This window comes from Muricomes intestini (assembly GCF_004346165.1).
GTDB lineage: Bacteria > Bacillota > Clostridia > Lachnospirales > Lachnospiraceae > Muricomes > Muricomes intestini.
In genome coordinates, this window is sequence record NZ_SLZZ01000023.1 from 1 (window position 1) to 53,450 (window position 53,450).

At 41.8% G+C, this 53,450-nt stretch carries 46 protein-coding genes and 2 pseudogenes; 8 read left to right on the forward strand and 40 right to left on the reverse strand.

The features are described from left to right. Positions 1-375 precede the first annotated feature (375 nt). Complete coding sequence (locus EDD59_RS13560) at positions 376-708, forward strand: nucleotidyltransferase domain-containing protein (RefSeq protein ID WP_132382792.1); 333 nt, start codon at positions 376-378, stop codon at positions 706-708. Then, a complete protein-coding gene (locus tag EDD59_RS13565; protein WP_132382794.1) occupies positions 701-1,102 on the forward strand; it encodes a HEPN domain-containing protein in 402 nt (133 codons plus the stop codon). Before EDD59_RS13560 ends, EDD59_RS13565 begins: the two co-directional genes overlap by 8 nt. Positions 1,103-1,915: 813 nt before the next feature. On the opposite strand, the gene EDD59_RS18310 is transcribed toward EDD59_RS13565, so the two are convergent. The 5 genes and pseudogenes from EDD59_RS18310 to EDD59_RS13585 form a co-directional block, all read right to left on the reverse strand. Then, a complete protein-coding gene (locus tag EDD59_RS18310; protein ID WP_279233365.1) occupies positions 1,916-2,050 on the reverse strand; it encodes a hypothetical protein in 135 nt (44 codons plus the stop codon). Between the two features lie 106 nt (positions 2,051-2,156). Further along, positions 2,157-2,829 (reverse strand): annotated as a pseudogene (locus EDD59_RS18605) (virulence RhuM family protein). Positions 2,830-2,968: 139 nt separating this feature from the next. Then, positions 2,969-3,138 (reverse strand): annotated as a pseudogene (locus EDD59_RS18720) (RhuM family protein); the annotation flags it as partial. 2 nt (positions 3,139-3,140) lie between these two features. Beyond that, on the reverse strand, positions 3,141-3,893 hold the full coding sequence (locus tag EDD59_RS13580; RefSeq protein WP_132382796.1) for a hypothetical protein: 753 nt from the start codon (positions 3,891-3,893) through the stop codon (positions 3,141-3,143). A 139-nt stretch (positions 3,894-4,032) separates the two neighbouring features. Then, entirely contained in the window at positions 4,033-5,538 is a 1,506-nt protein-coding gene (locus tag EDD59_RS13585; RefSeq protein WP_132382798.1) for a glucosyltransferase domain-containing protein, read from the reverse strand. Between the two features lie 215 nt (positions 5,539-5,753). Between EDD59_RS13585 and EDD59_RS13590 the strand changes: the two genes are divergently transcribed. Both EDD59_RS13590 and EDD59_RS13595 read left to right on the forward strand, forming a co-directional pair. Further along, complete coding sequence (locus EDD59_RS13590) at positions 5,754-6,698, forward strand: glycosyltransferase family 2 protein (protein ID WP_132382800.1); 945 nt, start codon at positions 5,754-5,756, stop codon at positions 6,696-6,698. A gap of 42 nt (positions 6,699-6,740) precedes the next feature. Next, complete coding sequence (locus EDD59_RS13595; protein WP_132382802.1) at positions 6,741-7,142, forward strand: GtrA family protein; 402 nt, start codon at positions 6,741-6,743, stop codon at positions 7,140-7,142. 176 nt (positions 7,143-7,318) lie between these two features. Here EDD59_RS13595 and EDD59_RS13600 read toward each other — a convergent pair whose 3' ends face one another. From EDD59_RS13600 to EDD59_RS13715, 24 genes are all read right to left on the reverse strand, one after another. After that, a complete protein-coding gene (locus EDD59_RS13600; protein WP_132382804.1) occupies positions 7,319-8,803 on the reverse strand; it encodes a flippase in 1,485 nt (494 codons plus the stop codon). A 211-nt stretch (positions 8,804-9,014) separates the two neighbouring features. Then, entirely contained in the window at positions 9,015-9,860 is an 846-nt protein-coding gene (locus EDD59_RS13605; RefSeq protein WP_165920945.1) for a glycosyltransferase, read from the reverse strand. 36 nt (positions 9,861-9,896) lie between these two features. Beyond that, positions 9,897-10,886: a glycosyltransferase gene (locus tag EDD59_RS13610; protein ID WP_165920946.1), complete on the reverse strand. Its 990-nt coding sequence runs from the start codon at positions 10,884-10,886 to the stop codon at positions 9,897-9,899. A 30-nt stretch (positions 10,887-10,916) separates the two neighbouring features. After that, complete coding sequence (locus EDD59_RS13615; RefSeq protein WP_132382810.1) at positions 10,917-11,960, reverse strand: NAD-dependent epimerase/dehydratase family protein; 1,044 nt, start codon at positions 11,958-11,960, stop codon at positions 10,917-10,919. 14 nt (positions 11,961-11,974) lie between these two features. Beyond that, a complete protein-coding gene (locus tag EDD59_RS13620) occupies positions 11,975-12,688 on the reverse strand; it encodes an IspD/TarI family cytidylyltransferase (RefSeq protein WP_132382812.1) in 714 nt (237 codons plus the stop codon). Positions 12,689-12,705: 17 nt separating this feature from the next. Beyond that, the gene (locus tag EDD59_RS13625; RefSeq protein ID WP_132382815.1) at positions 12,706-13,569 is read right to left on the reverse strand and encodes a LicD family protein; all 864 of its coding nucleotides are present in this window, start codon (positions 13,567-13,569) and stop codon (positions 12,706-12,708) included. 15 nt (positions 13,570-13,584) lie between these two features. Then, positions 13,585-14,808 (reverse strand): beta 1-4 rhamnosyltransferase Cps2T, encoded by a 1,224-nt coding sequence (gene cps2T, locus EDD59_RS13630; protein ID WP_330572144.1) that lies wholly within the window; start codon positions 14,806-14,808, stop codon positions 13,585-13,587. Beyond that, positions 14,777-16,165, reverse strand: coding sequence for a hypothetical protein (locus EDD59_RS13635; RefSeq protein WP_132382817.1), 1,389 nt, complete (start codon positions 16,163-16,165; stop codon positions 14,777-14,779). The genes cps2T and EDD59_RS13635 overlap by 32 nt, the downstream gene beginning before the upstream one ends. Positions 16,166-16,186: 21 nt before the next feature. After that, positions 16,187-17,428 (reverse strand): hypothetical protein, encoded by a 1,242-nt coding sequence (locus EDD59_RS13640; RefSeq protein WP_132382819.1) that lies wholly within the window; start codon positions 17,426-17,428, stop codon positions 16,187-16,189. After that, positions 17,429-18,856, reverse strand: coding sequence for a sugar transferase (locus tag EDD59_RS13645; RefSeq protein WP_132382821.1), 1,428 nt, complete (start codon positions 18,854-18,856; stop codon positions 17,429-17,431). A gap of 20 nt (positions 18,857-18,876) precedes the next feature. Next, positions 18,877-20,331 carry a flippase gene (locus tag EDD59_RS13650; protein WP_132382823.1) on the reverse strand — a complete coding sequence of 485 codons (1,455 nt, stop codon included), beginning with the start codon at positions 20,329-20,331 and terminating at the stop codon, positions 18,877-18,879. A gap of 4 nt (positions 20,332-20,335) precedes the next feature. Further along, the gene (locus tag EDD59_RS13655; RefSeq protein WP_132382825.1) at positions 20,336-21,364 is read right to left on the reverse strand and encodes a glycosyltransferase family 2 protein; all 1,029 of its coding nucleotides are present in this window, start codon (positions 21,362-21,364) and stop codon (positions 20,336-20,338) included. A gap of 27 nt (positions 21,365-21,391) precedes the next feature. Then, positions 21,392-22,411: a glycosyltransferase family 2 protein gene (locus tag EDD59_RS13660; protein WP_132382827.1), complete on the reverse strand. Its 1,020-nt coding sequence runs from the start codon at positions 22,409-22,411 to the stop codon at positions 21,392-21,394. Further along, positions 22,402-23,523 carry a glycosyltransferase gene (locus EDD59_RS13665; RefSeq protein ID WP_132382829.1) on the reverse strand — a complete coding sequence of 374 codons (1,122 nt, stop codon included), beginning with the start codon at positions 23,521-23,523 and terminating at the stop codon, positions 22,402-22,404. Before EDD59_RS13665 ends, EDD59_RS13660 begins: the two co-directional genes overlap by 10 nt. Further along, a complete protein-coding gene (locus EDD59_RS13670; protein WP_132382831.1) occupies positions 23,520-24,920 on the reverse strand; it encodes an O-antigen ligase family protein in 1,401 nt (466 codons plus the stop codon). Before EDD59_RS13670 ends, EDD59_RS13665 begins: the two co-directional genes overlap by 4 nt. A gap of 24 nt (positions 24,921-24,944) precedes the next feature. After that, positions 24,945-26,030: a glycosyltransferase family 2 protein gene (locus EDD59_RS13675; RefSeq protein WP_132382833.1), complete on the reverse strand. Its 1,086-nt coding sequence runs from the start codon at positions 26,028-26,030 to the stop codon at positions 24,945-24,947. Positions 26,031-26,083: 53 nt separating this feature from the next. Then, a complete protein-coding gene (locus tag EDD59_RS13680; RefSeq protein WP_132382835.1) occupies positions 26,084-27,298 on the reverse strand; it encodes a glycosyltransferase family 4 protein in 1,215 nt (404 codons plus the stop codon). A gap of 100 nt (positions 27,299-27,398) precedes the next feature. Continuing rightward, complete coding sequence (locus tag EDD59_RS13685; RefSeq protein ID WP_132382837.1) at positions 27,399-28,097, reverse strand: sugar transferase; 699 nt, start codon at positions 28,095-28,097, stop codon at positions 27,399-27,401. Continuing rightward, positions 28,094-29,299, reverse strand: a complete 1,206-nt coding sequence (locus tag EDD59_RS13690; protein ID WP_132382839.1) for a DegT/DnrJ/EryC1/StrS family aminotransferase — start codon at positions 29,297-29,299, stop codon at positions 28,094-28,096. The genes EDD59_RS13685 and EDD59_RS13690 overlap by 4 nt, the downstream gene beginning before the upstream one ends. Before the next feature lie 3 nt (positions 29,300-29,302). Then, complete coding sequence (locus tag EDD59_RS13695; protein WP_132382841.1) at positions 29,303-31,294, reverse strand: polysaccharide biosynthesis protein; 1,992 nt, start codon at positions 31,292-31,294, stop codon at positions 29,303-29,305. A 22-nt stretch (positions 31,295-31,316) separates the two neighbouring features. After that, the gene (locus tag EDD59_RS13700) at positions 31,317-32,984 is read right to left on the reverse strand and encodes an LCP family glycopolymer transferase (protein WP_207670409.1); all 1,668 of its coding nucleotides are present in this window, start codon (positions 32,982-32,984) and stop codon (positions 31,317-31,319) included. 149 nt (positions 32,985-33,133) lie between these two features. Beyond that, positions 33,134-35,314: a protein translocase subunit SecD gene (gene secD, locus EDD59_RS13705; RefSeq protein WP_132382843.1), complete on the reverse strand. Its 2,181-nt coding sequence runs from the start codon at positions 35,312-35,314 to the stop codon at positions 33,134-33,136. 496 nt (positions 35,315-35,810) lie between these two features. Beyond that, the gene (locus tag EDD59_RS13710) at positions 35,811-36,236 is read right to left on the reverse strand and encodes a hypothetical protein (protein WP_132382845.1); all 426 of its coding nucleotides are present in this window, start codon (positions 36,234-36,236) and stop codon (positions 35,811-35,813) included. A 265-nt stretch (positions 36,237-36,501) separates the two neighbouring features. After that, complete coding sequence (locus EDD59_RS13715; RefSeq protein ID WP_132382847.1) at positions 36,502-37,629, reverse strand: hypothetical protein; 1,128 nt, start codon at positions 37,627-37,629, stop codon at positions 36,502-36,504. A 401-nt stretch (positions 37,630-38,030) separates the two neighbouring features. Here EDD59_RS13715 and EDD59_RS13720 point away from each other — a divergent pair, with 401 nt between their 5' ends. The 3 genes from EDD59_RS13720 (at position 38,031) to EDD59_RS13730 (ending at position 40,481) form a co-directional block, all read left to right on the forward strand. Continuing rightward, positions 38,031-38,516, forward strand: a complete 486-nt coding sequence (locus EDD59_RS13720; protein WP_132382849.1) for a cytidylate kinase-like family protein — start codon at positions 38,031-38,033, stop codon at positions 38,514-38,516. 295 nt (positions 38,517-38,811) lie between these two features. Further along, the gene (locus tag EDD59_RS13725; RefSeq protein WP_243117431.1) at positions 38,812-39,612 is read left to right on the forward strand and encodes a DUF4474 domain-containing protein; all 801 of its coding nucleotides are present in this window, start codon (positions 38,812-38,814) and stop codon (positions 39,610-39,612) included. After that, the gene (locus tag EDD59_RS13730; protein ID WP_132382853.1) at positions 39,609-40,481 is read left to right on the forward strand and encodes a metallophosphoesterase; all 873 of its coding nucleotides are present in this window, start codon (positions 39,609-39,611) and stop codon (positions 40,479-40,481) included. The genes EDD59_RS13725 and EDD59_RS13730 overlap by 4 nt, the downstream gene beginning before the upstream one ends. 72 nt (positions 40,482-40,553) lie before the next feature. Here EDD59_RS13730 and EDD59_RS13735 read toward each other — a convergent pair whose 3' ends face one another. The 4 genes from EDD59_RS13735 to pth all read right to left on the reverse strand — a co-directional run bounded on the left by EDD59_RS13735 (position 40,554) and on the right by pth (position 46,250). Next, positions 40,554-41,120: a manganese efflux pump MntP gene (locus tag EDD59_RS13735; protein ID WP_132382855.1), complete on the reverse strand. Its 567-nt coding sequence runs from the start codon at positions 41,118-41,120 to the stop codon at positions 40,554-40,556. Positions 41,121-41,131: 11 nt separating this feature from the next. After that, on the reverse strand, positions 41,132-42,211 hold the full coding sequence (locus EDD59_RS13740) for a peptidylprolyl isomerase (RefSeq protein WP_132382857.1): 1,080 nt from the start codon (positions 42,209-42,211) through the stop codon (positions 41,132-41,134). A gap of 92 nt (positions 42,212-42,303) precedes the next feature. After that, entirely contained in the window at positions 42,304-45,666 is a 3,363-nt protein-coding gene (gene mfd, locus EDD59_RS13745) for a transcription-repair coupling factor (RefSeq protein WP_132382859.1), read from the reverse strand. A gap of 5 nt (positions 45,667-45,671) precedes the next feature. Further along, complete coding sequence (gene pth / locus EDD59_RS13750; RefSeq protein ID WP_132382861.1) at positions 45,672-46,250, reverse strand: aminoacyl-tRNA hydrolase; 579 nt, start codon at positions 46,248-46,250, stop codon at positions 45,672-45,674. A 287-nt stretch (positions 46,251-46,537) separates the two neighbouring features. Between pth and EDD59_RS13755 the strand changes: the two genes are divergently transcribed. Further along, entirely contained in the window at positions 46,538-46,969 is a 432-nt protein-coding gene (locus tag EDD59_RS13755; protein ID WP_132382863.1) for a hypothetical protein, read from the forward strand. A 65-nt stretch (positions 46,970-47,034) separates the two neighbouring features. Here the strand turns inward: EDD59_RS13755 and EDD59_RS13760 are convergent, their stop codons facing one another. The 7 genes from EDD59_RS13760 to EDD59_RS13790 all read right to left on the reverse strand — a co-directional run bounded on the left by EDD59_RS13760 (position 47,035) and on the right by EDD59_RS13790 (position 53,352). Further along, positions 47,035-47,298 carry a glyoxalase gene (locus EDD59_RS13760; RefSeq protein WP_132382865.1) on the reverse strand — a complete coding sequence of 88 codons (264 nt, stop codon included), beginning with the start codon at positions 47,296-47,298 and terminating at the stop codon, positions 47,035-47,037. Further along, positions 47,291-47,971, reverse strand: a complete 681-nt coding sequence (locus EDD59_RS13765; RefSeq protein WP_132382881.1) for an HAD family hydrolase — start codon at positions 47,969-47,971, stop codon at positions 47,291-47,293. Before EDD59_RS13765 ends, EDD59_RS13760 begins: the two co-directional genes overlap by 8 nt. Positions 47,972-48,249: 278 nt before the next feature. Continuing rightward, positions 48,250-49,029 carry an RNA polymerase sporulation sigma factor SigG gene (sigG, locus tag EDD59_RS13770; protein ID WP_132382867.1) on the reverse strand — a complete coding sequence of 260 codons (780 nt, stop codon included), beginning with the start codon at positions 49,027-49,029 and terminating at the stop codon, positions 48,250-48,252. A 130-nt stretch (positions 49,030-49,159) separates the two neighbouring features. Continuing rightward, complete coding sequence (locus EDD59_RS13775) at positions 49,160-50,770, reverse strand: MBL fold metallo-hydrolase RNA specificity domain-containing protein (protein ID WP_132382869.1); 1,611 nt, start codon at positions 50,768-50,770, stop codon at positions 49,160-49,162. Between the two features lie 74 nt (positions 50,771-50,844). Further along, entirely contained in the window at positions 50,845-51,585 is a 741-nt protein-coding gene (gene sigE / locus EDD59_RS13780; protein ID WP_132382871.1) for an RNA polymerase sporulation sigma factor SigE, read from the reverse strand. Positions 51,586-51,587: 2 nt separating this feature from the next. After that, positions 51,588-52,376, reverse strand: a complete 789-nt coding sequence (locus tag EDD59_RS13785; RefSeq protein WP_132382873.1) for a sigma-E processing peptidase SpoIIGA — start codon at positions 52,374-52,376, stop codon at positions 51,588-51,590. Between the two features lie 208 nt (positions 52,377-52,584). Continuing rightward, a complete protein-coding gene (locus EDD59_RS13790) occupies positions 52,585-53,352 on the reverse strand; it encodes a GolD/DthD family dehydrogenase (RefSeq protein WP_132382875.1) in 768 nt (255 codons plus the stop codon). Positions 53,353-53,450 lie beyond the last annotated feature (98 nt).

Here is a 53,450-nt window from a genome sequence, read left to right on the forward strand (position 1 = left end):
AGTAGCTGATAAAGTGACTAAAACAACTGTTCAGCAAGCTTTTTAGGATAAAACAAACTGCATGGAATAGGTGCTTCTAATTTGCCGGACAACACATAATCGAGCCTGTACTTTTTCGCAAGCTTTATTTCACATCTCGGTACCTTCTATATATTCATTATATGTTGTATTCAACATATATGTCAAATCAAAAAACTTTTATAAATCAATCTTTGTGAACTTCAAAACTCAGGAGCTTCCCCTCATGCGGTTTCTTCCGAAAAAGAAATGTCTGCATATGGCAAGAAAACACAGTGGATTGGAATTGCAAAAAATCTATATTATGGGTATAATATAGATAATATAATTCATATCCATACGAAAGGGGCTGGTTCTATGGAACACGTACATGATATCTTAATAAAATTCAGCAAGGAAGTCCGTAAAATCATTGGAGACTCCTTAAAAAAAGTAATTGTCTATGGCTCCTATGCGAGAGGCGACTATAGTGAAAATTCTGATATTGATATCATGATTCTCACAACACTGTCAGATGATGAGATACGTAAGGTCGAAAACACCATCTATGATATTGCATTTGATTTTCAGATGGACTACCTTGTGGATATTAGTGTAATTGTAAAAAATGAAAAGCAATTCCAATATTGGCTTGGTGCATTGCCCTTCTATGATAATGTCCAGAAAGAGGGGGTCGTAATCAGTGGATGAGCGTAAGCAGGATTTGTGCAAATATCGAATTGGGCAGGCAAATGAAACATTAGTCGTGGCCAAAGAATGCTATCAAAATAAGCACTATAAGGACTCCATCAATCGTTCCTATTATGCTGCGTTTTATGCGGTTAAATCTATTCTGGCACTAGGTGTTGTTGATTTTAAAAGACACAAAGATGTAATATCTTTTTTTAACAAGAACTTTGTCGCAACAGATATCTTTCCAAGAGAGATTGGAAAAGGATTAGGACGCCTTCAGCAAAAGCGTGAGAAATCGGATTACGATGACTTTTACATTGCTTCTGCTGATGAGGCCGCTGAACAAATTGCTATTGCAGAAACAACAATTTCCACAATAACAGAATATCTAAACAAAGAACAAAACAATTGAAATTTATAAAAATTTAATGGTGCCTGACACTGGGTAGACACACATGAACTAAAAACAAAAGAAACCCTCGAGAGGCAGTAAATTGTACTCCCCCAGAGCTGAATCATGCTGGTGAACGCTTCTATAGATAGCTTCCTGACATATCTTGCTCTTTCAGACATGTTTGCTGATACATGAACCGCATAGTTCTTCTTCTGAGGTTTTCCCTTCCAACTTTCTTTGTGGGGATAGTGTTCACAGTATTCTTTGGCAAAAAGCACCCGTCACATCCCTGTTTTGGGGTAATGCGTTGTCTTTTCTGGGGCATGACCCATCGGATAGCTTATTACTTTTGTTCCGTCCTCAGAGAACTAAAAATCAGCAAATATATCTTCTACGGCTCTGCCAGTTATGCTGTTGTGATTAGTTTCGTGTTTTTTGCTTTCGTCATCTCTTGGTTGGCGGCTCTACCATATGTACCATCCATAATTTTCATCATTACATCAAATTCTACTGCTTCATTCATTACTTCAATATTTTCTTGCTTTTTTAATGCATGCTGGAAAGTGCTTGTCATTTACACCATTTCTTCAATTGCTGTACACATATTGACCGCTCCTTTCTCATCTTCATTTTGTTTTTGGTTTTCTCTCAGCACCGGAATATCCAAAAATACAGAGACAAGTTCACTTCGCTCTCTGGATAAATGACTGTAATGATCTTTGTTTTCTTTTAAAACTTTATTTAGCCGTTCTCTGTCATGGCAGACTTTCAGTAATTCATAAACCTCTCGCAGCCCGGTCTTAATTCACTTCCTTTTTCATCACCTTTCGTTTATGGCATACGAAAGAATGGTACATGATGCTTTAAAATTGGCACTGCTATCATAGATTCCAGTACATTCCCCACAAATGCTTTGCACCACATTTTTTCTCTGGCATTTCTTAGCCCTCCTTTGACAAATTCCATTTTATAATGAAACCTGTGAAAAGAGGGCTCTGCATAGAAGCAATCCAATCATAAAAAGAATGCCCTGTATTCCGTGGGGACTGAAATGTTTATGATAATATACACACTATTTTTTCTTCTTTACTTCTTTAGACACTTCCTTGAGGCTTTCTAAATAGGCCTGCTCAACTGGGGTCAATGTGATTTCCTGATACTTTCGATACTCAGATCTTGCTTTATCAATTGCTTGCCTATGGCTTACAGACCCCGCACCCATCAATAATTTTCGATTTCCCGAAGATAAAACCATATCCAATTGTTTAACATAATCATCCATGTACATAGGCTTATGTTCAATTGCATTGATTTCCGCCAAATCAAAATAACCAGACACAAGATTGTTCAATACTTTCAATTCATCTTCCTGTAGATAATTTTTTGCAATACCAATATTCTTTTAAACGCTCCGTTGCCCAACGTCTGAAATTAGTCGCAATGACAGACTTTACCCTATACCCAAGGGAAATAATCATATCAAGATTATAAAACGGTATTTCTCGCGCCACCTCACGATTTCCTTCTTTTCGAACCTGTCGGAAATTCCGACAGGTTGAATTCTCATCAAGTTCATCCTCTTCATATATATGTTTAATATGTTCTACCACATTTGTGCGCGAGGTCTGAAATAAATCAGCCATTTGCTGCTGTGTCAGCCATACAGTTTCATCTTGAACTTTGACCTCGATATTTGTTAATCCATCATCCGACTGATAAATTAGGATTTCACCATAGTTATCCATCTATATTCACATCCGATCCTTATAAAATTTTTTTCTTACAGAAGTCTCATCAATCTCTTTTAATAAGTTTCTATATATCAAATAACAACTGCCCCATTCCCATGCTTTTGTTTCAATAATGGAAAGGAAATTCCTCACCTTATTCCTTAGCCTGTGCCTCTAACTCCAGCAAGAATTTATCATAATCGGACATAAACCTTCTGTCCTGTAGATACGGTATTTTTCAAATTCCGTTTCTGCATGGAGCTTTGCCTGCTCGGCACTAATCTTTCCTGCATCTGTGAGTATTTCATTCCCATTAAACTCCAGCTCTATATTACTCGCTTTAACACTTTAATCTGCTTTTTACTATTAAACTTAGTTGCAAAACAATTAAATTTTCCCGAGCTTTCCCATTTACCGGCCACTACAATAACATGATTTCTATTATTATACAGTAACTCTCTGATTTCTTTAAATAGTTGCGGCTTCTTATATTTTAACTCTAATTGATACCTCATATCTCCAATAGGTGTTTCAAGAAAAATACTGGTGTCTTTATATAAGAGCTTTCTGCTTCTTGCCTCTATTAATCTATAGCCAAAAACCCCTTTAGGATACATGTAAATACTCCTATCGTCAATAAGTATCTGTCCTATTGTCTGACCGTTAAACTCATTATTACATGGATAAGCTTTACACATATCATAAACTTGTTGGATAGTATGTGGAAAAGTTTCTCCTTGAATGCCATTGCCCTGATTATTTGTTTCATTGTCATGTTTTTGTTGTTTCTCTCTTTCCAGCATCATTCTTTCAATGACATCATCTGAAACAAATCCTTCTTCTGTAATATTATTAGGATTATAGCTATTATCCGAACCGTATGGACAGTGATCAGTATGTTTGGGATTACTGGAAGCACGAAAATATGATTTTTTCTCTCCCTCCACATTCCACAGAAACATTCTCGCATTGCAACGAGGATTTGGGCAAAAATATCTAATTCCTTTATCTCTTTTTATAGCGTCCTTTACCTTCAATTTCTTCGTTCTTTTTTCGTCTTCAAATACATACATAGCCATAATTGTATCCTCATAGTCAGTTTTTGACTGCATTTATAAATGTTTATAAACAAAAAATTGCACTACTTCTTGTCGTTTTACTATCGACAATATATTGTTGATATATAATAGAAATTTAAAACATATTTACACCGTTCCCCTAATAAGCACAAAAATGCAATGTATCTCCCACAACCACGAATTCTTCATCGTTCATCTGTGACCAGTTTTTTCCTTTGAAGTATTGTGTGTATATTTCTTCGGAGGATTCGACCATCTGTGTCTCATACCCATCCAGCGCTTTTAGTGCCACGGAAACAGCCCAGTAATTTGACATGATCCTCTCGTTGACAGGTCCGTATCCGGCTTGAAGGCCGGCGGCAAAGCCACTGAGCTGTTCATCTGCGTAGAATGCTATTTTTGTCACTCTGACATTATGTGTTTCTTCGTATTCCCGCAGATATGTTCCGATATACTGTGCCTCATAGCGGTCAATGGCATTTGCATAGTAGGTGGATGTAGATATTTTCAAAACTCCCCGGTACTGTATTAAGAGAAATGCCAGGACAAACAATGGGAGTAGAATATTTGTCCTGGGTGTGACATCCATATACAGCAGTCCTACAAGCAGCACCGCGACCGCTCCACCCATGATATATACAGTTCTTGGCACAACATCAATATAGTTCACATCTGTGGCCAGCAAGGGCGCATAGATGCCAAGAACAGCTATGGCAAGCCAGTATACCCCCTGGAGCAGCATGTTCCAGGCCTTCTTGCGGAAAATCTGATACAGAAAAAATGCCCCCAATATTCCAACGCATATGGCGTAAGCTTTATGAGGCATAAAATTTGCAGTTGTTTTCAATAAATTTATAAGACCTTCTGTAGCTTTCCAAAAAGAAGCGGCAAGATTCAGATTTTTTCCTGCGGTCCGGGCGTTGCCCCCAATGTGTACTTCCAGCATGTTTACGAAAGCCGGTATCAAATATGCACTGCCTATGATCAGATTATTCCGAATAAATGTTTTTACACTGTGAAATGTATCTGCTGCACAGAGTACACAAATTAATACCAGGATTGCGAAATTACCCTGATGACCGTTAATACCCAATATGGCAAATAAAATTCCCAGAATATAGCAGGAAAGTTTCTTTTGCTCCAGACATTTTAGTATAAAACTTGCCCCTAGTACATCAAAGAGAATTCCCAGACACATCATCCCGCTGTATTCTGCAAAGATAAAATATTCTAGTAAAAATACATTGGAAATCAGCATAAAAGAAACCAGGAGGACCCACCCGTTCTTCACAATGTTTGTGTCTTTTTCTATTCTATCTTTCAGCAAATGATAAATCAGAAGAGATGATAAAGAAACCGATATAATTGCTATCAGCCAAGATAAAAATAGCTCCATTTGAAAACTAATATGGAGGATATCACAGAGATGGCAAAACGAATACATCAGCCAACGGCCCCCTGAAAAATAATTTTCAGCAGTTGCTTTCCACCCTGCAGCCTTTGAAAAGTATGTATCGGCAGCATAATGCTTCAATAAAAAGTTGCCATAAAAAAGCAGATTCAAAAACAGAAGAATGAAAAATGGTGCAAAAGCTTTTAGTTGTATATATATGTTCCTTTTTCCGTGTTTCTCGATTGTTTTCATTTTGTTCTCCAATTCGTTTATCTTAGATTTTCTTTTATAAGCACTTTAAATTACATAATACCCCAGGCAAAGCGGCTTTTCAATCTTTAAATAGAAAATTCATTTGCCATAGCAGGTGCATGGTAGTATAATACTTAGGATTTACATAGTACGCTATAGTTTCTTGCAACACAGAATATGTATAAATAACAGAAAGAGGATAGGGGGACAATACGGTGAAGGATAAATTATCCATCGTTTTGCCGGCATATAACGAGAGTAAAATGATATGTAAAACAAGAGCAAAACTTGCAGAGGTGCTGGAAAAAGCGGGAATTGAGTATGAGCTTATTTTTGTGGATGATGGCTCCAAAGACGACACATGGGCGGCTATTCGAACTGCAAGTGAAACATATCCAGGAATAACTGGAATTCATTTTTCACGCAATTTTGGAAAAGAAGCGGCTATCTTTGCAGGACTGTCGCAGGCTTTAGGAAATGTGGTAGCAGTAATGGACTGTGATCTGCAGCATCCGCCGGAGACATTGGTACAGATGTACAGATTGTGGAAGCAGGGGTACGAGGTCATAGATGGGGTGAAGGCAGACCGGGGAAAGGAAGGAGTATTGTATAAAGTCAGTGCAGGAACTTTCTATCGGATTATGTCAAAAGCGACAGGTGTTGACATGAAAAATGCATCGGATTTTAAAATGATGGACAAAAAGGTGGTAGATACCTTGCTGAAAATGCCGGAAAGAAATACATTTTTTAGGGCGTTAGCTTCCTGGACAGGGTATAGGGCCACAGCAGTTGAATTTGACGTACAGGAAAGGAAAGAAGGAGAATCAAAATGGTCTCTGATGTCTTTGATTAAGTATGCTTTTACGAATATTTCATTGTTCACAGCCTTCCCGCTGCAGTTTGTCACATTTAGTGGAATGTTTGTTTTGCTGGTAGGTATCATACTGGGAATACAGACCATTGCGAAATATCTCAGTGGTACAGCTGTGGAAGGTTTTACTACGGTTATTGTGCTCATTCTATTTATCGGAAGCATAATTATGATCAGTCTTGGACTCATAGGTTATTATCTTGCAAAAATGTATGAGGAAATTAAGCATAGGCCAAAGTTTATTATATCGGAAACTTCAGGTGTAACAACAGTAGACTCAAAAATATAATCACCATATTACATTCAACACAGAACAAGAGAGATTGTAAGAATGATAAAATTATTGAAAAAATATGAAGAAATTACCCGCTATATTATAATTGGGGGATGTACTACAGTTGTATCCCTTAGTTCCTATTACATAATGACAGAAATCCTTCACTTCTATTATCAGACCGCCAATATTGCCAGTTGGGTGCTGGCTGTACTGTTCGCGTACATCACAAACAAACGTTTTGTTTTCAAATCTTCATATGTCAACTTAAGCCATACTATTAAAGAATTGGGAAACTTTACCGCGGGCAGGGGGCTGTCTCTGATTATTGAGATTGTTCTGATGTATGTGGGAGTACATGTTCTCCTGTTTGATGATAAAATAGTAAAACTGCTGGATCAGATTATTGTCTTAATATTGAACTATATTTTCAGCAAGTTCTGGGCATTTAAAAAATGAAGCATGTGTGGTGCATGGGTAGAAATTCACTCCGTGGAATGTGGAGCATATTCAAAAATGGGCAGCATCCAACGGTAAATATACAGGAGAAACCATCGAGAGGATATTTGGTGTTGTCGCAATAAAAGAACAGGGCTTCAATCCAGCTCTGGCAGTATTACGGTTAAATGATACTCCTATCTTTTTCTAATTTTAGATACTACTTTTCCAATTACTTGTTTTTCAATATCTAACACCAACGACTCCTTTGCAAGTGTCAAAGTTAGTAGATAAATTCCAAAAAACAATACCGCTGAAATCACTAGCACAACAAATGCTGCAATAGATGGTCTAAGTGTATTAAATGACAATGTCTTGACCCAAACTGAAGCTGCACTTGCCAAGACTAATGCCAATAAAATGAAACCGTAATGTACCCTCTTATAGGCCGTCAAAACAGTATTACGTAATCCGCCATATTGTACCAGCCATACAACTACTTCTGCCACTAATGTCCCAATTGCAGCACCTGAGGCTGCCATTCTCGGAATCAACAGAGTGTTTAATATAAGATTTGTTACTGCACCAGCGATTTCTGAATAAAGGACCATGTTTTCCTTTCCCAAGGGCACTAGCATTTGTATCCCCATAATGTTGGTCAAACCAATAAGAAGTAATGTCGGCATAATTATCTGCATTGGAATGATTGCTCCTACAAAAGCATTCCCAGAAAGAAAAATAATCCCTTCTCTCGCAAAAAAAGTAAAATAAACCAATAATGGGGTTGCCACAATCATTACAAAATTAATGGCTTTTTGAGAGATACGCAAAAATTCCTCTTTGAATCCATTATCTACATAGTAAGACGCACGAGGTAACAAAACTGTTCCTAAAGAAGTAACGATACTTACCAAAATAATCTTTATTTTCACTGCTGCATTATAGTAACCAACATCTGTATCTGTTGTCATAAATCCCAGCATCACAGTGTCCAACTGTGTATATATCGTTGTAGCACAGGCCATAGCAAAAAATACGATTACTGGTTTCAAATGACGCTTTATATTATAATTTCCCACGGGCTTTATATCTATATACTTATGAATGTTAATAGCATTAAGTATATTGGAAGCCGAGGCAGCAAATATTGAAATACCTCCATATATTATATAATCACTCTTTTTATGAACCAAAACAAACATCGCCAGTAAGGCTACAAACTTAAAAATAATAGAACGAATTGTAATATAGGTATATTGCTCCAGTGCTTTATATAGCCACTCAAATCCAACCGTATTCAAAAAAATTGTTAGACTGACAATAACAAATAAGATCTTGTCCTGCTGTAAACGCGGTACTATAAACAAAGCTATAGCAAAAAAAATGTAAGTAAATATACTCATAACAATATTTATAATAAATATTTCCTGAACTGTCCGCGTTAACTTTTCTCTGTCATCCCTTACTTGTGCACAAGCTCGAATACCATAAGTTGGTATACCCAATTGAGCAAATAAAGCAAAATATGAAATTACAGAAGTTGCAAAAGAAACTTTACCAATACCGACAGGCAATAAAATCCTAGAAACATATGGGAATGTAATTAGGGGGAAAATGAATGCAGACATCGTAAGAATTGCATTCATTATAAAATTTAATTTAAGTGATTTTTGTTTTCGCATTATTTATTACCTTTCGTATTGTATATTCAAGTGCCACATAAAGATAATTAGCCTTGCTGTCCAATCTTTAATGCCTCTCTAAATGTAGTGCCCCCTTTTTAGTCCTTGAAATAAAACATTTGGATTGCTTTTCTGATATTTCTCACGCATGATCCAGTCTCATTTCAACATCAAATGGATCCAAATAGTTAATGAAAGAACAATACATAATCTATGGCGAGACTACTTTTCCTTTTTTTCTAATTAACCCATGCCAAAATGCTCTAAAAACTATTTTGGTTTGTTTTGGATTTAACACCATAACTTTTAAAATCATCTTAGGAATGTTCACAAAAACATTCTCCCAAAATTGTCCTTCTGTTTTAGAATACCGCAGTAACTTATTCCTAATATAATAATACATTTTCCAATCACTAAATTTAGGAAGTTCTATTTGTCTACTCCCAATATATCCTTTATATTTATAAAAATATGCATCTTTATGAATTATAACAGAATCTCGCACTTTATAAATACTATAGCCATATTTTTGAATACGGTCACTATATTCAAGATCATCATAAAAAATAAAAAAATCATTCCGAGGAAACCCAATTTTTTTTACAATAGCAACTGGAATAAAGAAACCTACAAACATCCATGAATCAACTTTTTTACATGGTTCACTAAATTCATTATCCTGATTGCAATTTGACCAATAACAAGCTTCTTCACCCAAACAATTTAATTGCTCATAAATGTTTACAAGAGCATTCTGTTGTGGATACGCGTCATCATCCATACCCCATATGTAGTCCATTCCTGCTTCCGTGCAAGCTTTAACACCTGTATAGAATCCACCTGACCCCCCTGTATTTTCGCCAAGCGTTATTATTCTTAATCGTTTGTCACCTAAAGACATAAGCCATTCTGTTGTTCCATCAGTTGACGCATTATTTATTATAAAAAAGAGAATCTCTGTATTCTTCGGAATCTGCAGGTGTGTTAATGCTCTTATATTCTCTTTTAAACACTCAAGACGATTAAAAGTAACTACTACAACTCCTATCTTTTTCACTTTACTACTCCTTTTCACCCTTATCTTCATATTTAATTATTTATTATTGACCAACAGATATTTTTTATATAATCCAGTCAATAAAATTAGAGTTCTGCTCAATGTTTTCACCTTTTTTCCCCATGTAATTCTGTATGCCATGGAGTAATTTAAATATATAATTCCCCCATGGTTTATAGCATTTTGGATACCCTGTAAAAATTTCCATTCTTCAACACTTGCCTGGTCTTTCATCATTTGAATGGCTATAAGACTCTGATTATAAGTAAGGGCATGATCTTTTGCTAAATCATTAAGCTTTAAAAATCTCTTTATAATCCTTTGAACGCTAAAAATATAACTCTGCTTAGACGTAACATTTGCGGAGTGTCTCCGATACTGCATAAGTCGCTCTGGTAAATATAGAACCTGCCCAAATGTTGCGGAATATTTTGTATATAAATTATCATGTGACAAAATCTTTGTACTATCCTTGGTTATATCCACAATAGGCACCATCAGGAATAATTTCTTATTCATAATAATATTACAGCCAAAAACATTGTGGGAGAAAAAAACGCTGTAAGGATTATAGTATTTTAACCCTAAGATCTGATCAATACTAGTTGCTGTACACTCACCATTGTCATTAATTACTTCCATATCCCCATAACATAATGTAGCTACTTCTGTTTTAGAATTTATATTCATATAATTGATTAGCTTACTTAATTTGTTTTGCAGCCAAATATCATCTTGATCTGCAAACATATAATAGTCATACTCTTTTCCATTTTTACACTGATTTGCCAGTCCATGAAAATTGATATATGCACCATGCACTTCGGCATTATTTATACAAAATTCTATTCTATCATCAAGATCACAATACTTCGTTATAATTTCCCCAGTTCTGTCATTTGATCCATCATCCTGAATTATCAAATGCCAGTTAGAATAGTCTTGAGCCAAAATGCTTTCTATTTGTTCCCCTATGTATTTTTCTCCATCGTATGTAGCCATCATTATCAAAACATTTTCATTCAATCTCTTTCCTCCTTGGCACATGATTCAATTTCACACCACACAACACATAAGTGTTTGTCTAACACCTTTGTTCAGATCAAAAAGTGCCTTCCATCCTAAGGCTTCTATTTTTTCTGATGATAAACTGGAATTGTCCATAAAATTATAACTCGACTGTTCCGTTCTGGATGGCTCCTCAAAAATCACCTTTCTTCCTCCTGCTTTTGCAAAGCATTCTGCCATTTCTCGAATTGTTACAATAGAGTGCTTATTAGATATGTTATATGCATTACCTAATATCCCATTGAGCATAACGAAAATAATTGCAGAGACACAATCCAGGACATAACAATATGATCTCACTTGGGTTCCCATGCTTTTCATCACAATATCTTTTCCATTTAGAACATCACGCGGAAATTGTGACGAAGCACGATTGTCAAAGTCCGTCATTGTTGGCCCATAAACATGTCCTGGACGAACGATGACGTAATCTACCCCAAACTCCTGTTGATAAGCAGAGCAAAGCGTTTCAGCAGCTCGTTTTGAAGATGGATAGCAGGCCCTTGGATTCAATATATCCAAAAAGCTGTAATCATTTTCACTATATGATCTTCCATCATCTTTTTTGCCATATACTTCACTTGAAGAAATATATACAATTCTTTTAGTTCCCGCTAAATTGCCATAATCTAATAGTGTTTTTAGCCCCATAATATTGGCAAGCATTGTTTCAACTGGCTGTTTCATATAACTGCTTGGATAGGCATTACTGGCAGCATGAATAATATAGTCGAAATGTACCTCTGCATTCAGTGTCTGTAATGCATCGTACTTCAAAAAAAAGAAACCCGTTTCGTTCATCATTGTTCCAAATCGGCGTTCTATCTTTTTGTAATCGCGGGCGGCAGCATAAATATATATGTTAAGATGTTTTTGCCTATTCAGATTTTGCAAAAAGTCTACAAGTGCGGATCCAATTAACCCCCCTGCACCTGTAATTAGAACCTTCGCATTCCTTAGCCTATCCAAGTTAGTTATTACATTTTGAATTTCGGTTAAATCAGACATATATTCTTTTGTATACATAAGCATATAGATACTGCCTCCTATTCTTTAAGCCACTTATCCTGCTGAGTATGTAATAATGCCTTGAAAATCCGTAGATCTTCCAAAGTAGTGATTTTCAAATTTTCTTCGGAGCCTTTGGAAAAATAGGTTGTTTTTCCAAGTTCCTTCATCAGCATACATGATGCAGCTGTATTTACAATTCCCTTCTCTTTTGCCTGCTCATGAGCGGACATTAAATCCCCAAAGGTGTACGTATGGGGCGTCTGCGTACGAAACAGCTTTTCACGCTCTGTCGAAGTGCAGGAGGATTTTCCATCATCACTCTCAAAAACAACTTCTGTACACGGAATAACAGCTACCGCACTGCCATATTGAGAAAATGTAGCCATGCTGTCAGAAATAACCTCACTCGTAACAAGAGGCCTGTTCCCATCATGTACCATCACTACGTCATTACTATTTAAATGTTTCCGCAACTCTATCAAACCATTATAGATCGACTTCTGACTTGTATCTCCCCCCGTAGTCACCCATTTTAATTTTGTAATATTAAATTGTTTTGCGTAAGCCCACAATACTTCACACCACGCATCTATAGTTACTACAATTATAGCATCAACACTAGGATGTTTTTGAAATGCCTCCATTGTATGAATAATTATCGGTTTGTCTTCTACATGAATAAATTGCTTTGGAATATCTTGATTCATTCGTGTGCCACTGCCTGCTGCAGTTAATAATGCTACGTTCATTCCCTTTCTCCTTTGATTCAGAATCTTAATTCTAAAAATAAATGACGCTCTCTTTTTCCCACCGGTGGCAATTCCATATAGTTTCCATAAAAGAATTCTAAATACTTTTCTGCATAAATTGGAACGTTAAAATTTTCGGTTTCAAATTTCTCTTTTCTAAATATACACATTTCACTCCTCAGATACATCTCGCCCGAAAAATGTTTCCGTCCTGTGGGGATACTAACCATCTTGGAATTATTATCTTTACAGCATGAGTACCAGAAGTCACACCATTCGATCCATTTTTTTAATGAAATTACCTTAAGAAGTTTACCAATTATCAGTTTGCTTTTAGTATAGTTTAGTACACGTCCTTCCAGATTAATCAATTCTTTTGGTAAACCACAATTATTACATGCTCTGATAGCTGAAACTGCAAAAGAAAGGCCCATGCTAATATTTTTTTGAAAAAACCGTTTCACTGGATTATTAAAAACATTCTCAATAATATAAATGTCTATGGAAACACCACATTGTTCCAGATTCCAGTCATATTTTCTTCTTGCAATTGTATTTTTCTTACGGATTTGTGTTACAAGTATTCCAATCTGCGGGAATTTTTTAGGGGTTTGAATATAATATTTTTCTCCCATTTTTTCTTCAAACACAGACAACAACTTGCTATATGACGCACGGGGAATGTTAATATCAATATCATCATCCCAAGGAATAAAACCTTTATGCCGAACGGCTCCTAAAATACTGCCTCCACTCAAAGAATACTCAATGCCCTCTGATTCACAAACTCTAACTAAATCTTTTGCTATATCAAGAACACATTCTTGATAACGCTTCAATTCATTTCCCTTCAATTGAATAATTTCTATCTTCTTATCCACCTAAAATCCCCCATCTCAGCCTAAAAATACCTCTTCATATAAATCAGATATATATTTCCAACTATATTCATTAGCAATACGCTTTTTTGCTTTTATTCCCAATTCTTTGATTGATTCTAAAGAGAACGTATCTGCTTTTTCAATAAGTGTCGCCAATTCGCCCTCGCCTTTTCCCCAATAGAGGGCTCCATCCTCCCCCACTTCCCGGTTAAATCCAACGTCTAAAAGTAAGTTCAAATCCGTACTACCCAAGGCTTCCAAAAGACTAGGATTAGTTCCCCCAACCTCGTGCCCATGGAAATAGCCATAAGCATTTTCCCTAATCTTCATTAACAATTCCTGATCATATACTGTTCCAACGAATTTAATTCTAGGATCCTTTCCAAGTTGCAACTTTTTTTCTAATTCTTCTAAGAATGCATCATTGACAGTTGTAATAATAGCAAACTGCCTCTTAGAACTGCTTTTCATAAACTCTCTGATCATTATCTCAAAATTATTTTCTGGTACAAATCTCCCAACAACTAGATAATATGAATTAGCTGACAATCCTTTCTCCTTATACCAGTTAAGCAATTTAGGATCATCATCAGTTAGTCTGCTCTTCCTTGTTTCTGCCCCATACGCGATAAAGGTCGTACAAGGAATATATTGCTTATATGTCTCCTGAATATATTTTTCTATATTCTTACTGTCGCAAATAATTAAATCAGAATGTTTTACCATTAATTGTTCTGAAATTTTCCAGTACTTCCGCACTGGACACGACCATTTAGCCCTTGCCCACTCATGTCCATCAGGATTCACAAAAATCTTGCCTCCCAATTTATGAATTTTTTTCTGAAAACATCCCAAAAAAGGCCCTATTCTGCAAGCCAATATGTAAATAATCGGTTGCTCTATATGATTGCGCTTAATATACGCACAGCAATTTTTTAAAGCAGCCACATCATAATAAATTGCCTGAATTGGCCCTATATCTGGCACTTTGACCCTAAAGCAACGGGCGTTATGATATTCAAATTCCTCAGATTTTTCTCCTTTACAGGCCACATGATATTTCAATCTGGAGTACCCCTGATGGTATTCTGTAAGCTTATCTACAAAGGTTTCATATCCCCCATAAGAACCTGGTATTCCCTTTGAACCTATAATAAAAACATGTTGCATTCTTATTTTCCCCTTACTAATTAAAATTGTGCTGTGTTCACTTTTCGCCAATCCAACTTTGATATTCATCCCATGAGATTTCCTTTACCTCTCCTGCGTCAAGATCATTCTCCACTGAAGACAATGAAGTAATCTGCCAGTTTTCTCCTGATTTCATCAGTGTATATCCACTCATATAGCAATTCCCGTTAAAAGCATAGAATGCTATATATTGCTCTTCTCCGCTAGCTTTGTCATCTTCCACTTTTAAAAGCGTGTTGATATCCATATAAGGAATAAGTTGCGGATTTAATCTATGCAGAATACTCTCAGCAGTTTCATCCAATCTTTTTAAAGTTCTCTCTCCAGAAAAATATGGTTCACCCAACAAACCATAATAAAGATGAGATATCTGCTTTGCATAATCAGCCTGTGTATCTATTCTTTCAGAAGTTACTGTCTTCGGCTGTTTATCTGAATCACCAATCTTGCAATAACTCATTGCTTCAACTGGATTCTTTTTTTGCAATGCCAAAATAAATTTTTCGATTGTATCCTTCTGGCTTTTTCCATAAGACTCACCCACAATAAAATAATTTGGTGGGAGAATTTCTTTTTCCGGGTGTTTGATGTCCTTGACTGTTTGCGTTTCATTTTCTACATTTTCACTGCCATCCATCTCGATATTCAACTTTTTCATAAAACTCAATACATCTGTTGTATCAACAGCTGTATTGTATTCTTCCAAACTAATGGGCTTTATAAATTTGCCATTGTCCATTTCTGCCATTTCTGCTCTAAAATCAAATATTTTCCAATAGCCATAATATTTAGTGACCGTAAAACTAATCATGTAGTCTTCCTGAGATGTCTGTAATAATGCTGCCATTTGAATCGCTGCGTCAGCTCCCCAGTAACTGCAAAGTTCAGCTGTTTCACAAAGGGTCTCAGAACTCAACTGAAGGTCTGGATACAAAACCCCCGTCTTTATTAATTTTACATCCCTTTTATTTTTGAATTGTTTTTGAATGTTATCATATTGCTCTGTATAATACTTTGCCAGCATTGCCGAACTAAGTGGACGATATTCTTCATAGTCTGCAGATGGAGGGAGCGACATATCATATCCGAATTTTTGTTCTTTATCCACTATTGCATAAAATGGGTTGCCCAGCAAATTTTCATCAATAGAACATGCTCTTAATACCAAATCCAAATCTTGATTTTTCAAGGCCGCAATAGTATACTCTAGCAACTCCTCCGGATTTTGAAATTGTTCTATTGTCCCTTTTCTTGAAAGGTCATCAGAAGTAATTATCGACTGTGTATCCTGCTTTTGTGCCCAATATCTCTGGGCAAGCAATCCTCCTATCAGTATCCCAATCAGCACAATTCCAATCAAGATAGGATACCTTTTAAATAATTTATATATCCTAATTTTCTTCATATGTGTTTCCTTTTTCTGTCTTTATTGCATTCCTTGCTTATGTAATTTAAATTTAGGCTTCAAAAAACTTACTACCAAATGCGTTTTTTGATTACACTGCACATTCTTTTCAAGACTTGCCAAAGTCCCCCACAGTAAAATATTATAACTGATATCCACAATATGGTGTTCAACAACACACTGCAAGGACATAATACAAATTAGCCATAATAACGTCCAATCCTTTTCTTTTCTGGCGCGGAAACTCATTACTAAAAAAAGTAATAATATAACGCCCAAAACAAGGATTCCATACAACAATGGCACAAACAAATATGAACTATCAAGAAAGAAATAATTTGCAGGAGTCGCCTTTCTATTCCCACTTCCTATTAAATTTATTTGCTGTCCAAATATAGAGAATCCGTACACATCAATCCCTTTTTTTCCCAGTTTTAAGCGGTTATTTAATATATGGTCTAAGAATAAGGTCCACTTGCGATTTTGAGAATATAGCAAGGTCAACCCAATCATTGCCATAGATGCAAGAATTGTCGACAAACATAAAAGTATTGAAAATACAGCATTCATATTATAGCTTTTTCCCTTTTTTATTGTCATGTCATGTCGGATTTTGTTATATCCCATAACCCCTGCTGTTAATAGAATGCAAATAGTATTTAATCTTGCATCACAAAATGCATATACAAAAATTCCTAGTGCTGTAATTACTCCTATTTCCAAATATTTTATCTTTTCTTCTCTAAGGTAACAATACGCGAGAACTAAATAAAAAACATGGGCGGAAAAATCTGTCGGATACACAATTCCAAATGCGATTCTTGTTCTTCTTCCATTTTGATTTAGTACGAAGTTTTCTATTTTCCCTGTTAGCGCAAACATCATTGTTATCACTAAAAGAATACTGCAGATAATAAAATAGGTTTTTGCTATTTTCCGAAAGGGTATCCCTCTGCATCCCACAATTAGTAGGACAATATTACTCAAAACCTCATACCCGTTATGTTTCCATGCCACCAAAAACACAATTCCGGCTATGACTCCTAGCAAAATATCTATATAGCTAATATTATCCTCTGCTGCCGTTTTAGCAATAATAATAACAAGTAAAAACGTTCTTAGATTTGCATAGAAATATTGCGGCCATACTATTTCAAATGTGGTAGTGAGAAGAAAATAATGCCCAATCATTATAGCAAATACTATAAGATATATATTGTCTAAAAGTCCTTTTAATTGTCGCTTATCAATATTCTGTATCATTTATTGGGCTCCTTCTCGTTTAAGTACCACTGCAACCGTCTTAAATAAAATTTTTAAATCAAGTCCAAGACTCCACTCTTTAATATATTTTGTGTCAAGCCCGACCACCTCGTCAAAGTCAGTAATTTTACTGCGTCCGCATATCTGCCACATACCAGTAAGGCCGGGTTTAATCGCAAGTCTTTTTCTGTGGTATAACTCATATTTATCCCACTCATCAATTGTAGGCGGCCGTGTTCCCACCAGACTCATATCCCCCCTCAATACATTAAAGAATTGAGGGAACTCATCTAGTGAAGTATCTCTGATAAAATGGCCAATTCCCTTAATAATTCTAGGGTCATTTTCCATCTTAAACATAAACCCATCTTTTATACTATTTCTCTCCATAAGTTCCTTTTTTCGCTCTTCTGCATCTAAATACATGCTGCGAAACTTATAAATTTTGAATTTTTTTCCACCCTTTCCAACTCTCCACTGAGAAAAGAGTACCGGGCCAGGGGATTTTATGTATATTGCAGGCATAACAAAGCTGGAAATAATCCCCGTCAAAATGACTCCAACTAAACCACCGATAATATCTAACAATCTTTTGAGGAAAACTTCCTTATTGGTTACGATATTTACGCTGCTTGTCAGTACTGTGTACCCAGCCATTCTCTCCACCATTTGGTTATGACGGAATAGATCACTTTCCTTAGCTAATTTTTGGTGTATTGTAATACCCATTTTCTCACAACTATCAATCAACGCTGTGCAATCATATTGTACTTGCGAAACATCAAAGAAAACTTCATCTACCCAATTATGGCACATATATTCTATCATTGTATCCTCATTGGCAACCACTGGAACCCCGTTAAAAGACTTTCCTGCATCTGCTGTCTCATTGTCAATTAATACTAAACCAGAAACCACATAATCTCCAAAATTATTTTTCTTGATAGTTTTTACTGTTTCCATAGCTGCTTCAGCCTTTGTTACAATCATGAGTGATTTTTTTTGACTTCTCCAAGCGGCCCTTAAACGAATAAACTTTTTCCAAAGTATCCTAGTAACATAACAAAAAACAATACTTATCCCCCATGTTAAAACATAAACTATTCTGGAAAAATCCTCACCATGATGTGATAAATAGAGATAGACACTTAGGAGCACAACTACAACAGTCGCGTGCTTTATTATTTCTCTTACCTCTTCTAAATTTCCTCTTCGAACGATCCCCTTATATCCTTCTCCAAAGAATACGACAATTAAATGAAGAAGCACCAATATAAGTGCTGAACTTTTATATAATGCTAATTGATAATCATTTCCTGAACCGTAACGAATAAAATAAGCAGTTACAAAAGCAAGTTCTATACAGATGCAATCCAATATCGTGAAATCTAAATGCTTTATCCAACTGCTTAGCACGTTTCGATACATGCTCTTCCCTCCCTTGTATCTTACAATTTCCTTATCTTTCGTAAGATTGGTTCCACTATATCCAACACAAATGGTTCTTTCATTGCCAGTAACACTGCCCCATAAGCTCCAAAGTAAATAATAGCAGACACAACCAATGTAAAAAATACTGAATTGATCATAACATAACGCCTGACCAGCCAGATAACAACCGTCGATATAAGTACGGCAAATCCAATCTGTTTCCAGTGAATTTCTCCCTTCATCCCCCATAGCATCTGTTTTAGATAAGCAATCTGAATCATCAGCACTACAACTTCTGCAGCCAAAGTTCCGATTGCAGCACCTGTAGCCGCATATTTAGGTATGTAAACCAAATTAAGAAGTAAATCAACTACAGCTCCAATAATAACGGAAAACAGCACTTTATTTTCTTTTCCAATGGGAACAAGTACTTGTATTCCCAATACATTGGAAAGTCCAATCATAATAATTGTAGGTGTGACTACACACATGGGAATCACCGCTCCCATGAATTCATGACCTGACAATAACAGTATACTTTCTCGGGCGTAAAAAGTAAAGTATATCGTTAATGGGAAAGATATCAGCAATACAAAATTAATTGCTTTTGCAATCATTCTTCTAAATTCTTTTGTCTGACCATTTTCTATATAAAAAGAAAGCCTTGGAAGCAATACGGTTCCAAGTGAAGTAACCAAACTGACAAGTATGTTTTTCACCTTCACAGCTGCATTAAAGTATCCCACGTCTGTGTCCGTCTTCATGAATCCAAGCATCACTGTGTCCAAGTTTGTATAAATTGTAGTTGCCACAGACATTGCAAAAAATACAAATATAGGCTTTATGTGCCGCCGAAAATCATAATTTCCAACCGGCTTCAGCGAAATAAATTTTCGCAGGCGGATAAAGTTCAGTACATAAGAACCGGCATTTGCAAATACTGTGATTCCGCCATAAATAATGTAGTCTTCTTTTGTATGCACAAAGGCAAACATCAGAGCAATCGAAATCACCTTGAACACCATCGCCACTGTGGTGATGTAAGTGTACTGTTCCAGTGCAGAGTACAGCCAGCTTACACCAATTACATTCAGGAGCATTGCTGTACTGCTGATGAGAAGCAGCATCTTGTTTTCCTGAAACTTATCTACAGAAAATAAGGATACTCCAAACACAACGTAGCAAAACAGCATCATTACCACATTAATAATCAGAAGCTCCTGCACTGTCTTTGAAAGTTCCTCTCTATTTTCTCTTACCCGGGCACATGCCCGGATTCCATATGTGGGCACTCCCAGCATTGCAAACATTGTAAAGTAAGTAATTACAGAGGTAGCAAAAGCCACGCTTCCTGTCCCTGCAGGCTTTAGCACGCGAGACACATATGGGAATGTAATCAAAGGAAACAGAAACTGCGACACGGTAAGGAAAAAGTTCATAATAAAATTGAATTTTACCGATTTGATTCTCATGCGATCACTCCTCTGTCATACCGTTTCTTTTCTTCCCCGCTTCCATGATAGCTCCATACCCTTTAAACTTCATCTTCCTCAGGAGCTTCAGCGTCCCGCTCTCCTCCGAGGATAAGTCATAAATCCATCGGCTTTCCTCTTTCAGGCTTTGGTCGAACCTCAAGAATTTTTCTTTATTTTCCTTATCTGACACCGGATAGCTCATAAATATCGTAATCTGGTCTCCCACCATCCGGGCAATCCGCTTTCCTATGTAATCCACCTTCACCTGCTCATCCCCTGAAGCGGTATTTCTGTACTTCTCGGCAAACTCTGTCAGGTGCATGATCACATCTATATGATTCTGTATATGCTTTCGAAATCCCTGCATACTGACGCTTTGGGTGGCAAGGGCAAGGCGGTACATGTAAATATACAAGTCAAAGTAAACGACGGACTCCACATAAGGAAGGGGATACAGAACATATTCTACGTCTACATAGAAGCTGTGTTCATCCATCTGTATCTGGTTCTCTTTCAAAAGACTGCTCCTAAAGATCAACGCATGCATGGCCGGCTGTGCCTTCTCTGCCATATCACAGAAACTCCACCGGTTCTCTTCTGCCCTCTCCTTTTTTAGCAAGGAGTATTCTCTGGGCGTTTTTTCTCCGGTCCGGTCATCTACTTCGTAATAGTTTGTTACGATGCAGTCTGCATCACAGGTTTTGAGCTTTTCTATGAGGAGCTTAAAATCAGGCGTGTTTACCCAATCATCCCCGTCAACCACTTTGAAATATTTTCCGGCACACTCTTTGATTCCCCGGTTAATAGTGGAACCATGACCGCCGTTTTCCTTGGAAATCACCCGAAAGGTCCCAGGATATTGGTTCTCGTACCTTTTTCCGATTTCTGCCGTGCTATCCTTGGAGCCATCGTCTACCACCAATACTTCAATATCTCCCAGAATATCCGGCTCTATAAAAGACTCAAGGGTCTGCTCCAGATATTTTTCCACATTGTAGGATGGAATTACAATTGATAATAATTTTTCCATTATGTTCCTCCCTGTTATTACTGCCTATTATTGTTGCCTGTTTGCCGGACGGATTCTGTCTTTTTGCCTGCGGATCCGGGACAGAAAACGTATCACTCCATACAATCTCCACCTTATCAGCCTGAGCATAATACGGTCCTTCTTTGACAGGCATTTCTTCACATAAGGGTTCAACCCGGCTTTTGGAAATAATTCCGGCACATATTCCCGAAACTTCTTTAAGTAGGGGCTTTGGGGTTCATACAAAAGTATCTCCTTTATAGGTATAAAATAGGCGTGTTCAAAAGCCAGGTACTCCAGCTCCTGCTGAAATGTCTCATACAATCCCCGCTCCTGGAAATATGAGAGAATATCCCGGATAGCAGCCGTCCTGTCCAGATAGCTTTTTTCAAAGTTTCTGCTGCGCATAATAGAGCCTTCATGGAGTATATAATAGTACAGCGGCTCACTCTGCAGATATACAATGCGCCCGGCATTTACCAGAAGTCTGGGGGTCATTGTCAGATCCTCATAGTTTCTGCCTACAGGATAGGTAAGTCCGGTGCTTTGCCAGAATGCACGCCTATACAATTTATTGCAGGGGGACGGGGTTGTTATAAGCAGCCGGGACTGCTCCTTCACATTTGTCACCTGGTTCCCCGGAATCCGCATACTCCATCTGTCATGCCGCCCGGTAGCTTCCTCTATTTCTTCAAAATCAAAAATGACTACATCTGCCTGATGCTTCTCGGCGCAGCGCAGAGCGGCCTCCACGTAATTTTCCGCCACATAATCATCCCCGTCCACATACATCAGGTATACACCTAAAGCCTGGGCAAGTCCTGTATTTCTCACATCGGAGATTCCGCCGTTTTTCTTATGGATTACATGGATACGGGAGTCTTTTTCTGCATACGTATCGCAGATTTCCCCGCTTCTGTCTCCGGAGCCGTCATCAATTAGCAAGATTTCCAAGTTCCGGTATGTCTGCCCTGTCAAGCTTTCTATGCATTTTTCAATATAGTGCTCCACATTATAAACTGCTACAATCACACTGACTAACGGCATACAATCCTCCTTAGCTGCTCTCTCTGATTCTCTAAGTCATAATATCTTGCTTCTTTTGTCAACCTGACTTGGCTTCTATCATAATCTTGATGCTGCAAAATAAACTCTGCCCAGCTTTTGGGGCCCTCTGACAGTGGCAGAAAATAGCAGTGATCCTGTATTTTTGCTTCTTCTGTAATCGTGTCACTGAACACACAGGGAAGCTTTGTGCACTGTGCCTCCACTCCTACAACGGGAAGCCCCTCAAATCTTGACGGGAGAAGAAGTAAGTCCATGGCCTGATAGAGACGTTCTGTGTCCGAACGCCAGCCCAGGAAACGCACTGCCTCCCCCAGGCCCTTTTTTTTCACCAGCACTTTCACACTTTCCAGTTCCACGCCCTTTCCTCCGAGAAGCAGCATGGATTGGCTTCTGCGCCTGTGTACCTGCTCAAACACATCAATCAGGAAGGGATAATTTTTGGCATAGCAGAAGTTTCCCATATGCCCTATCACGAGCACATCATCCTCAATTTTCAGTTCCTGCCGCACTTCTTTTCTCAGGCTTTCATCATACCGGAACCTGTCCCCGTCTACCGCATTATAAATTACTTCAAACCTTTCGGAGTCCGTTATCTTCTTGGGGAAAAGCCATTCCCCTGCCTTGACTGAACAGCCGTAAAAACGCGTTCCTGCTCTGTAGAAAAACAGCCTGCAAATCTTGTGCACAATATCATATGCAAAACGCTGTACAGTACTTTCACAGTCATTTCCGCTGGAATGGCTGTGTATTGCTCTTTCGGGAACACCCATTCTTTTTGCGGCAAAGGCAGCCACACAGTCGATGGCAGTGGATACATTCAGGTACACCATATCATACTTTTTATTTTTTAAAATACTACATACCTGCCGGAACTGCTTTATTGGGTGCTTTAGACTTGCAATTGCATACAGCTCTGAATGATATCCGGCCAGATATGTTTTCAGTTCCCCGTGGCTCCCATCGGTGAGAAAGTCCATCTCTATCTCTTCCGCCCCAGCCTCTGCCTTCACAGTCCCCAGGAAGTTCAGCAAATATTTATCGATTCCTCCGGCCTTTCCGTCCATAATGAAACCCACCAGTATTTGTTTCATGAATGCTCCTCTGCTCCTATCTGACAAAATCTCATTGCATATCCCAGAAACAGCCAGAAGCACATGTTCTGGGGTGCATTTACATAAAAGATAAACGATAAAAAGGTGCCTGCGGCAAGCAGCGCCACTGCAGCCGAAGTGGAAAATACAGCCTCAGCCCTATATTCAGGAGATACCAGGTGGACCCTCTTTAACAAAATAATGCAGATGTTGACCAGCAGAGCAATAAAAATAACTTCCCCCAGTACTCCCTGTCCTACAAGAATGTCCAATTCCAGGTTATGCATAGAGTCATATTTTACATCATAGGCATTTTTAACCAGATACCCCTCCGGAAAATATTTCTTTGTGTATCCCTGGATATTGCGGAAGCCTACACCAATTACGGGAGATTTTTGTATGATCTGAAGACCATTTTCCCAGATTTCTATTCTTCCGTTGCTGTAATCCTTTTTCAAATCATTTTCCCTGGTCTCTTTCTTTGCGCCAGTGACCTTCTTAACCTGTAACGCCGGCTGCTGTGCTTTTACTGTTTCTTCCATTTTCTGGTCCACAGGCCGGTATACAGCCTTCACTCCAACATCACCTGTCAAAACAATCCCCGCTGCCAGAAGAGCTCCGAGAACGGGGACGAGTACCCGTTTCCAGAGTGTTCCGCTTTTTTTTCTAATCCAGGCCAGCAGACATCCGCCAAATACAATTCCGGCAGCCAGAGACACAATTGCAGTTCTGGAATCCGACAATGCCACGTAGAAAAAATTAATAATAAAAAGCAGACTAAGTCCAATTCTCTGCCATAATTTCCGCATACAGTAAAACAGGTAAACCAGCATAAACAAAGCGACAATTGTGATGGTAGCACCGTGATTTGGATCGTCATAGACTCCCCACAGGCGCTCCCAGCGGTAGCCGATACCGTGAGCGGTACCTGTCTCATCGATATAGTTATACTTGTGCCCCCAGTACACCATACTCAAGCTGATTAGATTGGCCACTGTACAATAACAGATATAAATAGCAGAAATCCATTTTATCTCCCGGCGTATCTCTTTCCCGGACATAGCAAATGCACTGAAATATATCACTGCAATGGGTATCACAAGCCAGATCAGTCCCTTTACATTCTCTGTGACACCATAGGACAGGTGTGCGGCAGCACTGATCATATAGCTGACGACAAATGCGGCCAGAATCCATAAATTGTATCCTTCCCTGTACCACTTATGCTGAAACAGCATCCACAAAATCATCCCGGCACCAGCCACTGTAATCACGTAGGATGCCTTGTACATCCAGACCGTGCCGTTTACAAAGGCATTAAAAGCCAGCAATAAGTAAAGCAGATAGCAAACTTTAAAAAGGAAAAGTGCCTGTTTAAGTTTTTTATTTTCTTCCATAAAGCCTCCTTTGAGATAAAAGCACTATCTTCCGGATTTTACTTTCGAATAAACCACAGGCATAAATCTCCTCACAATATAAATTCCCCTGCCCATCGTTAAACAGAGTATTGTCCTTTTCCAGCGGAAAAATAACAGTGCAATGCGAAGTGACATACTTTTCTTCGCCCGGGCTGCAGGAATCAGTTCATTGAACAGGCCATCGGAAAATACCTGTCTGCACCACCTGTACCGCTGTGCGTGGTCCATGCCCGCCTGCTTATTACAATTGCGCTCCAATGCGGAGAGGATATAACGGCCATAGAGACTTCCCAATATGCTTCTGACCTCCTCCGTACAGATTCCCCAGTAGGAGAACTGGTCGAACAGCATTTCAATCCTTCGCCTGTGCAGTATAAAATAGTCCGGCACAAATTTATTTGTCAGGTTTCCCTCCAGCTTCTTTCCGTAATGATAGGGTGTAATCGGCAGAATATTCAAAGTTTCAATATCCATGAAGTACTGGATGTTAAATACAATATCCTCTATCAGCTTTACATTCTCGTATTCAAGTTTCAGCTCCCGTATGTAGGAGAGCCTGTAAAATTTATTCCAGGGATATCCGTACAGTGTCTCCTGCTCCAGCTCGACGATATGTGGCCGCAGCTCCTCCGCTGTTTTAAAGCAGTGCTCTTTCGGACAGATGGAGTGGGTGTACTGCAAGTTTCCCCTTTTGTCATAATACTCTTCCACATGGCCGAACAGGACGGCCTGGGCAGGGCTTCGCTCTATAGATGCATATACCTGCTCCAGCAGCGCGGCGTCCACATAATCATCCGGGTCCATGTACCAGATGTACTCTCCGGATGCTGCCTTTGTACCTGTATTTCGCGCTGCACTCACCCCTTGGTTCACCTCATGCCGAATGATTCGGATACGTGAATCCTCTGCTCCATACTTTTCTGCAATCTGCCCGCTCCTGTCAGGAGAGCAGTCATCCACCACAATAAGCTCCCAGTCAGCAAATGTCTGCTTTTGTATACTCAAAATTGCTCTCTCTATGTACTTTTCCACACCGTAAGTCGGCATGACAATTGTAAAATAAGGATTCTTAGATTTCCCATTCTCCATGAATGTTCACCACCTTTCAAGGAAATCCGATTCACCGCCGGTTCTTCAAACGGCTAAATCAGTTTCCTGATTAGTTCTTCTATCTTCCTGTATGACTTAGGCCTGTCAAACTGCTCCTCGGCAATCTGTCTTGCCTTCCTTCCCATCTCCAGGCGCTTTTCTTCGTCTCTGTACAAGTCTTCAATGGCATCTGCCAGGATGCCCGCATCCTCCGGCTCAATGTTCACACCGAATCCGTCATTTTCTACTTTATTCCGGAATTCCGGACTCATACAGGTGTTAATCATCGCTTTCCCCGCTGCCAGATAATCTCCTATTTTTGTCACAATACTCTGGGGAGCTTTCCGCACAAAGGAATTCACGACAATATCGGACTTCTTCAGATACGCCGCCATTTTATCATAGGGGGCATACCCCACAAATTCTGCATTATTGATCTTTTTATCCCTGGCGAGGGCTTCCAGCTCGTCTTGTAGTGGTCCGCCCCCGAGGATTTTAATCTTAATATTTTTTTCCCCCCTTTTAGCAAGTTCTTCTGCCGCAAGAAGCATAGTGCGGATATCATAGCTGGTTCCGATGGTGCCCGCATAAGTCACCCAGAATTCCTCTTCCGGTTTCATTATTTCTCCGGAGGTCTTCTCTGCCCCGCTGTCAAAGACCGAAAGCTCATTTCCCACATACACAGTGGCTTTTGGCACATCCCTTTTCTGATTCTCAAAGGGCCTGTCCCTGTATTCATCAGAGGTGCCGATTACACCGGACACCAGTGAATACACCTTCTCGGCATCCCGCTGCAGGGGATAGAACAAAATAGAACTGATAACAGGAATATCCAGCACCATCCGCATTGCCTCGGGCCACAGATCGTTGACATCCGCCACAAAGGGAATCCCCTTTTTCTTTGCAAACTCTCCGCAGGCCAGTGCCACATCGTTGGGCGGAATCTCTGCGTACAGCAAGTCATAGTCCCCTTCCCTTTCCAGGAGAGCAGTCAGATTCTTTGCCGCAATCCGGTGGCTTCGGATTCGTTTTATATCCACGTTCCGCTTATAGCCCGGTTCATAAATAAACTTTAATCCAAACTTATAATCTGATTTTCTTATTTTTTCAATATCCCGCTGAGCCTTTTCCCAGTGCTGAAATGTGGTGGTAATCAGATCCACCCGGTATCCCGCCTCCGTCAAAAAATCACAGAGGTACCGAAACCGGGTATACCCCTTTTCCCCATCCAGCCTCACCCCCATCGTAATGACTGCTATCTTTTTCATACCTATACTCCTTGGTGAGGTCCTTTCGAACCTAGTAGTAAGGTACAACCTGCTGGCTTAGTGAGGTCCTTTCGAACTTAGCAGCATGGTTGATCCTTTTTTATTTTATCACAGCCAGAATTGTGTCCAGCATGACTTTTATATCGCTAAAAAAGCTGAAATGTTTTATGTACTGCAGATTGTATTTCATTTTTACCGGGAGGATATATTCTACATATACCTCGTCCACTGACCCTCCCGTCTCTTTCTGACGCTCTTCCAGCAATCTGTCCTCATCCTTGAACCGTATACTTGCCCGGGAAGTGACCCCCGCCGGAAGCAGCAGTGTAGCCCGCATTTCCTCTGTGTACTGCTCCACATACTTTCTGACCTCGGGCCTTGTTCCCACAAAGGACATCTCCCCTCTCAGAATGTTAAACAGCTGCGGGAGCTCATCCAACCGGAGCTTCCTCAATATTTCCCCGCATCGTGTAATTCTGCTGTCCTGCTTTTTTGTGACAAGAGGGCCTTTTTTATCGGCCCCCACCACCATAGTTCTGAACTTGAAAATACGATATGATTTCCCGTAACGCGTAATTCGCTCCTGCCTATAGAAGACCGGGCCCCTGCTGTCTAATTTTATCCACACTGCAAGGACTGCCATTACCGGAATCAATATGGCTGTCAAAATAAACGCAAGAAAGAAGTCAAGCCCCCGCTTCAGGCGGAGGGCAGACTTCTTCTTTTTCAACATTTTGTAATATGGCTTTACTGAATCATTGCGCATGAATTCTGGCAATTGCTCCCAATCTGGTATCATATAATCAGGCTCCTGAATGTATCTGCAACATACTTCACCTGCTCATCTGTAAGGCAGGTATGAAGAGGCAGAGTAATTTCATTTTCAAACTGAGCATATGCATTCGGATAGTTTTTGATGTCAAATCCCATCCGTCTGTATGCAGTCAGCATAGGCAGAGGCTTATAGTGCACATTGGATGCAATCCCCGCTTCCGCCAATTTCGTGATTATATTGTTGCATTCTTGTCGAGATTTGTCAAGCACACTTGCCAAATATAAATGGCCGCTGGAGGTATAATTATCTTCAAAATGATGCAGTACTTCCACCGGGCTGTCCTTGAATTCCTCATTGTATTGCTCTATCAGACTTTTTCTCCTCCTAAGTATGTCCGGATACCTTTTCAGCTGAACCAGCCCGATGGCCGCCATAATGTCTGTCATGTTGCATTTATAATAGGGGGCTATAATGTCATATTCCCAGGCGCCGGCCTGGGTTTTCGCCAGGGCGTCTTTAGATTGTCCATGGAGGGAGAGAAGCATGTAATCTCTGTACATGGCCTCCCCATCCAAACCTGCACGGGCAATGGCCTGTGACCATGTCACTGCGCCGCCCTCCGCCGTAGTCAGATTCTTCACTGCGTGGAAGGAAAAGCATGTAAAGTCAGCAATTTCTCCACACATTTTCCCGTCCCGGGATGCACCGAAAGCATGGGCTGCATCTGCCATCACAAGAATTCTGCCCATAGCTTCCTGCCGTTCATTGGAAGGGACAAATAAATCTTTCTTTTCTTCTGCAATCCGAAAGATTTCATCATACCTGCTATAAACAATACCTGCCAAGTCTACACAGATGATTGCTTTTGTCCGCTTTGTCACCGCCTGGCGCACTTGCTCCGGATCCATTTCAAAGGTACCCGGCATGGTATCTACAAGAACCGGGACTGCACCCACATGGCAGATGCAGCTGCAGGTGGCGGTGTACGTGTATGCAGTAGTGATCACCTCATCTCCGGGGCCAATTCCCATCAGGTGCAGCGTCATTTCAAGGCACGCTGTGGCTGAATTCAGGCAGACGGATCTTTCCGTATGCAGGTACCTGCTGATCTGGTGTTCAAACTCTTTTGTCCTTGGGCCCGTGGTGATCCAGCCGCTGCGCAGAGTCTCGGCCACCTCGGCAATCTCTTCTTCTGTAATATCCGGTGGTGAAAATGGTACATTCATAACTTATTCTTCCTGTCCTTTCTTGTCTTCCCAGCCTGTATTTTCCCATTCCAGAAAGGCACTGGGAAGCTGGGATCTTGTATCTGCAAATTCCTGCTTCCAGCAGGACTGTATCTGCTGATCCCTGCGCACATCTGCTTCTCTTAAGTGGTAGGTTGGAATAATTTTATGGACAATATCCTTCATACAGTCTGTCTCCGCATAGGCCTCCTTGTACAGATCCTCCAGATCTTTTAAAAACTCGTCTTCATCAAACTCAATAGGCTTTCCGATATGGATTTTCTCATTCCCGGTGCTTTGAAGACCCTCTTCTGCCATCAGCAGCTCTTCATATAGCTTCTCTCCGGGACGCAAACCCGTATACTGAATTTCTATATCCACCCCAAGGGTATACCCTGACAGTCTGATCAGATTCTTTGCCAGATCCACAATTCTCACCGGCTGCCCCATATCCAGGACAAAAATTTCTCCGCCCTTGGCACTGGCTCCTGCCTCCAGAACCAAAGACACAGCCTCCGGTATAGTCATGAAATACCGGATAATATCCGGATGGGTCACTGTGACCGGTCCTCCTGCCTCTATCTGCTTCTTAAACAGTGGTATAACACTGCCGTTGCTGCCCAGCACGTTTCCGAAACGCACCGCCACATATTCCGTCCTGGAGCGGTGATTGAATACTTGGATAATCATCTCGCACATCCGCTTGGAGGCGCCCATAATATTCGTCGGATTCACCGCTTTATCCGTGGAAATAAGCACAAACTTTTCCGCCCTATAGCGATCTGCAGCCAATGCGACCTTGTAAGTTCCGAAAACATTGTTCTTAATTGCCTCATTGGGGCTGTCCTCCATCAGCGGCACATGCTTGTGGGCCGCCGCGTGGTATACAATGTCAGGCCTGTATTTGGCAAAGACACTATTTAATTTCCTTCCGTTTCTGACAGAGCCTATGAGCACCACCAGATCCAGATTCGGCCATTTTGCCTTCAGCTCCTGCTGGATTTCATAGGCATTGTTCTCATATATGTCAAAAATAATCAGCTGCCTGACACCGTTTGCGGCAATCTGGCGGCAGAGCTCACTGCCGATACTGCCGCCTCCCCCTGTTACCATTACCACCTTGTCAGATACATAACGGCCGATTTTCTCTGTTGTAATCCGGATTGGATCCCTTCCCAGCAAATCTTCTATTTGCACGTTTCTCAGCTTAGAAACGCTGACCTCTCCGTTCACCAGCTGGTACACTCCGGGCAAAATCTTCAGCTCACAGTCAGGAACCTTCTGACAGATTTCCAGTATTTTCTGTCTCTCCCTTTTATCTGCACTCGGAATGGCAACAATTATCTCGTTGATGCGGTATTTCTCTACATATTTCAAAATGACATCTCTGCCGCCCACTACCTTTACTCCGTGGATGTAAGTTCCGTGTTTTCTTTGATTGTCATCGATTACACAGCAGATTTTTGCATCCAGCTCAGTGCTGAGCTCCAACTCCTTCATCACTACATTACACGCCTCTCCCGCCCCGATGATCATTGTATTTCTCACATGGCGGCCGTGGATGTTCCCGTGGTAGAGCAGCCTGGCAAGCCGGTAGGAGAACCGGCTTAAACAAGTCAGTAAGAACAATGATGTGGTATAGAGGGGGAAGTAGCTCCTGTATATGGTTCTGTAAGTGAGGTAATAAGCCAGAATATTAAACAAAACCGATACTCCGCAGGCCTCAATAATATAAACCAGTTCCTTAATGCTGGCAAATCTCCAGAGGCTCGTGTAAAGCCTGAACAGGGCAAATATGGTGACCGTCACAATTGTATTTGCCACAACCAGTCCTCTCACTGAATCAGCATACTCAGGCGGTATCTCACTGATGTGCATATTAAAACGGATCCACAGTGCCAGAAATGAACTGACATTGATGAAAATGATATCCAAAAACACCAGCAGTACTTTATATACAATAGAAAGGTCCCACTTTTTAAACAGTTTCATCATTTCTCTTTTCCTCGGTATCTAATCATTGAGCCACCTCTGAATCCGGCAGCGTTTCTCCTTTTTCCACCGCATTGATTGCTTCTATAATCGGTGTTATGGAAGCCATGTCCGGCTGGGTTACATAGAGAATGCTTCCTGGTGAAGAATAGCATTCCTGATTATCGCCGGTTCCTTCTGCTGCCATGGATTTAATGTTCCAGGCCCCCCCGCCGGAAAGCTGGCTTTTAATCAACTCCTGAATCTGGTTCTGCGACATGTTTGTATCTACATTTCCGCTGACGCTGCTTAAGACTCCATTGGCGCCTGTCAAAATTGCGGGAGAAATAGCTTTCTTAATCATAGCTGTGATTACGGCCTGCTGGTTCTTTCCCCTTTGGAAGTCACCGCCGTCCACATTCATTCTTTCTCTGGAAAATGCCAGGGCCTGTTTTCCGGTAAAATGGTTTTCTCCCTGTACAACATTCATGACCAGACCAGAATCGTCGCTCGTTGTGAAAGCCTGCTCTGATATGACATCCACTCCGCCCAGGGCATCCACCATCTGTTCCAATGAAGTGAAGTTCACCCTTGCATAAAAATCAATGTCCGTATCATAGAGCTGTTCCAAAGTAGCCATCGAAGCATCTACCCCGTAAATTCCCGCATGGGTCAGCTTATCCTTCTGTCCCCCTGAAATGCCTGGAATTTCCACATAATAATCCCGGGGTGTAGTCACTAGAAGAATCTGATGCGTCGTGGGATTCACGGTTGCTATAATATTTACATCACTGCGGCTGTTAGTCTCAATGGCCCCATACACATCAATACCGCTGATATATACTGTGAAGGAATCATCCGCCACCTTTACGTCCGCCGCCTCATTCTTAAGGGTACTGGTAATCTCATGACTGTAGATAATCTTTACTTCGTCACTGTAGCCCTCATATGCCTCCTCCAAGACTCCTGTGTAGGCGTCATTGTACACAATGGCCTGTACCTGTCCGTCCCGCAGAGCCTCTGCCTGTTCATTCAGGCTTTTATATTCGGTGGTGGAAATATTTCTTCCCAGCTCCTTATTGATTGCCTCTACTGTACTCTTAACGTCATCGCCTTTCATTGCATATTGTACGCCAAAGCTGTAGTCGGCAGCATCCCCAATGGTCTCGGCCGGATCATCTGCCAGAACCGCGACTACCATCTTATCCACCTTTGTATTTCCGCCGGTAATATCCTCAACAGTGCCATTGGTCTTAAATATATAGTAGGAGCCCAACGCCAGTACGACAGACATAAAAATACTGAACACTTTCCCTGCAATTGCTTTTTTCTTAGATACCAGCTGCCCAATCAGTGGAATAAGCCAGAACACCAGCAGTATTCCCGCAGCGGCTCCCAGATATTTCATGGGCAGCATGTTCAATACGAACAGCGCCGCAATAAATACCAGCGTCACGGCAAGCTGGATTCCACATAAAATGATCCCAACCTGTCTGCTCACCTTGTTGGAAGCCCGCCTCTTCCCGGGCTTTTGCCCTCTTCCGGCATTCCTGCCATCCGATCCCATGCCGCCTCTTCCCGGACTGCCTGCCAGGGATTTGGCCGGGTTGTCACTAAGGGTTCTTCTTAGCGCCTCTTCCCTTCTGCGGCGGTCTCTCTCCTGCTCTCTCCTGTTCGCCTCCTGCTCTTTCGAGCGTTTTTTTTGTCGGCCCATATTTATATCTCCTTTACTGGTGCATCTTTGTCAATGTTTCTTCGTTGGTACATCTTTGCTTTTGCATAATTTTTTGCCCAAATGAGCCAGGCAGACATGCCCCCATGTCCATCTGACTCATGCATTACAAGCTGAAAACTTTTACATTTCTATTTCTTTTGTTTTATGCTTTTATTCTTGCTCTTTTTCTCTTTCCATGTAACCCATACAGCACCGGCAATGCAAATGGTCGAATAGCATCCGCTTATCATACCGGCCAGCATCGGCAGGGCAAAGACAATAATAGAGTCTATATTATAAATTAAGCCAAAGACTAAAATAATCGCCACACAGAATATGGTGGAAAGCGCCGTATTAATTGAGCGCGCCAGAGTCTCTGTAATACTTCTGTTTACCAGAGGCACAAGTCCCTCTTTTGAATGTCCCTGCATATGTTCACGTATCCTGTCATAGAGAACGATTGTATCATTAATCGAATATCCGATAATTGTCAGGACTACTGACACAAATGCATCATTAATCGGTATCTTGCAGACACCGAACACCAAGAAAACGATAAATACATCATGTATCAGAGCAACCACTCCGGACACTCCTGCTGACAGCCCTGACAGTGTTGAAAAGCGAATGGCGATATAAATTACAATAAATACAGCCGCCAATACGATAGCAATACCAGAGTTTCTCAGTGCACGTGCTCCGATATAAGGCTCGACCGCATAAGTTTCCGATGATTCATATTTTTGATCCGGCTGGATTTCATTCAAAGCCTCCAGCACTTTTGTCTGATCATCCGGAGAAAGTCCCTGCTTTCCTCCCAGATTCAATACCAGTTTGTTTTGGTCGGACACAAAATCTTTTGTCAGCTGGGCACTGACCGGGCGGTTCAACACATCTTCCGCAGCATCAGCTGCCTTCTCTATATCCGGGGTCCCTTCACAGGTATATTTCAGAATAACGCCTCCGGTAAACTGGGTATCTAAAGTCACCCCTCTCACCCCGCTGATAATGCTCCCAGTAATAAGTACTACTGCTGTAAACAAGAAGATTGCTTTCCGTTTTCCAAGAAAGTCTATTACTTTTCTCTCTTTCTTCACGTAAAACAGCTTTGGTTTCTGAAATACGGGATAAAGAACTGCAGAACTTAACATAATTCTGGAAAGCCATACACCGGCAAGCAGGTTGATGATAACACCTGTAAGCAGAGTATAACCAAAGCTCAGCATCGTTCCTGAGCCAAATATCATCAAAATCACGGCGACTACCGCTGTAGTTACATTTCCGTCCAATACAGAGGAGAAAGCATTCTTGTAGCCCATCCGCACTGCAGTTTTTAAGCTGCTTCCTTTGTTCAACTCCTCACCGATACGCTCGTTGATGATGACATTGGCATCCACGGCCATACCAAGCGACAAAATCAGGCCCGCAATACCGGGGAGCGTCAGCGTATACTGTGGAACGGAAAGCACAAGTATCTGCATGCTCATCTGGAACACCATCGCCAGACAAGCAATCAGTCCCGGAAGACGATAGTACAGTATCATGAACAAACATACCACGGTAAACGCTACCGCTGCGGCCATCAGCATAGCCTTCAAGGCACCGCTTCCCAGGGTGGGGCTGATGGTGTTATAGTTGGTTGTCTTCAGAGAGAAAGGCAGCGCTCCGGCATTAATTTTCTCGGACAAAGCTTTTGCTTCCTCCTGGGAGCCCATCCCGTTAATAACAGCTTCCCCGCCGTCAATTGCCTGTTGTACAACCGGGTTGGAAATCTGCTCTTCATCCATATAGATACCGATGGGTTTTCCAACCAACTCTGCAGTTGCCTTTGCAAAATCCTTTGCCCCGGTTTTGTCAAATTTTAAGGCAACTACATATTCCCCTGTTTGCTGGTCCTTCTGGACATCACTGCTGGATACATTTTTCCCTTCCACCAGGACATTTCCCTCCGGGTCACGGAAGGTCAGCTTGGCGGTCTCTCCCAACTCAGCGATGGCATTCTCAGGATTAAAATCCTTCTCATCTGACTTCCATGGGAATCTGACAATAATGTTGCCGTGCTCTTTATCTACTGTCACCTCACGGTCCACAATGTTTTGCGCATCCAGACGGTTCTCCATAACAATTCTGGCAGACTCAAGGTCCTTTGCGGAAGGAACCTTGTCCACTCCCTCCGGTTCAAATATGGCCTCCACACCGCCCCGGATATCAATACCAAACCGCATATCCACTGCGCCCTTAAAGTCACTGCCCAGGCCAAAAATAGCAACGTAAACAAACACTGCAATGACACACAGCACAATCCATATATTTCTCTTATTCGCTTTCAAGAAAATATCCTCCTCCTAGTTATTCCCATATATTGATGTAGGAATCAAAAGGTATTTTGCCCCCTGATACCTACGGATTGCTCCGCACTTTGTGCTCCCGCAATCCTAAAAACATTCGAAATCCGCCCTACTCGGTCTACTTTCTCATGTTTTACGGGCCCCAAGGTCATGCGTTTCATGCAAGCATGAAACGCATGACCTTTTGACCCTGGTATCATATATTATAATGCCCGCACGTCTATTATGCAAACATAAAATGAGAGCGGCAGTAAAACCGCTCCTAATTTTAGTAACAGTTCAGCCATGCGAATTTTCGACAGCGTAGGCAGGAGAAAGCTTGCTTTCGTATGCATATGCTGCCGAAAATTCATATGGCGCTCTGCCACAGCGAGATGAAGCGCAGCACATGTCCTTGGTTAGCAACCGTAGTGTGGTTGTTTAACAAGGACGGTACCCTTGGGGTGGAATCGAGCTGATGGCTGAACTGTTACTAATTTTACGCTGTTTTCTTTTCTAATGCCTCCACTCTCCGGCGCAGTTCATCAACCAGCTTCATAAGAATTTCTGTACTCTGCTTTTCCAGCTTATGAATTTGATAATATTGCTTCATTTCATCAAGATTCTCCTTTACCTGATCAAGATGGCCCTCCAGAATCTCCCGTGTCCGTTCCATCTCCTCAAGTACCATATTTTCCGTCTCCGAAATTCTTTCCTCTGTTTTTTTATCGAACTCCATAAACATTCTTTCCGTTTTTTTATCGGCCTCCACAAACATTCTTTTCGTTTTTTCATTAGACTCCGCAAGCATTCTTTCTGTTTTTTTATCGGCCTCTGCAAACATTCTTTCTGTTTTTTCATTAGACTCCACAAATCTCTTGTCCAACAATTTTTCTAATAATTCAATGTCATTCTTATCCAACATCTTTATCATTCCTTCGCTTGTTTTATTAAATTATGATACCAGAGTCAAAAGGTCGTGCGTTTCATGCTTGCATGAAAAAGCATGACTTTAGGATTGCGGGAGCACAAAGTGCGTAGCAATCCGTAGGTATCAGGGGTCAAAATACCTTTTGTCGCCTAACTCATATTATATCCCTATCCTTGTAAAAACACAAAGACTATTTTATTCCCGCGAGCAACGAGCCAAGCGGAAATACTTGCATTTACATTTGCGACTGCCGCGAGGGTCAAATATCCTGCAGCTTGCTGCACTGCAAGTTTGATGCCCCTTCAGCTTGCTGCGGGGTCTTTGACTCCAATAGACTACCTTTCCGAAAAAGCTGCTTTCTAAACTCTTCGTCTTCGGTCATGCGAACAATATCTTCAGTGCGATTCTCCTTTAAGAGCTTTTTCAATAATTGACTATATCTTTTTTCACATCTCTCCTCGCCTCTCTGCTCTCCTATCACTAAACCTCTACGTTCGCCTATCTCTACACCCCTTCGTTCACCTATCTCCATACCTCTTTTTTCTCCATCTCGAACCATTTCCTCAATTGCTGTACACATATTAATATCTCCCTTCTCATCTTCAAATAATTTAGGTTTTTCTCTTAATGTCGGAATATCCAAAAATACTGAAAGCAGTTCACTTCGTTCCCTGGACAAATGACTATAATGATCGTTCTTCTCTCTTAGCAGCTTATTCATTTCCACTTTGTCATGACAGACTTTAAGTAGTTCAAAAACTTCCCTCAATCCGGTCTTGAAATTTTCTGTATTAACACTGTCACCGCTCACAAGATGCAATGTATAATTGGGAAATTCTTTTTTCCAGGGACGGAATCTTCCTGTGAAATCCAACATATCGTGCAGGTCCGCCGGTTTTATCCAATTTTTCTTCTCCCCATAATACAGTACAAGGGTCAACACGGGCACCAATCGGTCCTCTTCAGTCATGCCTGACATAAGTTCAGCCGAAGTTTTTAGACTATGCATACCCCTATTATACTTTGCTTTTCTTTGCATCTGGTCTGAATAATCGACTCCGTCATACATTAGACTTCTCACAGGCATACCATAGTGCACCTCTCTTTGAGCCTCCACTGCCAATATAATCTCCGGCTGTCCTCTTTCATCCAGGCTTTTCATTTGCATCTTGACATCTCGAATTCGATTTAGGTTCTTAAGGTCATCATTTCCTACTTTTACCTGCAAGGTCTGCTTCTCACTGCAGGCTACAAGCTGTTCCGGGACTATCACTTGTTCTCCATGAAAGATAGAGCCGTTAAACAAATCTGCAAATATTTCGGTGTCTGATAATATCTTGCAGATCTGAGCATCCTTGGCATACAACTTTGCATGGTTTTTCTCCATACGTTTCCTCCTTTTGCACATTGTAGGAAGAGTGAAGCATAGAGAAATAGTTGGTCTACAATATCTTCCTAATACAGCCATTATAATATCCCATATACCCCGTTTCAAGTATATTGCACTATACATACGCATATACACTGCTGTTCACTCATCCATTTTGTATTCAGTTTTAATGTTACGTTGAACTGGAAATTTGGCAGAAACGCCTGAATTATTGAATAGAATTTTCCAGATATTTTGATTATAGTCTATTTATAAATCAGAGTCAAATTAAAATTACAGTATCTTTTGCTTCCCCCACTCTCATGTTAGTGTTATAATACATGATGTAGGGGGCAAAAGGTATTTTGCCCCCCTGATAACTACAAAAACCCACTGGCATACACAAAGGAGGAATTCATATGAAATTAGTGATTACCATGAGCCGCCGTTTCGGTACCGGTGCAAGTGTGATTGCAAAGGATCTTTCCGAGAGGCTGGATATCCCTGTTTATGATAAAGCATATATTGAGCATCAGATAGGTTCACACAAATATGAGACCGAGGCCGAAGTCATACGGGAACTTGCTTCAAAGCCCTGTATCATCCTTGGACGCTGTGCTTCTGATATTCTGAAAGACCGGATGAATGTCCTGAACATTTTCGTGTGTGCGGACAAGGAGGATCGTATTCACAGAATTATGCGTCTTGAATCCCTTTCCTACGAAGATGCCGAAGAAAAAGTAAAGCGCACAGATGCAGAACGTGCCGCTTATTACGAGGAGCATGTAGGCAAGACCTGGGGGGACGTGAATGACTATCATATGATATTGGATACCTCCAAGCTGGGAGTGGAAAATTGCGCAGATATTCTGATGCATTACTTTGAGAAGCTGGAGTACATATGATACCACAAAGTGCATACCTATATTTATGATACAAGAGTCTGGCAAGCCAGGCTCTTGTTACTTTTGTGCGCCCGGCGGGCGCACATCGGATAGGAGATAATTATCCCCCTTCCGATTGACGGCCTCTGCCAATCCTGCATATAGTATATGAAGAACAGATTGAGGAGAAAGCAAATTGAGGATTTCTAGTATGCAGATTGTAATTCTTTGTATTAGTGTATTGTTAATTCTGCTCGTTTTGGCTATTCTTCTTTTACATCACAAAATGAAGAAAAACCGGAGAAGGGTCTCTGAAATGTCTTACTTTGAAAAATGCAGTCTGCTCAATAACCTGACAAGGCCTTTTGGATTCCTTTACCTTTATTCGAAAGACATTTTTACGGCAAGAACTGATGCCCCACAGCGAAAATTTGGGTATGGGAGCCTTTATGACCTGGCTGCACCGGCCATGAATATGGTCTTTGACTTTGAACCGGTTTATTTCAATTACCATGATAAAACCTGGCTGATTGAATTTTGGAAAGGGCAGTACAGCATTTGCACGGGAGCGGAAGTTGGAGTCTATCATGCCGATTCCATTGTTCCGCCTCTCTTAAGGCCTCAAACTATCTTTCAAGCTGCCTCTCCAGAAGAAATGCTCCCAATAAAACTGCGTTTAAAAGACTCCGACAGAGTTATTTTCAACTTTGAAAGACCCCATTGGTGGCTGACAGGCTTTGTAGTTGGAACTCCCTGTGTGCCCGAGGATCTGGTGCTGGAGGCATCCATTACCTTTCCGGATGAGGACATGTGTAATGCTTTTGTCCGTTGCCTCAAAGAGATTGGTTATGAGAGCAATGAGCTGACCCTTTACTCAAATACCGTACAATTTTGTCTCACAGAGCCAAAGAGTACTCACGACTTTCTTTTAGACCCATGGGTGCAAAGCTACATTCTCTGGAAGGCCAGAATGCTCTGCCGCCTCTACCTCCGGGCTGTAAAACCATTTGACAAGACTGTAGACCGGCTGTTGTATTTATATTATGTTGCGCCTGCTGTTTTCAGGAGGATTCTTCGCATCCGTCCCTTTGAGAAGAAAAGAGGGAGACGCTCATGAGCTGGTATAGACGCATCTCCCGTGCTTTTGAGGATGCCGCCATTGTTCCCATGGGCAGCAGCTCCCGCTTTGTCCTTATGAGTGACTGTCACAGGGGGACCGGCAACCATAACGATAATTTTATGAAAAACCAAAACGTTTATTTTGCGGCATTAAATGACTATTTTGAAAAGGGCTTTACTTATATTGAAATTGGGGATGGGGATGAACTGTGGGAAAACAGGTCCTTTGCAAGGATCATTGATATACACAGTGATGTATTCTGGCTGCTTTCAAAATACAACGAAGAGAACCGCCTATTCATGCTTTACGGCAATCATGACCAGAGTAAAAGGCGGTGCAGCTATTGCCGCCGCCACTGCTCCACTTATCATGTCAGCGGTCAACTGGCTGAGGCTACCCTGTTCCCCGACATATGTTATCTGCAGAGTCTGATTTTAAAAGATACAGAGCAGGAGAATCATTTTTATTTGATACATGGACATCAGGTAGAAATCCTGAACGATACATTAAGTTTTATCAGCAGATTTCTCGTACGTTATTTCTGGAAGCCTCTGGAGGCAACCGGGGTATCTGATCCAACCAGTGCAGCCAGAAATTATACAAAGAAAAGAAAAGTTGAAAAGAAGCTCCTGAAATGGGCCTGTCAAGAAAATAAGATTCTGATTACCGGGCACACGCACCGCCCTATGCTGGGTTCTGCCGACTCACCCTATTTTAATACCGGAAGCTGCGTACATCCCAGGTGTATTACTTGTATAGAGATACAGAATCGGCAGCTGACACTTGTAAAATGGACCGTGCGTACAAAAGAAGACCGCACTCTCTATGTGGCCCGGGAAGTGATAGGTGAAAGCTGGAACTTTTAGTAACTATTCAGGAGGGTACCCTTGAGGTGGAATGAGCTTGCCCTCCTGAACCGTTAGAAAAAGGGGCGCGGGTTAAAACACCAGTACCCCAAGATGTTCCAGCAGTATCTGTGTCCCTATCAGACAGAGAATAATTCCTCCTGCCCGCTCTGCTCTAGACTTATATTTCATGCCAAATATATTGCCCATTTTCACACCTGCAACAGAAAAAAGAAATGTAATGATTCCGATAATAGATGCAGCGGGAAGAATCTCCACCTGAAGAAAAGCAAGTGTGATTCCCACAGCCAGGGCATCGATGCTGGTGGCTACGGCCAGCATAAACATATTTTTTACATCCAGAGAACCGCTGGATGCCGGGCAGTCCTTTTCGAAGGACTCCCGTACCATATTAATACCAATGATTCCAAGCAGGATAAATGCAATCCAGTGGTCAATGGCTGTAATGCTTTCCTTGAACTGTACCCCCAGAAAATATCCGATCATAGGCATCAATGCCTGGAATCCCCCGAACCACATTCCTACGACAGATGCTTTTTTCACCGTAACACCTGGCATTGCCAGGCCCTTACAGACGGACACCGCAAAGGCATCCATAGAAACTCCTACAGCTAATAATAATAATTCAACAATTCCCATTTGTAACTTATTTACTTAGAAGAACCATCTGTGGTATCTCCGCCAGTTTCCTCCGTATTCTGCTTAATAGACACACCCTGGCCGGCAAAATCAACCTTTTTCCATACCCTTTTATGTTCCTTGATATCCGTGTCTTTCCTCCACTTCTTGAGCAGGGAATCATACTGCTTCTGCTTCCGCTCCTCCACGATAGAGTCTTTCTTTGCATCTGTAGCCTCTCTGTCCAGCAGGCTGGTCAGCTTTGCGACATATATGCCATTATCAGACTCTATAATACCGGTCACATCGCCTTCCTTTTCAAGTGCATCCGCTGCTTTTACCACTGCTTCCGTGGGTGTGGTGGATTCTGAATCAAAAGATGCCGTCTGCACTTCCAAATCCGCCTCTTTGGCCGCAGCGTCCATGTCTCCTCCATCTGTCTTTAGAGTATCTGCAAAATTTTGTGCTTTCTCTTTGAGCGCAGCTTTCTCATCGTCGGACATTGTTTTGGATTCGGATGTACCATCATCAGAGGTTTTTGTATAGGAGAAAAGTACATACTGCATACTCTTCTGTGCAGCTTCTTCGTCAGACACTTCTTCGTCCACGCCCTCTTTCATTGGTGCATCCATTTTGCTCTGAATTGTGGCAAGTTCCAGAAATTCTGTTACATACTTCTTGTATCCGGACACCGTTTCTTTTCCCGCTGCAGTGTTGTCCTTTGCAAAGGCCTCTGCCGCTTTGCTGATAGCCTTCTCGTCATCGTCATTAAGCTCCACTTTATAATCTGCCGTGTGCTGTTTCAGGAGGTACATATCTTCTAAAGATTTCAATATACTCTTCTTTGTTGTATCTTCGTATGTAGTCCCTTTCTCTACTTCCTGTGTCCACATTTCATCTCCGGTAGTTCCCAGCATACCTGCATAATAGGTCTCGTATTGTGCCTGCTGCAGCCTGGCATAAAAATTAGCAACCCCCAGAGGAATACTCTCATCTCCCACTTCTGCAACCACCGCATCATTATTCATAGAACGGCTGCAGCCTGTCAGGGACGCTATTGCAAGAACCCCTGCCACTGCAGCAGTAGCTGCTCTCTTACTGAACTTTCCCATAACATCCTCCTGCGTATACATCTTGACTTTGGCTCAACAACATACCCGATTCCATGTGGCTGAACTGTAGTCACCATTATAATCTTTTTTTACTACTCTAACAAGTCTTTTATGTCATTTAACAGTCTTTTCACCAGTTCCAGTATGTCATCATCCTTCATCTTTCCGCTGTATCCTTTCTTTTGATACAGGAAATACGGCGGCGTTTCCGCCTTGAACTGCAGACTGCCCCTATATGCCTTCAGAAGACCGGGAATTTTCTGCGGCTGTACCCTTGCTTTTTCGTACATGGTAAACCAACAGGAATCTCCTTTCTGCTCTACTGCCGTTACATAGGCTGAATGAGCCAGTGCTTTGAGTCCGGCAATATTCAAAAGCTGCTGTACCTTCCTGGGTATGTCACCGAACCGGTCTATCAGTTCTTCTACCATATCGTCCATTTCCTCTTCGTTCTCTATACCGGCAATCCTTTTATAGATATCCAGCTTCTGGTACTCATTTGGAATATAATTTTCCGGGATATAGGCATCTACATTTAGATCCATAGTTGTTGTGTAAACTTCCTCCTCTGTCCCCCCCTTGAGCTGTTTTACAGCTTCATTGAGCATTTTACAATACAGGTCATATCCCACAGCTTCCATATGGCCGTGCTGCTCCGCTCCGAGAAGATTTCCTGCCCCCCTGATTTCAAGATCACGCATGGCAATTTTAATACCGGAGCCTAAATCTGTAAATTCCCGGATTGCCGCCAGCCTCTTTTCCGCCACTTCCTTGAGGAGCTTATCTCTGCGGTACAGCAAAAATGCATAGGCCATCCGGTTGGAGCGCCCAACCCTTCCCCTGAGCTGATAGAGCTGTGAAAGCCCCAGCCGGTCGGCATCATGGATAATCATGGTGTTCACATTAGAAATATCCAGCCCTGTTTCAATAATTGTGGTAGACACAAGGACATCAATATCTCCGTTAATAAAGTCGTACATAATATTTTCCAGCTGCCGCTCATTCATCTGTCCGTGGGCAAAGGATACAACTGCCTCGGGCACCAACTTCTGAATTCTCCCTGCCACATCTGCTATGTCACTGACACGGTTGTAAACGTAATAGACCTGTCCGTTTCTCGACAGTTCCCTCTCTATTGCCTCCCGCACCATCTCATCATTATATTCCATCACGTAGGTCTGAATCGGAAGTCTGTCCATGGGGGCCTCCTCCAGGACACTCATATCCCGGATTCCGATCAGGCTCATATGCAGAGTCCTGGGAATAGGCGTTGCCGTCAGTGTCAGGACATCCACATTTTCTCTGAGCTTCTTAATTTTTTCCTTATGTGACACACCAAAACGCTGCTCCTCATCTATGATCAGAAGCCCTAAATCTTTAAACCGTACATCCTTTGACAGTACTCTGTGAGTTCCTATGACAATGTCTACCAGTCCCTTTGTCAGATCATTCACTGTTTTCTTCTGCTGGGCCGAGGTGCGGAACCTGCAGAGAAGGTCTGCCCTGACGGGAAAATCTTTCATTCTCTGTACAAAGGTGTTATAGTGCTGCTGGGCCAAAATGGTAGTGGGCACCAGGTATACGACCTGCTTTCCCTCCTGCACCGCCTTAAATGCGGCACGTATGGCAATCTCAGTCTTCCCATAGCCCACATCCCCGCAAATCAGACGGTCCATGACCTTTTTACTCTCCATGTCCCTTTTTGTGTCCGCGATTGCCTGCAGCTGGTCATCCGTCTCCTCGAAGGGGAACATTTCCTCAAATTCCTTCTGCCACACAGTATCCTTCTCATATACAAACCCTTCAGACTGCTGCCGGGCAGCATAAAGTGCAACCAGATCCTTTGCCACATCCTTTACTGCGCTGCGGACCTGGTTTTTTGTCTTTGTCCACTGGCTTGTTCCCAGTTTGTTCAGCCTCGGTTTTTTTGCGTCTGCACCGGCATATTTCTGTATCAGATCGAGCTGAGTGGCCAAAATATAAAGAGTTCCGCTGTCTGCATAGGAAATCTTCATGTAGTCTTTTGTGACTTTATCCACCTCGATCTTTTCAATTCCCCGGTAAATCCCCAATCCATGATTCTCATGGACTACATAATCGCCCACCTTCAGTTCAGAAAAATCCTGGATTTTCTGTCCCTCGTAAACTTTTCTCTTCTTTTTGCGCTTCTGTTTCCCAAAAATGTCCGACTCCGATATCACCATGAACTTCAACAGCTGATATTCATACCCTTCGGACACATGTCCGTAGGCCGCCATAATTTCACCGGGCTGTACCTCGCGGTGCATGTCCTCGCTGTAAAAGCTGCTTAAATCATAATCCCTCAAATCCTCAGCCAGACGTTTGGCACGCGTCCTGGAGCCTGAAAGCAAAATGACTCTGTATCCGCTTCGTTTCAGTCTCTTTAAGTCCCTGGTCAGCATCTCGAAACTGTTGTTGTAGGGATTTACACCCTTCGTCTGGAGACTGTAGGTATCCCTGACATGAAAGCTTCCACATTTTGATTCAAGTATTGTCAATCCGATGCCGCAGTACCGGTTCATTTTCTCAATAATCTCTTTTGTGGTAAACACCTGCAGCTCTTCTTCTGCATCTTCCACTCCCGCTTCTTCTCTATTCCTTCTGCTGCTTAAAAACTCATCTGCCACCTCATCAGCCCGCTCAATAAGACGAAGAGGTTCATCCAGAAAAAGAAGACTTTTGTCCCTCGGAAAATAATCCAGAAACGAAACATTCTCTACATTCTCTCCTATTGTTTCCGACGCCGGATAAATATCCACCTCATCCAGCCTTTCCACTGAGCGCTGGCTTTCAATGTCAAAGGTGCGGATAGAATCCACCTCATCTCCCCACAGCTCGATACGCACGGGCATCTCCTCGGTCAGCGGAAAGATATCAAGTATCCCGCCTCTGACGGCAAACTGCCCCGGTCCCTCAATCTGTGCTTCCCGCTCATATCCCATAGATGCCAGTTTCTTCTCCAGTTTCGTCAGATCGATGTTCCCGGTACCTGCAATATGGATTCTTTGTCCGGCAACCTCCTTTAAAGGCACCACTCCATCCATGAAGCCATCTATCGTTGTGATAACTGTAATTCCGGCCGTTTCTGTCTCCTCTTTTTCTTCTGCCTCCAGAATGGCCTGCACGACTTCCATTCTCTGCTTCACAAGATACTTGCCTTTGATATCCGCATGGTAAAATAGAAGGTCTCTGGCTGCATAGAGATATACATTTTCGTCCAGAAACCGATATTCTTCATAGGCTTTCTCTGCCTTTTCACCACTGGAATAAGCGATGATTTTGTAATAACAACCATCGCCCAGTGCATACATCAGATGTGTCTTCTGTGAATTAACACACCCTGTTATCTGTAGAATTCCTTCACCCTTTCGCCGTTTTTCCAATATTTCTTTATATTCTGCCAACTCGGCAAGGGGCGCTAAAAAAGCCTGCATATCTCTTACTCTTCCTTCTTTTTCCGATTATACTCGTTCATTGCTGCCTGCATATCTCCGGCCGTTATCATCTCTACAGCATGTACTGCCGACTTGCAGCCTTCTTCTACTAATTCGCGTTCGGCCTTTGTAAAATGTCCCAGCACATAGTCTGCCAGATCATACCTGGATGGCTTTTCCCCCACTCCCAGCTTAATTCTTGGAAACACCTGTCCCCCCAGATGTGCGATAATATTTTTGATTCCGTTGTGCCCGCCGGCGCTTCCTTTTGCACGGATGCGGACTGCCCCCACATCAAGGCTTATATCATCATAAATCACAATGAGCTCCTGCTCAGGGTCTATCTTATAGTATTGCACAAGGCTGATAATACTCTCTCCGCTTAAATTCATATAAGTCTGAGGCTTTGCAAGAATGACCTTTTCCCGGCCGATCATCCCTTTTCCTATAAAAGCCCGGTGCTTCTTTGTGTCCATATCTATATTATATTTGTCCGCAATGGTATCTATCACTTCAAATCCCACATTATGTCTCGTACCTTCGTATTGTCTGTCTGGATTCCCCAGACCTGCTATGATATACATACACTTCACCTCTTCATTCTTACCTATTCTACAGGATGTGTCCAGGTTTGTCCATAAGCGGATCTTGAAAATTTATTCATACGGTTCAGCCGTTAGCTCGATTCCACCCCAAGGGTACCGTCCTTGTTAAACAACCACACTACGGCTGCTAACCAAGGACATGTGCTGCGCTGCATTTATCCCTGAAATTTGCATGGCTGAACTGTATGAATAAATTTCCCTCTCCTGTCATAAACTTATAAAAAGCGAATTGGGCAAGTAAACTGACTGCATGGGAGGTCTCTTAAATGGGTTCCAAAACCAAAATAATCGTTCTGCACATGAAAGAAATTATCTATACCGCTGTCTTTGTGGCACTGGGCATACTGCTGGTAATTTTACTGGTTGTTATGTTCCGCCCGGGAAAGGATAAGGGCGCAGACGTCAAGAAGCAATATACTCCGGGAGTTTACACTTCCACGCTGACCTTAAATAACACAAATCTGGAAGTGGAAGTTTCCGTAGATGAATCTCATATCAACTCCATACGATTCTCCAATCTGGATGAAGCAGTAACGACCATGTTTCCGCTTATCCAGCCTGCCATGGAGGACATTGCCGACCAGGTCTGTGACAAACAATCTCTGGAGGATATATCTCTCTCCAAGGATACGCCATATACTTCCCAAGTAATTCTGGACACAATAAAAGAGGCAATAGCAAAAGCCGCAGTGAAATGATGCTGCGGCTTTTGTATGTCTGGAACCTGTCCTTACATACAGTGACTGGCTCCTAAGTACTAGGATTAACCTTCCACAATCAGATATTTGTCACCGGTTAGTGCGAAGACTTCTGAAGCATCCTCCAGTTCCTCGTCCGACATATTGTCCACATCAACTCCGCTTTCCTCAAAGTACTCTCTTACTTCCCGGAGGGAATCCACTACCACTGCCATACAGTCCTCCAAAAAAGCTTCTGCTTCCTCCAGTGTCCCGGCAACCGGCTCATCAAACAGCTGACCTTGTTTTTCTAAGAATGTAAGCAAGCACTCCTCATCGAATTCATTCATGACTTTCCACCTCCTGATTTTCGTCAATCCATTTTATGATTTCCCGGGTCGTATCCACGATCACCCCGGCTCCTTCTGTCTCAAGGGCTTCTCTGCCCCTGAACCCCCAGGATACACCTATGGTTTTCATCTTCGCAGCCTCTCCGGTCGCAATATCCACCTCTGAATCTCCGATGTATATAACTTCCCGGGGCTGTGCACCCAGCTTCCCGGCAATCTCCAACACTGCTGTTGGATCGGGTTTTTTGGGCACTCCCGGCTTTTGTCCCTGAATCCATTGGAAGGTATCTTTTCCAAAAATCTCTTCCACCACATGGATGGCCTGTCTGTCAGGCTTGTTGGACAATACGGCAAGACTAAGCCCCAGCTCTTTCATTTCCCGAAGCATCTCAGAGATTCCGTCATAGGCTACTACATGATATGTGCAGTTGTCATCAAATATACGGCCGTATCTCTCCATTGCTTCATCAATCCGCCGTAAATCCTCATCCCCGCCTGCACGCAGCGCCCTCTCCAACAGGACCCTGGCGCCGTTTCCTACAAACAGGCGGCACTCCTCCCTTGTAATAGGCAAAAGCCCCATCTCTTTCAGCGTCGCATTTACGGAAAAGGTCAGGGAATCCAACGTATCTGCCAGGGTTCCATCTAAATCAAAAATACAAACTTTATACATGGTTCGTCTCCATCCTTCCTGAACTGTAATTATCATAGTATGATACCAGGATCAAAAGGTCATGCGTTTCATGCTTGCATGAAAAAGCATGACTTTGGGATCCGCAAAACATGAGAAAGAAGCCCGAGTAGGGCGGATTTCGAATGTTTTTAGGATTGCGGGAGCACAAAGTGCGGAGCAATCCGTAGGTATCAGGGGGCAAAATACCTTTTGACCCCTACATCATAGTATGAAGTTATAGAAATTTCAACCACTTATAAAGTTTTTTTGCCGGCCAGCTAACCCAGGAGATATTGCCGCATTATTTTTAGTGCATTTTTTTCCAGCCTGCTCACCTGAGCCTGGGATATCCCGATTTCTTCTGCCACCTCCATCTGTGTCTTACCTTCAAAAAAGCGCAGTTTAATAATATATCTTTCCCTTTCATTTAAACGTTCCATGGCAGCCTCCAGGGATAATTCCTCCACCCAGTTTTCTTCTTTGTTCTTCCTGTCACTGACCTGATCCATAACATAGAGTGTGTCCCCGCCTTCATTGTAAACCGGTTCATGGAGGCTCATGGGCATCTGAATGGCATCCAGGGCAAACACAATATCCTCCTTAGAGATTCCGATTTCCTCTGAAATTTCCTGTACTGTAGGCTCTTTTAAATATTTCTTCATATAGCCTTCTTTTGCATAAATAGCTTTATACGCAGTGTCACGCAGGGAACGGCTGACCCGGATGGAATTATTGTCCCGCAGATATCTGCGGACCTCTCCAATAATCATAGGTACTGCATAAGTTGAAAATTTCACAAGTCTGTCGGGGTCAAAATTGTCCACCGCCTTCATCAGTCCCACACATCCGATCTGGAATAAATCGTCTGCATTTTCATTGCTGTTGGAAAAACGCTTGATTACGCTTAATACCAGCCTTAAATTTCCTTTAATATATTCCTCTCTTGCCTCTTCATCTCCCTGTTTAATACGCGCAAACAAAGCCTCCTTCTCTTCTTCTTTCAAGAGCGGAAGCTTTGCTGTATTCACACCACACAATTCAACTTTATTCAGAGCCATAATAAGAATCCCTCCTAGACGAAAAATTTTATTCTAGTAAAATGATTCTCATTCTGAGCTCCTGTTATTCTCACTCGATATAAAATTTAAAAAGTTTTAGCCCTTGACAAACAAAATAATAACTATTTTGTTACTTATAGATATCCCATTTATCTGCCAGATTATGTATCTGTTTCTCAAACTTTGCCTTATCCTTGTTGCTGATCTGTCCACATTTATAAACGACTTCCATGAGGCGTCTTCCCGCCGCAATCAGTCTGTCAAAGGCTGCATCTGCTTTTTGAGCAGCGGCTTTCTTTGTCTTCACCGGTATGCGTACACCCTCACTTAAAATTTCATTTGCCGCCAGGTCAACCTCTCCATCCGGGAACGGTGCCCACGCCGGGTATCCCAGCCTTTCCTGAACTGTTGCAGCAAATTCCTCCGCTACTGTATCGTCACCATGAACCACAAATACTTGTTCAAGGGGAGTCTTAAATCCTTCCAGCCATGCCAGCAGTCCGTTCATATCTGCATGGCCGCTGACGCCGTGCAGATTCTCGATTCTGGCATGAACTTCGATAGGCTCACCGAAAATCTTGACGTGCTTTTCTCCATCCAGGATTCTTCTGCCCAAAGTTCCCTCGGCCTGATAGCCTACAAACAAAATGGTGCTTTCTGCTCTCCACAGATTATGCTTTAAATGATGACGGATACGTCCGGCATCGCACATGCCGGAGGCAGACACGATTACCTTTGGTTTTTCAATCTGGTTGATCATCTTGGAGTCATCACTGGTAACAGAAGCATGCAGTCCCGGGAATACAAGAGGATTGATTCCCGCATTTATCAGAGCAAGGGCTTCCTCGTCAAAACATTCCTTCATATTTTTTGTGAAGACCTTTGTTGCCTCAATTGCCAGGGGACTGTCCAGATATACTTCGAAATTTGGATACTCTTTCAGCAGATTTTTCTCCTTAATCTCACGGATAAAGTACAGCACCTCCTGGGTACGTCCCACTGCAAAGGAAGGAATAACCACATTTCCTTTCCTATCAAAAGTTTCTCGTAATACTTTTACAAGCTCCTGCACATAATCCACAGGCTCGGTGGAATGAACCCGATTTCCGTAAGTGGATTCCACCACCACATAATCAGCTGACTCTGTATAGTGCGGATTCTTAATAATGGGCTGATTCAGATTCCCCACATCCCCGGAAAATACAATTTTCTTCTCCACAGCTCCTTCCGTAATCCACACTTCAATGCTTGCGGAACCGAGCAGATGCCCCACATCGGTAAAACGTACTTCAATCCCGTCACATATCCGGATGCGCTCGTTATACTGGCAGGGGACAAGCTTCTCAATGGCATCCAGGGCATCCTGCACTACGTAAAGTGGTTCAAAAGCCTGTTGTCCGGCTCTCTTTCCCTTCCTGTTGCGCCATTCTGCTTCAAATTCCTGAATATGTGCACTGTCACGAAGCATAATATTACACAAATCTGCAGTAGCATATGTAGTAATAATCTGTCCCTTGAACCCTTTTTTCACCAACAGCGGCAGCAAACCTGAGTGGTCAATATGCGCGTGGGTTAAAAGCACATAATCCACTTCATTTTCAGGAAGGGGAAGACCCGGATTCTCAAACAGGTCCGGCCCCTGCTCCATACCATAATCCACCAGAATCGTCTTTCCTGCTGCCTGCAGCATGTGACAGCTTCCAGTTACTTCATGGGCTGCTCCTATAAATGTCAGTTTCATCAGCATCACCAACCCTTTTTGTTTTATCTTAACATCTTTCCTATAGAATTTATACAGGAATTTTGTAAATGTAACTATTCATACCTCACCATTTCCCGTTTCAGTCTCTGCATAATTTTCTTTTCCAGCCTGGATATATAGGACTGTGATATCCCCAGCAAATCTGCAACTTCTTTCTGTGTCTTTTCCTCTCCCTCGGGATTATCCAGTCCAAAGCGCATTTTTACGATCAGCTTTTCTCTGCTGGATAATTTGTTGATAGCCCTTACCAGCATCTTCCTCTCCGCTTCATTTTCCAGATCCTTATATATGGTGTCCTCCTCTGTGCCGAGTATGTCGGACAGAAGAAGCTCATTTCCGTCCCAGTCCACATTCAATGGCTCATCTATGGACACCTCCATTTTAGTTTTACTGTTCCGGCGCAGATACATCAGTATCTCATTTTCAATACAGCGGGACGCATAGGTAGCAAGCTTTATATTTTTCGTGGGATTAAAAGTGTTGATAGCTTTGATTAGTCCAATGGTACCGATGGAAATCAGATCTTCCACACCCACTCCCGTGTTATCGAATTTTTTTGCTATGTATACCACCAGCCGCAGATTATGCTCTATCAGAAGCTTCTTTGCCTCCTCATCATATTCGGAACCCAGATTCTGTATCACCTCTGTTTCCCTCTCCGTCTCCAGTGGGGCCGGCAGCACCTCCGACCCTCCGATATAATGTATCTCTTTACGGTTCGGGAAGAAAATACTTCTGAAGTCAGGTATTACTTTTAGTTTAAACTGCTGGGGTACTGCTATTTTTACAACCATTTTTATATGCCTCCTAATATGTCTGGATTTAAAATCATCTGATACTCTTCTTGCTCTGAAACACACTCCTCGCAAACCCCCAGGACCGGATTCTCTACCCACCGGTCTTCCTCAAGGTGGACACACATTTTCCTTATACGGAATACGGGCATAATACTTTCCCTTCCCACTGTCCGGTAGGGTATGTAACGGAATCCGTTTTTTATATCCTCCTCTGTCAGTATGGATTTTGCCAGAGCCTTATCTACTACACTTACCGGCTCCTTTGACACACTATCCTTCAAGCCGTTTCCGGTGTCAATCAACGCCTTCACTTTTTGCTCACCTGCACTGGTATACAATGTAATCTCGCATATTTTTTTCTGTAACTCTTTCTGCCCGATGAGAAACTTCCAGATTCCCTTTATCAGATAATAAGAGCCCACAGCGGCTGCAAAAAACAGACTTCCAATCCGAACATACGGACGAAGTGCCTGCAGAATCCCCCCAAATAGAAAAGATGCGATATACAGTAAACCGAATGCTTTGAAAAATTGTTTTTTCCCTTTGATTCTTAATCCTGCTTTTATCATTATTGTATTGATTACCGCGTGAAATGTGACAAATTTTATAATGGCCGGCATAGGAATTGCTATCACTCCACATGTCAGTCCTGCCCCGAGCGCTCCTCCCAAATAGATACGTCCATGTGTGGTAGAACATTTCAGCATCTGGTTCACCGTCAAAAGCAGAAGGGAGTCCATCATAAAATTTATAAGAAACAACACGTCTATGTATAATTCATAGTACACATTTCACCCTCTTTCTCGTTGGTACTAAGACACTCAAGCAAGCAAGATTAATTATAAAGGGATATGTTTTGAAAATTTGTCAGAAGATGACAGGAGAAAAGAGGATTATTTCGACAAAAAGAAAAAAGGGGTCTGACCCTTTTGAACTCCGTTTTCAGAATTGTTTTACAATTCTAAAAACGGGCCGCAAAAGGGTCTGACCCCTTTTTTATTTAATCGTATATCCCCCGTCTATTATTAGATTATGCCCTGTAATCATGGCTGCTCCTCCGCTGCATAGAAATGCGATCGCGGCTGCAATTTCGTCGGGTTCTGCAAACCGCTCTGAGGGAATTTCTTTCTTAAATGCGTCTCCTACAGGACCATCCCAGGCTTTATGTCCAAGCTCTGTCAAGACAACTGTGGGAGAAACTGCATTTACGCGTATCCCATATTTCCCCCATTCATAGGCCAGGACTTTTGTCATAGCAATGACCGCCCCCTTTGACGCGCAATAAGCCACATGTTTATCAAGGGCTATAACTCCCGCCTGAGATGCCATATTGACAATGCATCCACCCACTTCATGAGCAATGAAATATTGGCCCATCATCTGTGCCATCATAAAGGATGCTTTTAGATTCACATCCATAGTTCTGTCCCAATCCGCCTCAGTCAGACTTTCGGCTCTTTCCAGTGCAACGATTCCGGCGCAGTTCACTAATATGTCCACCCGTCCGAAGACGTTTAGTGTTTCTTCCAGTACTTTCTTCCGGTATTCTCCATCTGCAGCATTTCCCGGCAAACCAATTGCATTATCCTGTAATTTCTTAGCCACCTCATTCACATTGGGATTTAAATCCGCTAAGCAGAGGTTGACTCCTTTTTTTGAAAAGAATTCCGCCGTGGCGCGCCCTATACCCGCAGCGCCACCTGTAATAATTGCAGTTTTCCCTTCTAATGAAAACTCTGTATCCACCCCATAATATTTAATCAATTCAAACTTCCTGCCACTCGAAATATGGACAAATATACCCATATCGAGAATTTTACTGCTTCAACCTATATGCTTTCACTCTGATTAATCAGACACTA

What these genes read in the sequence shown, in the direction of transcription:
- pth (WP_132382861.1), bottom strand. Translation starts at nt 46,250, where the DNA reads ATGTATATCATAGCAGGTCTGGGGAATCCAGACAGACAATACGAAGGT.
- EDD59_RS13675 (WP_132382833.1), bottom strand. Translation starts at nt 26,030, where the DNA reads ATGGAGAATGGGAAATCTAAGAATCCTTATTTTACAATTGTCATGCCG.
- EDD59_RS13580 (WP_132382796.1), bottom strand. Translation starts at nt 3,893, where the DNA reads ATGGCTATGTATGTATTTGAAGACGAAAAAAGAACGAAGAAATTGAAG.
- EDD59_RS13560 (WP_132382792.1), top strand. Translation starts at nt 376, where the DNA reads ATGGAACACGTACATGATATCTTAATAAAATTCAGCAAGGAAGTCCGT.
- EDD59_RS13660 (WP_132382827.1), bottom strand. Translation starts at nt 22,411, where the DNA reads ATGCCGTTAGTCAGTGTGATTGTAGCAGTTTATAATGTGGAGCACTAT.
- EDD59_RS13585 (WP_132382798.1), bottom strand. Translation starts at nt 5,538, where the DNA reads ATGAAAACAATCGAGAAACACGGAAAAAGGAACATATATATACAACTA.
- EDD59_RS13725 (WP_243117431.1), top strand. Translation starts at nt 38,812, where the DNA reads ATGTCTTACTTTGAAAAATGCAGTCTGCTCAATAACCTGACAAGGCCT.
- EDD59_RS13665 (WP_132382829.1), bottom strand. Translation starts at nt 23,523, where the DNA reads ATGAAACAAATACTGGTGGGTTTCATTATGGACGGAAAGGCCGGAGGA.
- mfd (WP_132382859.1), bottom strand. Translation starts at nt 45,666, where the DNA reads ATGCAGGCTTTTTTAGCGCCCCTTGCCGAGTTGGCAGAATATAAAGAA.
- EDD59_RS13620 (WP_132382812.1), bottom strand. Translation starts at nt 12,688, where the DNA reads ATGAACGTAGCATTATTAACTGCAGCAGGCAGTGGCACACGAATGAAT.
- EDD59_RS18310 (WP_279233365.1), bottom strand. Translation starts at nt 2,050, where the DNA reads ATGGAATTTGTCAAAGGAGGGCTAAGAAATGCCAGAGAAAAAATGTGG.
- EDD59_RS13670 (WP_132382831.1), bottom strand. Translation starts at nt 24,920, where the DNA reads ATGGAAGAAAATAAAAAACTTAAACAGGCACTTTTCCTTTTTAAAGTT.
- sigE (WP_132382871.1), bottom strand. Translation starts at nt 51,585, where the DNA reads ATGGTTGTAAAAATAGCAGTACCCCAGCAGTTTAAACTAAAAGTAATA.
- EDD59_RS13760 (WP_132382865.1), bottom strand. Translation starts at nt 47,298, where the DNA reads ATGAATGAATTCGATGAGGAGTGCTTGCTTACATTCTTAGAAAAACAA.
- sigG (WP_132382867.1), bottom strand. Translation starts at nt 49,029, where the DNA reads ATGGCTCTGAATAAAGTTGAATTGTGTGGTGTGAATACAGCAAAGCTT.
- EDD59_RS13740 (WP_132382857.1), bottom strand. Translation starts at nt 42,211, where the DNA reads ATGGGAAAGTTCAGTAAGAGAGCAGCTACTGCTGCAGTGGCAGGGGTT.
- EDD59_RS13720 (WP_132382849.1), top strand. Translation starts at nt 38,031, where the DNA reads ATGAAATTAGTGATTACCATGAGCCGCCGTTTCGGTACCGGTGCAAGT.
- EDD59_RS13650 (WP_132382823.1), bottom strand. Translation starts at nt 20,331, where the DNA reads ATGAGAATCAAATCGGTAAAATTCAATTTTATTATGAACTTTTTCCTT.
- EDD59_RS13695 (WP_132382841.1), bottom strand. Translation starts at nt 31,294, where the DNA reads ATGATGAAACTGTTTAAAAAGTGGGACCTTTCTATTGTATATAAAGTA.
- EDD59_RS13640 (WP_132382819.1), bottom strand. Translation starts at nt 17,428, where the DNA reads ATGATACAGAATATTGATAAGCGACAATTAAAAGGACTTTTAGACAAT.
- EDD59_RS13775 (WP_132382869.1), bottom strand. Translation starts at nt 50,770, where the DNA reads ATGAAACTGACATTTATAGGAGCAGCCCATGAAGTAACTGGAAGCTGT.
- EDD59_RS13710 (WP_132382845.1), bottom strand. Translation starts at nt 36,236, where the DNA reads ATGTTGGATAAGAATGACATTGAATTATTAGAAAAATTGTTGGACAAG.
- EDD59_RS13755 (WP_132382863.1), top strand. Translation starts at nt 46,538, where the DNA reads ATGGGTTCCAAAACCAAAATAATCGTTCTGCACATGAAAGAAATTATC.
- EDD59_RS13765 (WP_132382881.1), bottom strand. Translation starts at nt 47,971, where the DNA reads ATGTATAAAGTTTGTATTTTTGATTTAGATGGAACCCTGGCAGATACG.
- cps2T (WP_330572144.1), bottom strand. Translation starts at nt 14,808, where the DNA reads ATGAATATCAAAGTTGGATTGGCGAAAAGTGAACACAGCACAATTTTA.
- EDD59_RS13595 (WP_132382802.1), top strand. Translation starts at nt 6,741, where the DNA reads ATGATAAAATTATTGAAAAAATATGAAGAAATTACCCGCTATATTATA.
- EDD59_RS13600 (WP_132382804.1), bottom strand. Translation starts at nt 8,803, where the DNA reads ATGCGAAAACAAAAATCACTTAAATTAAATTTTATAATGAATGCAATT.
- EDD59_RS13700 (WP_207670409.1), bottom strand. Translation starts at nt 32,984, where the DNA reads ATGGGCCGACAAAAAAAACGCTCGAAAGAGCAGGAGGCGAACAGGAGA.
- EDD59_RS13615 (WP_132382810.1), bottom strand. Translation starts at nt 11,960, where the DNA reads ATGCTTATGTATACAAAAGAATATATGTCTGATTTAACCGAAATTCAA.
- EDD59_RS13690 (WP_132382839.1), bottom strand. Translation starts at nt 29,299, where the DNA reads ATGAATGTACCATTTTCACCACCGGATATTACAGAAGAAGAGATTGCC.
- EDD59_RS13645 (WP_132382821.1), bottom strand. Translation starts at nt 18,856, where the DNA reads ATGTATCGAAACGTGCTAAGCAGTTGGATAAAGCATTTAGATTTCACG.
- EDD59_RS13735 (WP_132382855.1), bottom strand. Translation starts at nt 41,120, where the DNA reads ATGGGAATTGTTGAATTATTATTATTAGCTGTAGGAGTTTCTATGGAT.
- EDD59_RS13635 (WP_132382817.1), bottom strand. Translation starts at nt 16,165, where the DNA reads ATGAAGAAAATTAGGATATATAAATTATTTAAAAGGTATCCTATCTTG.
- EDD59_RS13730 (WP_132382853.1), top strand. Translation starts at nt 39,609, where the DNA reads ATGAGCTGGTATAGACGCATCTCCCGTGCTTTTGAGGATGCCGCCATT.
- EDD59_RS13685 (WP_132382837.1), bottom strand. Translation starts at nt 28,097, where the DNA reads ATGATACCAGATTGGGAGCAATTGCCAGAATTCATGCGCAATGATTCA.
- EDD59_RS13680 (WP_132382835.1), bottom strand. Translation starts at nt 27,298, where the DNA reads ATGAAAAAGATAGCAGTCATTACGATGGGGGTGAGGCTGGATGGGGAA.
- EDD59_RS13655 (WP_132382825.1), bottom strand. Translation starts at nt 21,364, where the DNA reads ATGGAAAAATTATTATCAATTGTAATTCCATCCTACAATGTGGAAAAA.
- EDD59_RS13715 (WP_132382847.1), bottom strand. Translation starts at nt 37,629, where the DNA reads ATGGAGAAAAACCATGCAAAGTTGTATGCCAAGGATGCTCAGATCTGC.